At 66.8% G+C, this 55,099-nt stretch carries 55 protein-coding genes and 1 pseudogene (1 of these 56 cut by a window edge); 25 read left to right on the top strand and 31 right to left on the bottom strand.

The annotated features are described in order from the left end of the window. The 3 genes from AC5P65_RS18765 to AC5P65_RS18755 form a co-directional block, all read left to right on the top strand. Window positions 1-75 carry the 3' end of a LacI family DNA-binding transcriptional regulator gene (locus AC5P65_RS18765; protein WP_058980811.1) on the top strand. 933 nt of this gene lie to the left of the window's left edge, so only the last 75 of its 1,008 coding nucleotides appear in the window; its start codon lies off the left edge, out of view; the stop codon is at window positions 73-75. A gap of 114 nt (window positions 76-189) precedes the next feature. Continuing rightward, window positions 190-1,242, top strand: coding sequence for a sensor domain-containing diguanylate cyclase (locus tag AC5P65_RS18760; RefSeq protein ID WP_021203070.1), 1,053 nt, complete (start codon window positions 190-192; stop codon window positions 1,240-1,242). A 116-nt stretch (window positions 1,243-1,358) separates the two neighbouring features. Further along, a complete protein-coding gene (locus AC5P65_RS18755; protein ID WP_111098245.1) occupies window positions 1,359-2,384 on the top strand; it encodes an AI-2E family transporter in 1,026 nt (341 codons plus the stop codon). Window positions 2,385-2,458: 74 nt separating this feature from the next. On the opposite strand, the gene AC5P65_RS18750 is transcribed toward AC5P65_RS18755, so the two are convergent. Next, window positions 2,459-2,638 (bottom strand): hypothetical protein, encoded by a 180-nt coding sequence (locus AC5P65_RS18750; RefSeq protein ID WP_227844117.1) that lies wholly within the window; start codon window positions 2,636-2,638, stop codon window positions 2,459-2,461. Here AC5P65_RS18750 and AC5P65_RS18745 point away from each other — a divergent pair. The 7 genes from AC5P65_RS18745 to AC5P65_RS18715 all read left to right on the top strand — a co-directional run bounded on the left by AC5P65_RS18745 (window position 2,631) and on the right by AC5P65_RS18715 (window position 9,345). Beyond that, on the top strand, window positions 2,631-4,289 hold the full coding sequence (locus AC5P65_RS18745) for a GGDEF domain-containing protein (RefSeq protein ID WP_239502413.1): 1,659 nt from the start codon (window positions 2,631-2,633) through the stop codon (window positions 4,287-4,289). The genes AC5P65_RS18750 and AC5P65_RS18745 overlap by 8 nt on opposite strands. A gap of 225 nt (window positions 4,290-4,514) precedes the next feature. Then, complete coding sequence (locus AC5P65_RS18740) at window positions 4,515-4,946, top strand: pyridoxamine 5'-phosphate oxidase family protein (protein ID WP_031270016.1); 432 nt, start codon at window positions 4,515-4,517, stop codon at window positions 4,944-4,946. Window positions 4,947-5,040: 94 nt separating this feature from the next. Continuing rightward, window positions 5,041-5,625: an NMCC_0638 family (lipo)protein gene (locus tag AC5P65_RS18735; protein WP_021203074.1), complete on the top strand. Its 585-nt coding sequence runs from the start codon at window positions 5,041-5,043 to the stop codon at window positions 5,623-5,625. 184 nt (window positions 5,626-5,809) lie between these two features. Beyond that, on the top strand, window positions 5,810-6,277 hold the full coding sequence (locus AC5P65_RS18730) for a DUF2975 domain-containing protein (protein WP_111098272.1): 468 nt from the start codon (window positions 5,810-5,812) through the stop codon (window positions 6,275-6,277). Further along, window positions 6,277-6,501, top strand: a complete 225-nt coding sequence (locus tag AC5P65_RS18725) for a helix-turn-helix domain-containing protein (protein WP_005408494.1) — start codon at window positions 6,277-6,279, stop codon at window positions 6,499-6,501. Before AC5P65_RS18730 ends, AC5P65_RS18725 begins: the two co-directional genes overlap by 1 nt. Before the next feature lie 43 nt (window positions 6,502-6,544). Beyond that, complete coding sequence (locus tag AC5P65_RS18720; protein WP_111098247.1) at window positions 6,545-8,086, top strand: TerC family protein; 1,542 nt, start codon at window positions 6,545-6,547, stop codon at window positions 8,084-8,086. Window positions 8,087-8,208: 122 nt separating this feature from the next. Beyond that, window positions 8,209-9,345, top strand: coding sequence for a metallophosphoesterase (locus AC5P65_RS18715; protein ID WP_111101837.1), 1,137 nt, complete (start codon window positions 8,209-8,211; stop codon window positions 9,343-9,345). A gap of 135 nt (window positions 9,346-9,480) precedes the next feature. On the opposite strand, the gene AC5P65_RS18710 is transcribed toward AC5P65_RS18715, so the two are convergent. From AC5P65_RS18710 to AC5P65_RS18690, 5 genes are all read right to left on the bottom strand, one after another. Next, window positions 9,481-10,119, bottom strand: coding sequence for a ferric reductase-like transmembrane domain-containing protein (locus AC5P65_RS18710; protein WP_111098249.1), 639 nt, complete (start codon window positions 10,117-10,119; stop codon window positions 9,481-9,483). A gap of 14 nt (window positions 10,120-10,133) precedes the next feature. Beyond that, window positions 10,134-10,904 (bottom strand): HvfC family RiPP maturation protein, encoded by a 771-nt coding sequence (locus AC5P65_RS18705; RefSeq protein ID WP_111098250.1) that lies wholly within the window; start codon window positions 10,902-10,904, stop codon window positions 10,134-10,136. Continuing rightward, window positions 10,897-11,742 (bottom strand): HvfB family MNIO-type RiPP peptide maturase, encoded by an 846-nt coding sequence (locus tag AC5P65_RS18700; protein WP_019659350.1) that lies wholly within the window; start codon window positions 11,740-11,742, stop codon window positions 10,897-10,899. The genes AC5P65_RS18705 and AC5P65_RS18700 overlap by 8 nt, the downstream gene beginning before the upstream one ends. A 54-nt stretch (window positions 11,743-11,796) precedes the next feature. Then, a complete protein-coding gene (locus AC5P65_RS18695; RefSeq protein WP_058980829.1) occupies window positions 11,797-12,273 on the bottom strand; it encodes an HvfA family oxazolone/thioamide-modified RiPP metallophore in 477 nt (158 codons plus the stop codon). Between the two features lie 95 nt (window positions 12,274-12,368). Beyond that, on the bottom strand, window positions 12,369-13,013 hold the full coding sequence (locus AC5P65_RS18690) for an HvfX family Cu-binding RiPP maturation protein (RefSeq protein WP_019659348.1): 645 nt from the start codon (window positions 13,011-13,013) through the stop codon (window positions 12,369-12,371). Window positions 13,014-13,355: 342 nt separating this feature from the next. Between AC5P65_RS18690 and AC5P65_RS18685 the strand changes: the two genes are divergently transcribed. The 5 genes from AC5P65_RS18685 to AC5P65_RS18665 all read left to right on the top strand — a co-directional run bounded on the left by AC5P65_RS18685 (window position 13,356) and on the right by AC5P65_RS18665 (window position 18,245). Continuing rightward, window positions 13,356-14,144 carry an alpha/beta fold hydrolase gene (locus AC5P65_RS18685; protein ID WP_019659347.1) on the top strand — a complete coding sequence of 263 codons (789 nt, stop codon included), beginning with the start codon at window positions 13,356-13,358 and terminating at the stop codon, window positions 14,142-14,144. A gap of 3 nt (window positions 14,145-14,147) precedes the next feature. Then, on the top strand, window positions 14,148-14,693 hold the full coding sequence (locus AC5P65_RS18680; protein ID WP_111098251.1) for a redoxin family protein: 546 nt from the start codon (window positions 14,148-14,150) through the stop codon (window positions 14,691-14,693). 57 nt (window positions 14,694-14,750) lie between these two features. Then, complete coding sequence (locus tag AC5P65_RS18675) at window positions 14,751-15,491, top strand: response regulator (RefSeq protein WP_019659345.1); 741 nt, start codon at window positions 14,751-14,753, stop codon at window positions 15,489-15,491. Continuing rightward, window positions 15,488-16,801, top strand: coding sequence for a sensor histidine kinase (locus AC5P65_RS18670; RefSeq protein ID WP_111098252.1), 1,314 nt, complete (start codon window positions 15,488-15,490; stop codon window positions 16,799-16,801). Before AC5P65_RS18675 ends, AC5P65_RS18670 begins: the two co-directional genes overlap by 4 nt. A 184-nt stretch (window positions 16,802-16,985) precedes the next feature. Next, window positions 16,986-18,245 carry an MFS transporter gene (locus AC5P65_RS18665; RefSeq protein WP_111098253.1) on the top strand — a complete coding sequence of 420 codons (1,260 nt, stop codon included), beginning with the start codon at window positions 16,986-16,988 and terminating at the stop codon, window positions 18,243-18,245. A 4-nt stretch (window positions 18,246-18,249) separates the two neighbouring features. Here the strand turns inward: AC5P65_RS18665 and AC5P65_RS18660 are convergent, their stop codons facing one another. Continuing rightward, window positions 18,250-19,197, bottom strand: a complete 948-nt coding sequence (locus AC5P65_RS18660; protein ID WP_111098273.1) for a nucleoside hydrolase — start codon at window positions 19,195-19,197, stop codon at window positions 18,250-18,252. Window positions 19,198-19,348: 151 nt separating this feature from the next. On the opposite strand from AC5P65_RS18660, the gene AC5P65_RS18655 reads away from it, so the two are divergent. Beyond that, on the top strand, window positions 19,349-19,681 hold the full coding sequence (locus AC5P65_RS18655) for a hypothetical protein (RefSeq protein WP_111098254.1): 333 nt from the start codon (window positions 19,349-19,351) through the stop codon (window positions 19,679-19,681). A 70-nt stretch (window positions 19,682-19,751) separates the two neighbouring features. Here AC5P65_RS18655 and AC5P65_RS18650 read toward each other — a convergent pair whose 3' ends face one another. From AC5P65_RS18650 to AC5P65_RS18580, 15 genes are all read right to left on the bottom strand, one after another. Next, on the bottom strand, window positions 19,752-20,471 hold the full coding sequence (locus AC5P65_RS18650) for a GntR family transcriptional regulator (RefSeq protein ID WP_021203087.1): 720 nt from the start codon (window positions 20,469-20,471) through the stop codon (window positions 19,752-19,754). Between the two features lie 105 nt (window positions 20,472-20,576). Continuing rightward, on the bottom strand, window positions 20,577-21,944 hold the full coding sequence (locus AC5P65_RS18645) for an SLC13 family permease (RefSeq protein ID WP_111098256.1): 1,368 nt from the start codon (window positions 21,942-21,944) through the stop codon (window positions 20,577-20,579). A 104-nt stretch (window positions 21,945-22,048) separates the two neighbouring features. Further along, entirely contained in the window at window positions 22,049-22,969 is a 921-nt protein-coding gene (gene mdcH, locus AC5P65_RS18640) for a malonate decarboxylase subunit epsilon (protein WP_111098257.1), read from the bottom strand. Next, a complete protein-coding gene (mdcB, locus tag AC5P65_RS18635; protein ID WP_180832374.1) occupies window positions 22,966-23,823 on the bottom strand; it encodes a triphosphoribosyl-dephospho-CoA synthase MdcB in 858 nt (285 codons plus the stop codon). Before mdcB ends, mdcH begins: the two co-directional genes overlap by 4 nt. Beyond that, window positions 23,820-24,461 carry a malonate decarboxylase holo-[acyl-carrier-protein] synthase gene (gene mdcG, locus AC5P65_RS18630; protein WP_111098258.1) on the bottom strand — a complete coding sequence of 214 codons (642 nt, stop codon included), beginning with the start codon at window positions 24,459-24,461 and terminating at the stop codon, window positions 23,820-23,822. The genes mdcB and mdcG overlap by 4 nt, the downstream gene beginning before the upstream one ends. After that, complete coding sequence (gene mdcE, locus AC5P65_RS18625; protein WP_111098259.1) at window positions 24,454-25,164, bottom strand: biotin-independent malonate decarboxylase subunit gamma; 711 nt, start codon at window positions 25,162-25,164, stop codon at window positions 24,454-24,456. The genes mdcG and mdcE overlap by 8 nt, the downstream gene beginning before the upstream one ends. Beyond that, a complete protein-coding gene (locus AC5P65_RS18620) occupies window positions 25,161-26,069 on the bottom strand; it encodes a biotin-independent malonate decarboxylase subunit beta (RefSeq protein ID WP_019659334.1) in 909 nt (302 codons plus the stop codon). The genes mdcE and AC5P65_RS18620 overlap by 4 nt, the downstream gene beginning before the upstream one ends. Then, complete coding sequence (gene mdcC, locus AC5P65_RS18615; RefSeq protein ID WP_021203094.1) at window positions 26,066-26,386, bottom strand: malonate decarboxylase acyl carrier protein; 321 nt, start codon at window positions 26,384-26,386, stop codon at window positions 26,066-26,068. Before mdcC ends, AC5P65_RS18620 begins: the two co-directional genes overlap by 4 nt. 9 nt (window positions 26,387-26,395) lie before the next feature. Beyond that, entirely contained in the window at window positions 26,396-28,039 is a 1,644-nt protein-coding gene (gene mdcA, locus AC5P65_RS18610) for a malonate decarboxylase subunit alpha (protein WP_021203095.1), read from the bottom strand. A 189-nt stretch (window positions 28,040-28,228) separates the two neighbouring features. Beyond that, window positions 28,229-30,421 carry a TonB-dependent siderophore receptor gene (locus tag AC5P65_RS18605; RefSeq protein WP_111098260.1) on the bottom strand — a complete coding sequence of 731 codons (2,193 nt, stop codon included), beginning with the start codon at window positions 30,419-30,421 and terminating at the stop codon, window positions 28,229-28,231. A gap of 322 nt (window positions 30,422-30,743) precedes the next feature. Next, window positions 30,744-32,432 carry a malate dehydrogenase (quinone) gene (gene mqo, locus AC5P65_RS18600; RefSeq protein ID WP_111098261.1) on the bottom strand — a complete coding sequence of 563 codons (1,689 nt, stop codon included), beginning with the start codon at window positions 32,430-32,432 and terminating at the stop codon, window positions 30,744-30,746. 191 nt (window positions 32,433-32,623) lie between these two features. Beyond that, complete coding sequence (locus AC5P65_RS18595) at window positions 32,624-33,070, bottom strand: GNAT family N-acetyltransferase (RefSeq protein WP_021203098.1); 447 nt, start codon at window positions 33,068-33,070, stop codon at window positions 32,624-32,626. Between the two features lie 184 nt (window positions 33,071-33,254). Beyond that, window positions 33,255-33,839 (bottom strand): hypothetical protein, encoded by a 585-nt coding sequence (locus AC5P65_RS18590; RefSeq protein WP_111098262.1) that lies wholly within the window; start codon window positions 33,837-33,839, stop codon window positions 33,255-33,257. Window positions 33,840-34,037: 198 nt separating this feature from the next. After that, a complete protein-coding gene (locus AC5P65_RS18585; protein ID WP_111098263.1) occupies window positions 34,038-34,472 on the bottom strand; it encodes a tetratricopeptide repeat protein in 435 nt (144 codons plus the stop codon). Window positions 34,473-34,630: 158 nt separating this feature from the next. Then, entirely contained in the window at window positions 34,631-35,536 is a 906-nt protein-coding gene (locus tag AC5P65_RS18580; RefSeq protein ID WP_019659327.1) for a LysR family transcriptional regulator ArgP, read from the bottom strand. A gap of 138 nt (window positions 35,537-35,674) precedes the next feature. On the opposite strand from AC5P65_RS18580, the gene AC5P65_RS18575 reads away from it, so the two are divergent. Continuing rightward, the gene (locus AC5P65_RS18575; protein ID WP_019659326.1) at window positions 35,675-36,310 is read left to right on the top strand and encodes a LysE/ArgO family amino acid transporter; all 636 of its coding nucleotides are present in this window, start codon (window positions 35,675-35,677) and stop codon (window positions 36,308-36,310) included. Window positions 36,311-36,477: 167 nt separating this feature from the next. Further along, entirely contained in the window at window positions 36,478-38,460 is a 1,983-nt protein-coding gene (locus AC5P65_RS18570; protein WP_021203101.1) for an alpha/beta hydrolase family protein, read from the top strand. A gap of 57 nt (window positions 38,461-38,517) precedes the next feature. Here the strand turns inward: AC5P65_RS18570 and AC5P65_RS18565 are convergent, their stop codons facing one another. The 3 genes from AC5P65_RS18565 to AC5P65_RS18555 form a co-directional block, all read right to left on the bottom strand. Then, window positions 38,518-40,272 (bottom strand): peptide MFS transporter, encoded by a 1,755-nt coding sequence (locus AC5P65_RS18565; protein ID WP_111098264.1) that lies wholly within the window; start codon window positions 40,270-40,272, stop codon window positions 38,518-38,520. 79 nt (window positions 40,273-40,351) lie between these two features. Then, on the bottom strand, window positions 40,352-41,500 hold the full coding sequence (locus AC5P65_RS18560) for an acetyltransferase domain-containing protein (RefSeq protein WP_021203103.1): 1,149 nt from the start codon (window positions 41,498-41,500) through the stop codon (window positions 40,352-40,354). 56 nt (window positions 41,501-41,556) lie between these two features. Next, the gene (locus AC5P65_RS18555) at window positions 41,557-42,072 is read right to left on the bottom strand and encodes a hypothetical protein (protein ID WP_021203104.1); all 516 of its coding nucleotides are present in this window, start codon (window positions 42,070-42,072) and stop codon (window positions 41,557-41,559) included. A 327-nt stretch (window positions 42,073-42,399) separates the two neighbouring features. Here AC5P65_RS18555 and AC5P65_RS18550 point away from each other — a divergent pair, with 327 nt between their 5' ends. The 3 genes from AC5P65_RS18550 (at window position 42,400) to AC5P65_RS18540 (ending at window position 48,031) form a co-directional block, all read left to right on the top strand. Then, entirely contained in the window at window positions 42,400-44,364 is a 1,965-nt protein-coding gene (locus tag AC5P65_RS18550; protein WP_021203105.1) for an OPT family oligopeptide transporter, read from the top strand. Between the two features lie 207 nt (window positions 44,365-44,571). Continuing rightward, a complete protein-coding gene (locus AC5P65_RS18545) occupies window positions 44,572-46,650 on the top strand; it encodes an alpha/beta hydrolase family protein (RefSeq protein WP_111098265.1) in 2,079 nt (692 codons plus the stop codon). A 136-nt stretch (window positions 46,651-46,786) separates the two neighbouring features. Continuing rightward, complete coding sequence (locus AC5P65_RS18540; protein ID WP_021203107.1) at window positions 46,787-48,031, top strand: DUF819 family protein; 1,245 nt, start codon at window positions 46,787-46,789, stop codon at window positions 48,029-48,031. A gap of 86 nt (window positions 48,032-48,117) precedes the next feature. Here the strand turns inward: AC5P65_RS18540 and AC5P65_RS18535 are convergent, their stop codons facing one another. From AC5P65_RS18535 to AC5P65_RS18515, 5 genes are read right to left on the bottom strand one after another with little or no spacing between them, the layout of a single operon-like run. After that, complete coding sequence (locus tag AC5P65_RS18535; protein ID WP_019659319.1) at window positions 48,118-48,597, bottom strand: hypothetical protein; 480 nt, start codon at window positions 48,595-48,597, stop codon at window positions 48,118-48,120. Between the two features lie 46 nt (window positions 48,598-48,643). Next, window positions 48,644-48,904: a cell division topological specificity factor MinE gene (gene minE, locus AC5P65_RS18530; RefSeq protein ID WP_005408532.1), complete on the bottom strand. Its 261-nt coding sequence runs from the start codon at window positions 48,902-48,904 to the stop codon at window positions 48,644-48,646. Between the two features lie 2 nt (window positions 48,905-48,906). Continuing rightward, window positions 48,907-49,716 (bottom strand): septum site-determining protein MinD, encoded by an 810-nt coding sequence (minD, locus tag AC5P65_RS18525; protein WP_019659318.1) that lies wholly within the window; start codon window positions 49,714-49,716, stop codon window positions 48,907-48,909. A 37-nt stretch (window positions 49,717-49,753) separates the two neighbouring features. Beyond that, window positions 49,754-50,593 (bottom strand): septum site-determining protein MinC, encoded by an 840-nt coding sequence (gene minC / locus AC5P65_RS18520; RefSeq protein ID WP_111098266.1) that lies wholly within the window; start codon window positions 50,591-50,593, stop codon window positions 49,754-49,756. After that, complete coding sequence (locus AC5P65_RS18515; RefSeq protein WP_019659316.1) at window positions 50,539-51,135, bottom strand: GNAT family N-acetyltransferase; 597 nt, start codon at window positions 51,133-51,135, stop codon at window positions 50,539-50,541. Before AC5P65_RS18515 ends, minC begins: the two co-directional genes overlap by 55 nt. A 151-nt stretch (window positions 51,136-51,286) precedes the next feature. On the opposite strand from AC5P65_RS18515, the gene AC5P65_RS18510 reads away from it, so the two are divergent. The 4 genes from AC5P65_RS18510 (at window position 51,287) to AC5P65_RS18495 (ending at window position 54,914) form a co-directional block, all read left to right on the top strand. Continuing rightward, window positions 51,287-52,489, top strand: coding sequence for a sensor histidine kinase (locus AC5P65_RS18510; protein WP_019659315.1), 1,203 nt, complete (start codon window positions 51,287-51,289; stop codon window positions 52,487-52,489). Beyond that, window positions 52,489-53,130 carry a response regulator gene (locus AC5P65_RS18505; RefSeq protein ID WP_021203109.1) on the top strand — a complete coding sequence of 214 codons (642 nt, stop codon included), beginning with the start codon at window positions 52,489-52,491 and terminating at the stop codon, window positions 53,128-53,130. Before AC5P65_RS18510 ends, AC5P65_RS18505 begins: the two co-directional genes overlap by 1 nt. A gap of 234 nt (window positions 53,131-53,364) precedes the next feature. Then, window positions 53,365-54,438, top strand: coding sequence for a polyketide cyclase (locus tag AC5P65_RS18500; RefSeq protein WP_021203110.1), 1,074 nt, complete (start codon window positions 53,365-53,367; stop codon window positions 54,436-54,438). A gap of 104 nt (window positions 54,439-54,542) precedes the next feature. Then, window positions 54,543-54,914, top strand: coding sequence for a DUF423 domain-containing protein (locus AC5P65_RS18495; protein ID WP_019659313.1), 372 nt, complete (start codon window positions 54,543-54,545; stop codon window positions 54,912-54,914). Window positions 54,915-54,988: 74 nt separating this feature from the next. Here the strand turns inward: AC5P65_RS18495 and AC5P65_RS18490 are convergent. After that, a pseudogene (locus tag AC5P65_RS18490) lies at window positions 54,989-55,099 on the bottom strand (IS110 family transposase); the annotation flags it as partial.

The following is a 55,099-nucleotide window of genomic DNA, read 5'->3' as shown; positions in this document are numbered from 1 at the left end:
GATGTGCCGCTGCAGCAGACGCTGGAGTTCAGCTTCATGCTGCGCGGTTCCACGGCGGCCCCCAGGGGCGGGTGAACACCGCGCCACGGGGCGCCGCCTTGATCCCGAATTGACGCGAACCTGTCAGGCTCACCGGCAGCCAGCCCGGCAAGGGCCGTAGCAGCAGGTGCGATCGCGCAGGAGGGGGCAATGCCATTCTTCACCGATTCGGCGGAAGGCGCGGTCGAAGGCATTGGCGCGGCACGTCGCATCGGCTGGATGCGTTTTGTCGGCAATGGACTGGGGGCGATCCCCATCGCGTCGATCATCCTCGAACGGCAGAATGGCGGATGGGCGTGGGTCGTGCTGCTGCTCAACGCGCTGGCGTGGCCCGCGCTGGCGCTGCTGCTGACCCGGCGCTCCCGCCAGCCGGCGCGCGTCCAGTTCCGCTGCATGGTGGCCGATTCCCTGTTCGGCGGCGGCTGGATCGCATTCATGGCGCTCAGTGCCGTGCCCAGCGCGCTGTTTGCCGCGCTGCTGGTGGCCGACAAGATCGCAGCCGGTGGCGTGCGCCTGGCGACGCGCGCCACGTTGGCGCTGCTGCTGGGCTTCGCACTCACCTGGTGGGCGCTCGGCTTCCCATTCCAGCCGGTGACCTCGCAACGCACGATCATGCTGAGCATCCCGTTCCTGTTCGTGTATGGCATCGGGCTGAGCATTCTCAGCTGGCAGCTGGCCCGTCGGGTGAAATCGCAGAACCGCCAGTTGAAGCGGCTGAGCCGGATGGACCCGCTGGTGGAGCTGGCCAACCGCGGCTTCCTGATCGTCCGCGCGCAGCAGGCACTGGACAAGGCGCAGGGTCAGGGTGGTTTCGCCTGCCTGCTGATGCTTGATGTGGATGACTTCAAGCGCATCAATGACTCGCATGGTCATCGTGCCGGGGATGAAGTGCTGCGCCATATCGCGTCCACCTTGCGCGCCTTCGCCCGGCCCGGTGATACCCCTGCGCGGCTGGGAGGCGACGAGTTCGTGGTGCTGCTGCACGACTGTGCGCCCATCGATGCGATGCAGGTGGCCGAGCGGGTCCGCCTGCACCTGCTGGAAGCAGCACGGCAGGCAACACCGGGCATCGAGTTCAGCGTCAGCATCGGCATCGCGGCAACGCCGCGCGGTGGCAGCGTCGAGGACTGGCTGGCACTGGCCGACCGTGCGCTCTACCACGCCAAGCGCCAGGGCAAGAACAACGCCAGCTATGGCGAATGAGCGGGCCGGGGCGGTGGGCATACCGCAGAACGAGGGCATAGCGCTCGTTCATGCTGTACCCGGAATCGTCGCCACCAATCCTCTACCATGGGCCACCCCGCCCGGACGCACCGCCCATGCAAGACGCCCTCGTTGCACCGCCCAAGCCCCCCGTTGCGCGGATCGCGGCGTGGTTGATGATGCTGCTGGGCATGTGGCTGGCGTTGAAGCTGGGCCTGGTGGTGACCCTGCTGTCGGGGTTGCTGGTGTTCCAGCTGACCCACGTGCTGGCCTCCACCGTGGAAGGCAAGCTGCCGCCGGGACGAGCGCGGGCGATCGCGGTGATCGTATTGTCGGCCATCATCATCAGCGCGCTGGTATTGGCCGGCATCGGCGTGGCCTCGTTCTTCCGCAATGAGACCGGCGGCCCGGACGCGCTGCTGGCGCGCCTGATGGAGATCCTCAATACCTCGCGGCACCAGGTGCCGGCGCTGCTGCAACCCTACATTCCCGAAGACATGCCGGCGCTGCGCGCGGCGCTGAACGACTGGGCCGCCGAGCACCAGCGCCAGCTGGGCGTGGCCGGTACCTCGGTGGTGCAGGTGGGCGTGCGCGTGCTGATCGGCATGGTGCTGGGGGCGATGATCGCGCTGTACGACGAACTTCCCGTGCCCAAGATGGGGCCGTTGGCGCAGGAGCTGATCGGGCGCACCAGCCGCCTGGCCACCGCATTCCGCCAGGTGGTGTTCGCACAGGTGAAGATCTCGCTGCTCAACACCGTGTTCACCGCGATCTTCCTGCTGGGCGTGCTGCCGCTGTTCGGTGTGCACCTGCCGCTGTCCAAGACCCTGGTGTTGATCACCTTCGTCGCCGGCCTGCTGCCGGTGGTGGGCAACATCATTTCCAATACGGTCATCACCATCGTTGCGCTGTCTGTCTCGTTCTACGTGGCAGTGGCGGCGCTGCTGTACCTGATCGTGATCCACAAGCTGGAGTACTTCCTCAATGCGCGCATCGTCGGCGGTGAAATCCAGGCCCGCGCCTGGGAGCTGCTGCTGGCCATGCTGGTGATGGAGGCGGCGTTCGGCCTGCCCGGCCTGGTGGCGGCGCCGGTGTTCTATGCCTACGTGAAGCGCGAACTGGTCGACCAGCGCTGGATCTGACCCGGCGAAACCTGTCGCATCTGATCGGCTGGCGTCGGGGCGCCGGCATTGTCGGCGCGTTCGCGCGCGCTGCGCTATATCGCCCCTCGCGGATCGGGCGGCACTGGCTTGGCGCCGCCGGAGCCGGTCGCTACAGTGAGCCGCACTTCAGGGGAATTCTGCATGGCCGGCAAGGTATCGCCCATCAGGTTGCGGACCTGGGTCTGGATCCTGGCTGGGCTGTTTGTCGTGTGCACGTTGCCGTTGATGGCCATCGCCTTGGTCCAGGGAACACTGCGCTACACCGACGCCGAAGGCAACCTGGCCAGCCTGCGGCAGCTGCGGCAGACCTTCGATCTTGCCAACCTGGCTTCGGCCGAGCGAGGCCCGGCCAACAGCCTGCTGGGGGCTGACCCGGCCGATGCCGCCGAACAGGCACGGCTGGCTGCGCAGCTGGCGGCCGCACGCCAGCGGGTCGACACTGCCCTGCTGCAGCTGGAGACCGTGTTCAAGGATGACCCGGGCGTGTACGACGAGCATCGCCTGCTGGCCAGCGCGCAGCGTCGCCTGAAGTCGGCGCGGGCTGCGGTCGATCATGTCGCGGCGCAACCGCATGACGCACGCCGTGTGGAGGAGGTGGAGCGTGCGATCAGCGGCATGTTCGCGGTGGTTGATCGCCTGCATCTGCTGACCTCGGCGCAGATCAACGCGCTGGTCAGTGCCGACCGTGAGGCGGCGATTCCGGCAATGCAGGGCCAGCTGTTGTTCGATCTTCGCGAGCATGGTGGTCGCCTGGCCTCGAACGTGATGGCGCCGGTGGCGGTACCGGGGGCGTGGCGCGAGGAACAGGTGCGCGCTGCGCTGCAGACCGAGGGCCGCTTGCTGGAGCTATGGCGGTTGGCGAGCAGCCACGAGTCGGTGTTCCGCAGCGACCCGGAATTGTCCTGGCACTGGGACATGGCGCGGCGGCAGCTCTTCGGTGAGTCACTGCCGATGATCGAGCAGCTGATCGAGGATGGCCGCCGTGGCGTGCCGCCGTCGTGGACCGCCGCCGCGTTCACCAATCGCTACGTGCCGACCCTGCAGTCGCTGGAGGCGCTGCGCGATGGCTACCTGAGCGTGTCCATCGCCCGCTTCGAACGCAGTCGCAACCGTGAGGCCATGCGTCTGGCCGTGCTGGTGGCGACCGCGCTGGGCACGCTGGTGGTGCTGGGCATGGCCCTGCGCATTGCCCACCTGCAGATCCTGCAGCCACTGCTGCAGGCGCAGCAGCAGGTGATCCAGCTTGCCTCGGATACGCCCGGTCCGGAGGAGAATGTCACCCACCCGCTGGCCGAGATGCAGCGCCTGTTCGATGCCATCGAAGTGCTGCGCGAGAAATCGCGCGAGCGTTCGGCGTTGACCAGCGAGCTGCGCCAGCTGGCCGGTACCGACCAACTGACCGGGCTGTTGAATCGGCGCGCGCTGGATGAGGTGGTGCAGCGGAGACATGCGGGGGGCGAGGCAAGCGCCGTGGTGATCCTGCTGGACGTGGATCGCTTCAAGGCCATCAACGATGGCCATGGCCATGAAGCCGGCGACGAAGTGCTGGTGCAGGTGGCGCAGTTGCTGCGGCACCACCTGCGGCGCAGCGACAACATCGCCCGCTATGGTGGCGAGGAGTTCCTGGTGCTGCTGGCCGACGGTGATCTGGCCGGCGGGCGCCAGCTGGCTGAATCATTGCGGTTGGCGCTTCAGCAGATGGACATCGCGCTGGCCGGGGGCATCGTGCTGCGCGTGACCGCCAGTTTCGGGGTGGCCAAGGGCGGCACCGATGCGCTGGGCTGGCGCAGCCTGCTGCGTGCCGCCGATGCGGCCATGTACCAGGCCAAGGCACAGGGGCGTGACCGGGTACGGGTGGCGGGGGACGGTCGCATCACGCGCTGATGGCACGCGTCAGCCAATGCGTGCATGCACCCGTCGCAGCGTCTGCAGGATCGCCCGACGCGCGGGCGTGCAGCTGCTGCAAACGCAGGTGGTGTGGTGAGCAGCGCGTCACGCACGCGCCACGCGCCCTATCTCGTTTTCTGTGAAGAAGTCGCCATGGACCTTCCACGCTTCGGTCACCGCTCTGGGCAGACGCTGGGATTCCACTTGATGAAGGACGACACCATGACCCAGCTCACCCTGCCCGAACTGGCCAGGAAGATGGCCGACATCGATTTCACCATGCTGCAGACCCGCGCCGGCGGAGAAATTGCCGGTCGTCCGATGAGCAACAACGGTGACGTGGACTACGACGGTGACAGCTGGTTCTTCACCACGGAAGACACCGACATGGTGCACGAGATTGAGGCTGACCCCGCCGTTGCGCTGGGTTTTTCCGGCAGCAAGTCGCTGCTGGGCAAGCCGCCGTTGTTCGTGCACGTGCAGGGAAGGGCGGCGGTGGTGCGCGATCGCGCTGTGATGCGCGAGCACTGGGTGAAGGATCTTGAGCGCTGGTTCGAGCAGGGCGTGGATACACCGGGGCTGGTGCTGATTCACGTGCGCGCCAGCCGCATCCACTATTGGGATGGCGAGGACCAGGGCGAAATGGCCGTCTGACCCGGCAGCGGGAGGCTGGCGGCCATCGCGGCCATTGCGCGGCGCGCCAGGCCTTTGCCATCCTCCCCGCTGTTTTCCGTAGCGTGGAATCCCGATGCGTCCTGCGTTCTTCTGGCTGGCTTTGGCCCTGCTGCCCACACTGGTGGTGGCGCAACCCGCGCGTGCGCCCAAGGCCAAGGCCCCGGCGCAGGATCCCTTCAGCGAGCTGTTCGATACCGCCTGCATGCAGCACATCGGGGCCCCGGCGCGGTTGCAGTCGCTGATGGAATCCAATGGGCTGTCGCCGCTGCAGCCGGCCGAAGCCGCCACGCTGTTGCAGGGGCAATCAGGCGTGGCGTGGATGGTGCCGCTGGCCAGTGGCCGCTATGCGGTGAGCTGGGCTGACGATGGAACGTGTACGGTCTACGCCGAGAAGGCCGACGCGGCGGTGGTGCAGAAGGGGTTTGCCCGGTTGGTGCAGGCCGCACCGAAGCCGTTGCAGGTACGGTCGCTGCCAGGGCGTGGGCCACTGTCGGCCGATCAGGTGGCCATCCAGTACGGCTGGGCTGCGCCGGGGCAGGGCAAACTGCAGGTGCGCTTCCGCCTGGTCACGCGGCAGGCGGCCGAAGCCGGGGTCCAGGCCATGGCCTCGGCCGCCCCTGGCGAAGCGATGCAGGCACAGGGCGCACCTGGGCCCTGACAGGGGCGACGCTCGCGATTCAGCCTTTCACGCGGCATGTGATATATCGTTTATCGATAAATCCACCCCGGGGCGGCGAGGCCACCCCAATGCCGGAGGCCGCTTGACCGCTCGTCCCGCCCGCGCCAGACCCGCGCGAGGCTTGTTCACCCTGGCCCTGGCGGCCGTACAGGCCGTCAGGGCGATGTGCTGGCTGGGCATCCTGGCCGCGCTGCTGGCCGTGCCGCTGGTCGCCCACGACCGCCGTTGGCTGCTCGACAGCGTGCATGACGCTGCGGCTGTCGCCGCGCATGGCAATGACCTGTTCCTGCATTTCTGCCTGGGCCTGGGCGCGATCATCGCGCTGCTGGTGCTGTGCCTGATGTTCCTGCGCCACCTGCTGCGGCTGCTGAAGTCGGCGGCGCGCGAGCGGCCGTTCACCCACGCCAACGCACAGCGCCTGCAGCGCATGGCCTGGCTGATGCTGGCGATGGAGCTGCTGTCGATCCTGATCGGCGCCTACGCGGCCTGGATGGGCCCGGATTTCGCCTGGATGGAGGTCGGCGGTGGCATGTCGATCACTGGCTTGGTGGCCGTGCTGATGCTGTTCGTGCTGGCGCGCGTCTTCGCCGTGGGCGCAGCGATGCGCGATGACCTCGACGGTGTCATCTGATGGCAATCGTCATCACCCTGGACCGCATGCTGCAGGAAAGGGGCATGACCCTGTCCGAGCTGGCCGGGCGCATCGACATCACCCTGGCCAACCTGTCGATCCTGAAGACCGGCAAGGCGCGCGCCATCCGCTTTTCCACCCTTGATGCGATCTGCCGCGAGCTGCAGTGCACGCCCGGTGACCTGCTCGGGCACGACCCGGCGCAGGCACAGGACGCTGACTGAGCGGTCGCTCTTTTCCCTTGCCTACTGACGAAACGGACCTGAAATGGAATGGTTGGCTGACCCCTCGATCTGGATGGGCCTTGCAACCCTGGTCGTGCTGGAGATCGTTCTCGGCATCGACAACCTGGTGTTCATCGCGATCCTTGCCGACAAGCTACCGCCGCACCAGCGTGACCGCGCGCGGGTGATCGGCCTGGCGCTGGCCTTGCTGATGCGGCTGGTGCTGTTGGCCGCACTGGCCTGGATCATGAAACTGACCGCGCCGCTGCTGACGCTGTTCGACCACAGCTTTTCCGGGCGTGACCTGATCCTGCTTGGCGGTGGCCTGTTCCTGCTGTTCAAGGGCACCATGGAACTGCACGAACGGCTGGAAGGCCGCGAACACCACGAGGATGGCAAGAAGGTCTACGCCAGCTTCGCAATGGTGGTGGCGCAGATCGTGGTGCTCGACGCGGTGTTCTCGCTGGACTCGGTGATCACCGCGGTCGGCATGGTCGACAACCTCGGCGTGATGTATGCGGCCGTGACGATCGCCATGGCGCTGATGCTGCTGGCCAGCAAGCCGCTGACCCGCTTCGTCAACAAGCATCCTACCGTGGTGGTGCTGTGCCTGGGCTTCCTGCTGATGATCGGCTTCAGCCTGGTGGCCGAAGGACTGGGCTACAAGATCCCCAAGGGCTACCTGTACGCGGCGATCGCCTTCTCGATCCTGGTCGAGGCGTTCAACCAGTGGGTGCGTTTCAACCGCGAGCGCAACGAGCGCCGCCTGCCGTTCCGCCAGCGCACCGCCGATGCCGTGCTGCGCATGCTGGGCGCGCGCCCGGCCAATGGTCACGACGATGAAGGGGGGGACGGGCAGGTGGACACTGCAGAGCGCTTGCAGCCGGCCGAACACGAGATGATCCGCAGCGTGCTGGGCCTGGCCGATCGCCCGGTGTCGAGCGTGATGACGGTGCGTGCCGACGTGCAGTGGATCGACCTGGCGCGTGGGCAGGAGGATGTGGTGGCACGCCTGGTGGCGTCGCCGCACACCCGCCTGCTGGTGGGTGAGGGTGACCTGGACAGCCTGCGTGGCGTGGTGCAGAGCCGCGACCTGCTGGCCGACCTGCTGCAGGGCAGGCCGCTGCAGTTGGAGGGCAACCTGCGCGAGCCGCAGTACGTGCTGTCCAGTGCCAGCGCGCTGCAGGCGCTGGAACTGATCCGCCAGCACCCGGTGCCGTTGGCGGTGGCGGTGGACGAGTACGGCAGCGTGGAAGGCCTGGTGACCGCCAACGACCTGCTGGCGGCCATTGCCGGTGACCTGGTCGATACCCAGGACGAGCGCTATGGCGTGGTCGCGCAGGGCGAGGACCAATGGGAGGCCGACGGTGCGCTGACTCTGGACGACCTGCAGCGGCTGGCCGGCGTATCGCTGCCGCGCAGTGCCGACTACATGACCATCTCCGGGCTGGTGCTGGAGCAGTTGGGTCGGCTGCCGGACATCGGCGATGTGGTGGAGGTGGCGGGTGTGCGCATCACCGTGCTGGCGATGGAGAAGCGCCGCATCGCCCGCCTGCGGTTGGAGCGCCTCGACGGAATGGCCTGACCCACCTGTTGATGTAGAGCCGAGCCCATGCTCGGCTGCATGTTGAGCAGCCGAGCATGGGCTCGGCGCTACACAACGCCGCCCGCAGCCGTCACCATGGCGGCCCCCACTTTCCCTCCCGGATGGTTGCAGTGCTGAGTACGATCGGTTTGTTGATGGGCCTGTATGTGGCCTGGCGCCTGTTCTGGCCACTGCGCATGCCCCCCTGGCAGAAGGTCGTGCTGTCGCTGCTGCTGGTGGGCGTAGCCGTGCAGCTGCGTATCGTCGCCACGTTCTGGGGCACGATGGCCTCGCCCGAGATTCCGAAACTGGCCATTGCCACGCTGGCTACCGGCTCCACGGCGGTGTTGCTGTTGGCGTTGCTGATGCTGGCGATGGATGCGGGCCTGCTCGCGTCCCGCCTGCTGCGCTGGCCACGTGCGGTAGCCGCATTGCGCACGCGGCGCTTGCGGCCGGCAGCCGGCGTGCTGGCGCTGCTGGTCAGTGGTTATGGTGTCAGCCAGGGCATGGCGGTGCCTCATGCCCGGCAGATCGAGGTGAGCATTGCCGGGCTGCCAGCGGCGTTCGACGGCTATCGCGTGCTGCAGCTGACCGACATCCATGCCAGCCGTCTGCTGACCGGCGACTGGGTGCGTAGAGTGGTGGCCGAGAGCAACGCGCTGAAGCCGGACCTGATCGTGATCACCGGCGATCTGATCGATGGCAGCGTCGAGGCCCGTCGCGACGACGCGCGTCCGTTGGCCGATCTGCAGGCGCCGGACGGTGTCATCGCCATCACCGGCAACCACGAGTACTACGCGCAGTACCAGGCATGGATGCAGGCGTTCCGCGCGCTGCACATGCAGGTGCTGGAGAACAGCCACCTGCAGGTGCGACGCGGTGATGCGGCGCTGACCATCGCTGGTGTCACCGACCCGGTGGCGGCGCGTTATGGCCTGCCGCTGCCGGATCTCCAGGCTGCACTTGAGGGTGCCAATCCGTCCGCACCGGTGATCCTGCTCGATCACCGCCCGCGTAATGCACGCTCGGCAGCAGCGCGCGGCGTCAAACTGCAGCTGTCCGGGCATACCCACGGCGGGCAGATCATCGGCATGGACCAATTGGTGAAGCGGGCCAATGGTGGCTTCGTCTCCGGCCGCTACGACGTGGATGGGATGACCCTGTACGTGAGCAATGGCGCTGGCCTGTGGGCCGGATTCCCCGCGCGCATCGGGGTGTCCTCGGAAATCACCCTGATCACGCTGCGCCGCGCCCCGTGACCTGAAGTGGGGCATATCCCTTTCCGCAGGGAATTCGCTGCCTATCGTGCTGGGATCCCTCTGTAGAGCCGAGTCCATGCTCGGCTGAGCCAGGGGCAGCCGAGCATGGGCTCGGCTCTACAGGTAACCGCCTCCTCAAGAACTCCGCAGCGGTGGCCGCGCATGCGCATTGCGCCGCAGCGACTGCGCCCGCTTGGCGATCGCACGCACCACGACAGCGGTGAAGAGCAACGCGGAGGGTACCGCGTACCAGAAGTTGCCGGGCACGCGCTTGAAGTACGAATAGGTGAACACTGCGGCGATGATCCACATGCCGGTCACGTGCAGGCGACGCCACACGGTGGGGCCCATGCGGCGGGCGATGCCACGATGCGAGGTGATGGCCAGGGCGAGGATGGCTACATAGCCGATCGTGCCCGGCAGGTTGGCCAGGGCCGAGCGTGCCGGCCAGAACGCGGGGTTGAGGATGCCGAAGGCGGTGATCGCCACCGCATGCAGCAGGTGCGAGAACGCGAATGACAGGCCGATGATGCGCCGCTCGCGCAACATGTGCTGGGTGAACGGGCCGGGCAGCAGGCTGGCGAACGACGATGCGGTGAACGCGGCCAGGAACAGCAGGAACGATGTGCGTGCAGTGACCCGGATCGCCGCGCGGCTGCCCTCGACCACGTCGGGCTGCAGGGTGAACGCCGCCAGTGCGACGGCGATCAGGACCACAGCCATGGTCACGAAAAGGCGCCAGCCGTGCAGGAAGGAAGTGTTGGAAGCAGCCATGATCAAACCTCGAATCAGACAGGGGTAGTGCCGGCCGCTGGCCGGCAGTCGCAGAACCCGGCCAGCGTGACCAGCACGCCGGCCGCGCATAGTTCGCCCAGCAAGGGCATGGCCACCACGCGCAGTTCGTCGGCGGCCACGCCATGCGCATCGGCCAGTGCGTTCAGCGCGTCATCCACGTGGGTACCGTCATCAGCGAAGGCCGACAGCAGCGCATACGCCAGTGGTGCCAGTTCCTCGACCTGCAGCTGGTAGTCCGCCAGGCGGCGCAGCAGCAGAAGCGTCGGCTCGCTGGCGGCGGCATCGTCCAGCGCGGCGTCCTCATGCACCGGCCACCGGTAGCCCAATACCCGCACCAGCGGCGACAGCGCCAGCACATCGCTGCCCGCCGGCATGGACTGCAATGAATGCCCGGCATCACGTGCCTCGATGTGCAGCGTCTGCTGCATGCTTTCGTAGTGCGCCAGTTCCGCCGCCCAGCCGGGCAGCGCGAACGCATACTGCACAGCCAGCCACGCAGCGAACTCGCTGGCGATCTGCGGGAACAACGGGGTATGGCAGACGTGATGTGCGTAGTAGTGCTCGACCAGACCGCGCCAGCGCGCTTCGCCCAGCTGTTCCAGCAGTTGCGGCAGGCTGCCTGCCAAAAGGGTGTCCAGGCCGTCGATGCACAGGCGGCGGTAGACCGCCATCCGCCGTGCCTCGACGCCATCGGGCGCAGGCATCGACGGGTCCCGTACATGATCGGCCCAGCGCCGTTGCACGATGGCCAGCGACTCAGCCATGGGCCACCTCCTGCCAACGTGCCTCAACCTGCGCCTGGCGGATGTGCGCAACCTCGGCCAGCAACTCCGCCAGCGGCGGAAAGTTGAAGTCGCGTTCGAGCAGCGTGGGGCGCACGCCCAACCGCGCATAGGCCTCGCGCAGGAGCGCCCAGACCACGCCTTTCACCGGCGCCCCATGGGTATCGATCTTGAAGCCGTCGTCTTCATCGAAGTGGCCCGCTACGTGCAGCGAGGCGACACGGTGGGACGGCACGCGGGCCAGGAACTCGAAGGCGTCGTAACCGTTGTTGCAGGCATTGACGAAGACGTTGTTGACGTCCAGCAGGAGGTCGCAGTCGGCTTCGGCGAGCACGGCGTTGATGAAGTCGATCTCGCTCATGTCCGCGCCGGCAACGGCGTAGTAGGAAATGTTCTCCACGGCGATGCGTCGGCCCAGCATGTCCTGCACCTGGGCGATACGGCCGGCGACATGGTGAACGGCCTCGGCGGTGAACGGCAGTGGCAGCAGGTCGTAGACATGGCCACCGGCGGCGCAGTAGCTCAGGTGTTCGCTGTACAGCTGCACCTGGTGCAGGTCGAGGAAGGCACGGGTCTGTGCCAGCAGGGTGCGGTCCAGCGGATCAGGACCGCCCAGCGACAGCGACAGGCCGTGGCAGGTCAAGGGGTGGCGCTCGCTGAGTTGGCGCAGCGCGTCGCCGTGTGCACCGCCGACGCCGATCCAGTTGTCGGGGGAGACTTCGAGAAAGTCGATGGCACCGGCCGGCATGGCCAGCAGTTCGTCGATCAGGCCACGGCGCAGGCCAAGACCGGCGGCATGGGTGGGCAGGGGCAGGGACATGGCGGATGCTCCACAGAGAGCGCCGCCTTGAAGGCGGCGCCGGGTGAACGTCGATCAATCGGCAACGCGGGAGAACAGGCCCTTCGGCATCGGCTTGCCGTTGGCGGTGTAGACGCTGCGCAGGTAGTCGTGCGCTTCCTGCTCGCTGATGTAACCGTCGTGGTCGGTGTCGATGCGGTCGAACTCGGCGGCACGCTTGGCGGCCACAGCGTTGAATTCGGCACGCGAGACCTTGCCGTCGTGGTCGCGATCAGTGCGGGCAAACGAGGCGTCGCCGCACTTGCCTTCGCCACACTGGCCCTCGGCCACCTTGGCCTTGCCGGCGGGCTTGCTGGAGGCGGTCTTGTTGGCCCCGCACTTGCCTTCACCGCACTTGCCTTCGGCGGCGGCGCTCATGGCCACCGCGCTGATCGCCAGCGGCTGGATCGCCGCGGCCTGGCCGGCCAGCAGCAGGCCACCGGCCAGGGCGATGCCGATGGCACCGATGCGCGGCAGGCGGGAGGAAGAGGTGTTCTTGGTCGAGATGGACATGGTGGTGACTCCTTGGGAAAGCACGCGGGGCGTGCGGGATGGACGCCGCCGAAGAGGCGACGGAAAGCGAAACGCGCGGGAACAGGGGAGTCGGCTCAGGCGGCGCGGCGACAGCGCAGCAGATGGCCCAGCAGCAGCACACCGCCGAGCAGGGCACCGCCGAAGCCGATGCCGGGCAACAGCGCGGCAACCGGCAGCAGCAGGGCGATCAGGCTGACGCCCCAACCCAGGCCGTCATTGCCTGCCGTGGCACGGCCGGGGCCGGCCAGCAGCCGGTCCACGCTGAGTGCGCCACCGCCGTTGAGGATCAGTGGCAGCAGCATGGCCAGGAACAGCAACGGCAGCTTGAAGTTGCCGTAGCCCTGGTCGGTGATCGCATAGCCCTGCCAGAGTTCACCCAGGCCGTTCCATTGGTCGGGCCAGTGCACGGCGGCGATGGCAACGATGGTGAGTACCCAGAACACGTAGGCCACCGAGCGCGTGGCCAGGCCGAGCAGCAGCATCACTGCACCCACCAGTTCCAGCCACGTGGCCAGCTGCCAGTTCAGCGACGCGGGCAGTGTGGAGAACGGGAACGGGAAGCGGCCTTCCAAGTCGGCGAACCAGTTCTGGCCGCCCAGCTTCTCGCGGCCGGATTCAAAGAACTCCCAGGCCAGCAGGGTGCGCAGCGCCAACGGCGAGAGCCAGCGGCCGACGGCGTCCAGGCGGGGCGTATACACGGAAGAAGCGGTGCTGATCATGGTGGTGTCCTGCGGGCCAGTGGTCGATGGAAGCCATTCCAGGCGGCGCAGGTATCGGCAACGTGTGCCGTTGCCCGGGGTTTTGTCAGCGACTGTGGCCGCGGCCGGGGTTTCGTACAGTCAGATACAAAGACGATGCGCTGATGCGCATCGGGGCGTTGCGCGCCCGCGTGCGGGCAGCGATATCTACCCGAAAGCGCCCGGCCAGGACCGGCGCGCGAATGTATCCCACTGTAGAAACCCGCCTGCGCCCTACAGTCCGGTACAACTCCGCGCTGCGGAGAAACAGCGCCGACACACCGGCAGGCGGAAATGGCCACTCCCAACTCCGGAGTGCCCCCCATGATCCGTACCTGCTTGCTGGCCGCCGCTCTCGCCCTCGCCGCCGCCCCTGCCTTCGCTGCCCAGGCCGATACCGTTGCACCGCCCACCGTCATCCTGGTGCACGGCGCGTTCGCTGATGGCTCCAGCTGGAGCAAGGTCATCAGCACCCTGCATGACTGGAAGCTGCCGGCGGTGGCCGTGCAGAATCCGCTCACCTCGTTGGCCGACGACGTCGCCGCCACCCGTCGTGCGATTGCCGCTGCGCCTGGCAAGGTGGTGCTGGTCGGCCACAGCTGGGGTGGCACGGTCATCACCGAAGCGGGCAATGACCCGAAGGTGCAGGCGCTGGTGTACGTGGCCGCGTTCGCACCGGATGCAGGACAGTCTTCGGCGCAACAGGGCGAGGGTTTCCCGGTTGGCCCGGGCCTGGCCCGACTGCAGGAAAGGGATGGCTACCTGACGTTGCCGGCTGATGCCGTCGCCCAGGACTTCGCGCCGGACGTGATGAAGAAGTCGGCCGCACTGCTGTACAGCACGCAGGTCCCGTTGAAGGCCAGCGCGCTGGGCGAAGTAGTGAACGTTGCGGCGTGGCGCAGCAAGCCGAGCTGGTACGTGCTCAGCCGCGATGACCGCATGCTGTCGCCGCAGCTGCAGGCCGCCACCGCCAAGCGCATCGGTGCACAGCTGCAATCGATCGGCAGCAGCCATGTGTCGCTGCTTTCGCATCCGGCGCAGGTGGCCGACAGCATCCTGGAAGCGGCGGGAGTGAAGCCGGCCGAATTGCCGCTGGCCGAGCAGGGGGGCTGAACGATGGCCGCCCTGCGTGTGTGTGCGCTGCCGTTGCTGCTGAGCCTGCTGGGTGGGGCTGCGCTACTGATGGCCTGGCGCAGCCCGGAGGCCGACGCGCAGCCGGCACAGGCCGTTCCCGCCGCCGGGTTCGACGGTGGCGGGCCCTGGCACAACAGCCCACCGCTCGCACTGAAGCAGTTGCGGGGACAGGTGGTGCTGGTCGAGTTCTGGACCTACACCTGCAGCAACTGCCTCAACGTGGCGCCGTATGTTCACCGGTGGCATGCACGCTACGCGCCGCAGGGTCTGAGGGTGGTCGGCGTGCATACGCCGGAGTTTGCCCATGAAGGGCTGCCCGGCAACGTGCGCAAGGCCATCGCACGGTTGGACATCACCTGGCCGGTGGTGCAGGACAACCAATACCGGATCTGGAACGCCTGGCGCAACCGCTTCTGGCCCGCACTGTACCTGCTCGACCGGCAGGGGCGGGTGGTCTACCGCCATTACGGCGAGGGCGACTACGCACGTACCGAAAGCGAGATCCAGCGCCTGCTGGCCAGCCCCTGAGCCGCGCTACCATGGCCGCGCAGCGCGGCCCTGACCTCCGTCTTCATCGAGAACGCAATGAACCATGTACCGCACATCCTGGTCGTCGACGATGACAGCGAGATCCGCCAGATGCTGGCCGACTACCTCCAGCGCAACGGCCTGCGCGTGAGCCAGGCCGACGGTGGCCGGGCCATGCGGGCGCTGATGGATACCCATGCCGTGGATCTGGTGGTGCTGGACGTGATGATGCCGGGCGAGGACGGACTGAGCCTGTGCCGCAACCTGCGCGCCGGCAAGCATCGGGCGGTACCGGTGGTACTGCTGACCGCGCGCGACGACGAGACCGACCGCATCATCGGCCTTGAAATGGGCGCCGACGACTACGTGACCAAGCCCTTTTCTTCGCGCGAGCTACTGGCACGCATCAATGCGGTGATCCGTCGCACGCAGATGCTGCCGCCGAACCTGCAGGTAAGCGAAGCCGGCCGCCAGTTGGCCTTCGGCGAGTGGCGCCTGGATACCACCGCCCGCCACCTGCTGGATGCACAGGGCACCGCGTATCCGCTCAGCGGCGCCGAGTTCCGCCTGTTGCGCGTGTTCCTCGATCACGCCAATCGGGTGCTCAGCCGCGACCAGCTGCTCAGCCTCACCCAGGGCCGTGATGCCGAACTGTTTGATCGCTCGATCGACCTGCTGGTCAGCCGCGTGCGCCAGCGCCTGGGTGATGACGCGCGCGAGCCGACCTACATCAAGACCGTGCGCAGCGAAGGGTATGTGTTCAGCCTGCCGGTGCAATTGCTGGGGCCGGACGAATGAACACCGCCGCACGTCGTCCACGCTGGCCGCGCACGCTGTCGGCGCGTCTGCTGCTGGTGCTGCTGGGCGGACTGTCCCTGGCCCACGCACTGTCCTTCGGCTTGCTGTTCTTCGAACGCTACCAGTCCACCCGCAGCATGATGCTGCGCAACCTCGACGAGGATGTGGCAGTGAGCGTCGCGCTGCTGGAACATTTGCCTGCGGAGCAGCGTGAGGCCTGGGTGCCCCGGCTGGAGCGGCGCACCTACCGCTATCTGCTGCGCCCGGCCGCGGCCGGACCAGGGCTGCAGACCGATCGTGCACGCCAGGTCACGGCGATCATCGACGACAGCCTGCAGCACCGCTATCCGTTGCAGGCGCGCCAGGTGGCTCGCCTGCCGGAGCGGTTCGAGGTGGAACTGCGCCTGCACGACGGCACGCCCTTGACCATTGAAGTCACCCCGTCGGGCCTGCCGCTGGCACGTTGGCTGCCCGCCGTGCTGCTGCTGCAGCTGGCGCTGCTGCTGGTGTGCGCGTGGCTGGCGGTGCGTCTGGCCATGCGCCCGCTGCAGCAGTTGTCGCATGCGGTGGAGCATCTGCAGCCGGGCAAGGACGGGCCTGCACTGCCTGAAGATGGCCCTGCGGAAGTAGGCGGCGCAGCAGCCGCACTCAATGCCCTGCAGGCACGCATTCGTGGCCATGTCAGTGAACGCCTGCAGATCCTGGCCGCGATCTCGCATGACCTGCAGACCCCCATCACGCGCATGAAGCTTCGGGTGGAGACCCTGCCTGAAGACAGCACCCAGCAGCGCCTGCTGGCCGACCTCGATCACCTTGGGCAGCTGGTGCGTGAGGGCGTGGCCTATGCGCGCAGCAGCCACGTTGCCGCTGGCGCGCCGGTGTCGATGGACCTGGGCGCGTTCCTCGCCAGTGTGGTCGGCGACTACGAGGACATGGGCAAGCCGGTCACTGGCGGTGCGCCCGCTGGACTGGTCGTGCAGACCTGGCCGCAGCCGCTGCGCCGCGTGGTCGGCAATCTGGTCGACAACGCATTGCGCTACGCCGGCGCCGCCGAGATCGAGGCGGGCCGCGATACGGCCGGAAGGGTGTGGATCAGCATTTCCGACCGTGGCCCCGGCATTCCCGAGGACCAGCTGCAGGCAGTGCTGGCACCGTTCCACCGGCTGGAGAGCTCGCGCAACCGCGATACCGGAGGGACCGGTCTGGGACTGGCCATCGCGGTGCAGCTGGCGCAGTCGCTGGGTGGTTCGCTGAGGTTGCGCAACCGCGAGGGTGGCGGGCTGCGGGCGGAACTGCAGCTGCCGGGCTGAGTTGCCCGGCCTTGTGTTCCAGCAAGGATGCTTCTGCTTCGGCCTTGGCGGTGAGCGCTTCACCGGTCATCAAACCCAGTGCATGCACGCAGTCGACAGCCGATGACCGGCATTTCACCCCGTCCATGCCACGCTGCGCGGAACCTGCCCAACCGGGACCGAGGCTGTTGAAGGCGAACACGCAATGACTGCGGCGCGGCAGCGCTCGATGTGGGTGGCGGGCCTGTCCACGGTGGTGGAGTGGTACGACTTCACCCTGTACCTGTACTTCGCCACGGTGCTGTCGCGGGTGTTCTTCGGCGGTGGCGAGCAGGCGTTGCTGGTGACCTTGGCTGGCTTCGCGGTGTCCTACCTGATGCGTCCGCTGGGCGCGCTGTGCTTCGGCCACCTGGGCGACCGCCTGGGCCGGCGCTGGATGCTGCTGGCTTCGATGGCGTTGATGGCAGCGGCGATGCTGGCCACTGCACTGCTGCCGACAGCGGCCACGGCCGGTACGACGGCCGGCGTGCTGCTGCTGATCCTGCGCTGCGTGATGGCGTTTTCGGTGGGCGGTGAGTACACCGGGGTGGTGGCGTACCTGCTGGAAAGCGCACCGGCGCGACGACGTGGCCTGGTGACCTCGCTGGCCTCGGCCGCCAGCGAAGTGGGCGCCCTGCTGGCGGTAGCGATCTCTGCACTTACCGTCGCGCTGCTGCCCACACCGCAGCTGGACAGCTGGGGCTGGCGGATTCCGTTCTTCGTTGGGGCTGCGCTCGCGCTGGTGATCCTGGTTGCGCGTTCGGGCATGCACGAGTCGCCGGAGTTCGAGCGCCAGCGGCGCGAGGGCAGCATCCCGGCCACGCCACTTCGGCACGTGCTGCGCCACCACCCGCTGGCGGTGGCGCGCACCTTTGCGATCTCCGCCTTGGGCTCGATCACCTACTACGTGGGCATCACCTATGTACCGGCGTTCCTGCACGCACGGGGGCATGATGAAGGCGATGCGCTGTGGTTGTCGACGATCGCGGCGGTGGCGGTCATTGCGATCACGCCGCTGTGCGGCGCGTTGTCCGACCGCTTCGGACGACGGCCGATGCTGTTGGGTTTGACCGTGCTGGCAGCGCTGCTGCCGCTGTCCCTGTTCGCGTGGATGGCGCAGGCGACCGCACTGGGCATCGCGCTGGCGGCGGTAGTGCTGGCCTGCGTGGCCGGTGGCATCAGCGCGGTGGCGGCGCCGGCCACGGCCGAGCAGTTCCCCGGCGAAGGCAGGGTCAGCGGGCTGGCACTGGGGGTAACCATGGCCACTGCATTCTTCGGTGGCGCAACGCCGTGGCTGGCGCAATGGTGGGTGGAGCGCAGCGGCTGGGCAGCGGCGCCGGGCGCGATGATCGCGCTGGTGGCGGTGCTGGTGCTGCCGGTGCTGTGGACCCTGCCCGAGACGGTCCCGGGCAGGGCCAGGCGCTAGCCGGTCAGACCTTCAGGGTCTGCTCGATGTCGGCCAGTACCGCAGCCGCATCCACGCCGATGGCAATCGACTGCACCACGTGGCCGTCCCACACGCTCGGGCCGAAGGCCAGGCCTTCCGGCTTGGGAATGGTCATGCCGCGGGCAACGCCGTCGGTGGCCACGCGCACGCTGGCGCGCTCGAACTGGAACAGCTCAGGGCGGGTCAGCGCGATGCACGCGCAGCAGTCGTGCACGACCATGCCCTTGTGGCCGGCCTGCAGGTAGAAGTCCACGTAATCCTGCGACAGCGCACGGACCAGCTCGGCGTCGGCGCCGCCGATGGCGGCCAGCTTATCCAGGCCGTCACGGTCCATTTCCACGCGGGTGGTCACGTCCAGGCCGATCGCGGTGACCGGCCAGCTGGCGGTGAACACCACGTCGGCCGCTTCGGCATCGCCCCAGATATTGGCCTCGGCGGCCGGGGTGATGTTGCCGTTGACGTGGAAGGCGCCGCCCATGATCACCACGCCGCGCACCAGGCCGGCGATGTCCGGGGCCTGCTGCAGGGCAAGGGCCAGGTTGGTCATGCGGCCGACCGCGACCAGGGTCACTTCGCCCGGATGGGCGCGGACCAGGTCGATGATCAGCTGGTGGGCGGGGCGCGTGTCGGCGGCCACGTCCAGTTCGGCCGGCACCGGGTGGTTGCCCAGGCCGTTGTGGCCATGGATGTGGACCGGCCAGGCTTCGGGGGAGGCTTCCGGCTGCAGCGGGCCACCGGCGCCGCGCGCGACCGGGGCGGCAAAGCCCCAGGCCTGCTTCAGGTACAGCGCATTGTGCGTGGTCGACGCCACCGAGGCATTGCCGAAGGTGGTGGTGACACCGATCAGGTCGATCTGGGCGTGCTTGTGCAGGTACAGCAGGGCCAGGGCGTCGTCGACGCCCGGGTCGGTATCGAAAATGACTTTCAGCATGTTGTTGTTCTTCTTCTTCCGTGTGGTGCGAGGGGCGCCGGCGGCCTGGAAGCAGGCCGGCGCGCCCCACATTGTCCCATCTTCATGACAGGCAGGGCCATTGCCGGGGCAGCAGGCCATAATGCCCCCAATCCGAGCACGGAGTCGCCGAATGCTGATCGCCGCCCTTCTGCTGGTCCTGCTGGTGCTGGGCCTGAACGCCGTGGCTACCGTGGTGATCGCCAAGCGTGATGGCCTGTCGGCGGGCGGCAGGACGGTGCAGCTGCTGATGGTCTGGCTGCTTCCCCTGGTCGGGGCCATCGTGTGCCTGGCGGTGGCCACGGCCGACGGCTCCGGGATCCGGGGCGACAACAGTCCCGGCAGTGGCTACGATCATCCGGGCGGCCATTCCGGCGACAGCTACAGCCATCACAGCCACAGCAGCTCCGACTGCGGAAGCGACGGTGGCAGCGGTGACGGCGGCAGCTGCGGTGGTGGCGATTGACGAGATGTTCCGGGACGCCGGCCAAGGTCACGTCCTGGTAGTGCCGGCCGCTGGCCGGCAACTCATCCGCTCAACCGCCGCCTTCGGTCGGCAAGGGCGCCGGCACGTTCAACAGCCCGCCCGCTGCCACATAGGCGGCCAATGCCTGGCCCTGGCTGAGCAGATGGCGCTCCATGGTGCGTTCGGCAGCCTGCGCATCCCGGCGGCGGAAGCACTCCATCAGCTCGCGGTGTTCGGCCAGCGATTGCGCGGTGCGCCCCGGGGTCAGCAGCTGGCGGCCGCGATGCATCTTCAGGATGCGGTGCAGGTCGTGGGTGATGCGGATCAGCCACGGGTTGCCGGCGTAATGCTGCACGGTTTCGTGGATCAGGTAGTTGTTGCGGTAGTACTCGGCGATGTTGCCCTCGGCCGCCGCCGCTTCCATCGCTGCATGCAGGGCCTCCAGTTGTTGCACGCCGGCATCATCGATGTGCCTGACCGCCTCGTGTGCGCAACGGCCTTCCAGCATGGCCATTACCGGGAACAGCTGGTTGAGGTCTTCCAGCGTCAGCCGGGTGACCCGGCTGCCACGACCGGCATCGATCTGCACCAGGCCTTCGGCGGCCAGCAGCTTCAGCGCCTCGCGCAGGGGCGTACGGCTGATGCCCAGTTCTTCGCACAGCGCGGGCTCGTCGATCCACCCGCCCGGCGGCAACCGGTAGTCATAGATGCGCTCGCGCACGTGTTCGGCCACCTCTTCGTACAGAGGCGCGCGCTTCTTCGGGGACCGTGGAGCAGGGGCGATGGCCATGGAGGAAGTGTACCGCCAGGTAGTGCCGGCCGCTGGCCGGCAACCCGTGATCGCTGGATGGCTTCATGAGATTGCCGGCCAGCGGCCGGCGCTACCGCTGGGTGGTTACATCCAGCCGGGCACCACGAATACCAGCCAGGCCAGCAGCGGTCCAAGCGCCACCACCAGACCGCTGTAGACCAGGAAGCGGCGGAACAGGGTCTCCCGTTCTTCCTTGGCGGCCGAGGCGACGACCAGCGCGCCATTGGTCGAGAACGGGCTGACATCGACGATGGTGGACGACACCGCCAGCGCGCAGATCACGCCGGCCGCGCCGAGATGGCCCTGCATCAGGAACGGCACCGCCAGCGGAATGGTCGCGCCCAGCACTGCGGCCGACGAGGCGAACGCGGAGACGATGCCACCCACGTAGCAGACCAGCAGCGCACCGAGCAGCGGGATGCCGATGTTGGACACGCCGTTGCCGATGAAATCCACCGCGCCGGCATGTTCCAGCACGCCGATGTAGGTCACCACGCCACAGATCAGCAGCACGGTGGACCAGCTGATGCCATCGACCGCGCCCTTCTGGCTCTGCGGCGACAGCAGCGCCAGCGCCACCGCCACGGTGATCGAGACCAGGCCGACGTTGAGGTTGTAGATCAGCGCAGCAACACCCAGGCCCAGCAGGCCGATCAGAGTGAACAGCCGCTCGCGGGTCAGGTTCACCGCATCCAGAGCGGCGGGATCATTGGACAGGGTGCCCCCGCCAGCGGCTACCAGCGCGCCGTGGCCTTCGATGGCGAACTGGCGCGACGACGCCTGCGGGCCACCGGCCATCGCCGGTTCGGCATTGCCGATCGTTCCTGCCACGGTGATCGAGCCGCGACGCAGCAGGGCGATGCCCCCGAAGGCGAAGAAGCAGATCGTCGCCATCATGAAGTTGAAGCCCAGGCTGGTCAGGAACACCGCCATCTCGGTCACTTCCAGCCCGGCCTTCTGCACTACGCCATTGGTGATGCTGCCGTACACGCTGATCGGCGAGAAGCCGCCCGCCTGCGCGCCATGGATGACCAGCAGGCCCATCATCAGCGGGTTGATGTTGTACTGCTTGGCAAAGCGCAGCGCGACCGGGCCGATGATCGCGACCGCTGCCGGGCCCAGCGCGCCGAAGGCGGTCAGCACCGCGGTGATCACGAACATCACCCACGGGATGGCCACGATATGGCCGCGCACGGCTTTTACAGCCCAGTGCACCAGCAGGTCGATGGTGCCGTTCTTCTGCGCGATGGCGAACAGGTAGGTGATGCCGACCAGGGTCAGGAACAGATCGCCGGGAAAGCCTGCCAGGACCTCCTTGCCGCCCATGTCGACCCACAGCCCACCGATGATGAAGGCCAACGCGAAGGCGACCGCGCCCATGTTGATCGGCATCGCCGTGGCGACGATGAACATGATCACCAGGCCGATGATCGTTGCGATTTGTGGACTCATGCGCCCTCCCAGACACGTGGCTCACGTACAGCGCGGATGGAGACCCGCCATCCCGGGGTAAGGCGACGTACGGCGTATTGCGTGATACGTACTGCTCGAACCCGTTACTGAAGCCGTTCCAGCGCGCTGCGGACCCATGCCGCGGCGCCGGCCAGGCTCTGGAACTCTTCCACCGCGCGCACCTCGCAGCACGGATAATCGGACGCGACCATGCGGGCCAAGGCACTGCCCGGGCCCAGCTGCAGGAACACCCGCGCACCGCGCTCGTAGGCCTGGCGCATCACCTGCGCCCACTCGATGGTCTGCGCCAGTTGCAACGACAGCGTGTGGACCGCCGTTGCGCGATCCCGCACCGGACGCGCATCGATGCCGGCCAGCAGCGGCAGGCGTGGGCCCTGCAGCGCCGAGGCATCGAGTGCGGCGGCGAACGGTGCGACAGCAGAGCGGAGCAGCGGCGTATGCGCGGGCACATGCACCGGCAGCGGGCGGATCTCCGCACCCTGCGCGCGAGCGTCATCGGCCAGCGCCTGCAGAGCGGTCTGCGTGCCGCCGACGATGAAGTGATCGCGGCCGTTGGCGATGGCCACATGTGCGCCGTGTGCATCACACAGCGGCTGCAGGGTATGGCGCTCCAGCCCCAGCACGGCCTGCATGCCTGCATCGGCAGGGCTGGCGGCATCCATCAGCCGCGCGCGCTGCGCGGCCAGGCTCAGGCAGGTGCTCGCATCAACGCTGCCGGCAACCACATGCGCCGCCAGTTCACCGATGCTGTAGCCGGCCACCAGCACCGGTGCTGGCACTGCTTCGCGAAGTCCCTGCCAGTGCGCGAGGCTGGCTGCACACAGCAGGGGCTGCGCGAGTGCATTGCCGAAGCGCGATTCGTCAGCGGCCGCCGCGAACACATCGCGTCCAAGCACTGCGCTGGCGGTCTCCAGTACGTCGCGCGCGGCCTGCAGATCGCGCACGCGGTCGAACATCGCCGCATGCTGCGCACCTTGCCCGGGGCAGAGCAGGGCCAGGCTCATGCGCCCTCCTGCAGCAGCAGGAACCAGCTGCAGGCCAGCAGGTCGGCGCTGCCACCCGGGCTCAGGCGGCGCGCGACGAAGCCCTCGCCGATGTCGTGCAGGTGTGCCTGCCAGCCAGGCGCGAAGGCACCGCCCGCCTCGATGAAGCGGCGCGCCTGCTGCTGCGCCCAGGCCAGGCCCTCTGCGCCGCCGCGGTGCAGCAGGTTGAGATCGTCCACCTGCGCGACCAGCTGCATCAGGGTCTGGCACATCGCTGCATCACGCGGCAATCCACTGTGCAGGGCATGACGCAGGGTCGGTATGGCCAGCTCGCGCAGCATGGGGTAACCGGCGGCGGCCTGTTCGCGCACGCCCGGCACGCCATGCCGCAGGCGCGCGCGCTGGCCGGGGCTGGAGGCATCCAGCGGCGCCACGGCGAACGCATCCGCCCAGTGCTGTACGGCCAGGCACACCTGCTCAGCGGGCGCGGCGTGGCCCTGCTGGCGACGGCAGCGTGCGGCAGCGGCCACCAGCAGGCCCAGGCTGAAGATGGCACCGCGATGGGTATTGATGCCGGCAGTGGCACGCAGCATCGCGTGCTCGGCAGCAATGCCTTGCGCGCGCAGGATGGCGAACGGCGCGTCAGCGGCACCGGCGTCGGCAATCGCGGTGAAGAAGTGGCGCAGCGCGAACAGGCTGCGCAGGAACGTACCGGCGTCCATGTCGTCATGGCTGCCGGTATCGAAGGGGGTGACCAGCCCTGGCTTGGGCGCGCAGGCCAGTTCGGCATGCAGGCTGGTGATGGCCAAGCGGCCCAGACGCGCGCTGTCGATCGCGTTTGCATCCTGCAGCCGGGACTGGAAGACCGCGCTCACGCCGCCGCTCCGGCAGTCTCGAACAGGCGCTCGCGGACGTCCAGTGCAGCACCCTCCAGGCGCTTCACCAGCACCTGGCGGCTGTCACCGGCAAACTCGCGCCAGTTCACCGCGCCGCCATCAGGCAGGCACAGTTCACCATCGACCCGGCGGGCATGCGCGTGCTCCCAGGCGTTCAGGCGTGCGGCAAGCGCATCGGCCTGCGTACGGCTCTCAACCTGCCACAGCAGGTCGATGTCCGAGCATGCGTGCACATAGGGCAGGCCGCTGAGGTGCTGCCAGGCGAAGGCGCCGAACACGCGTGCCGGTGCAACGCTCGCCAGTGCGTGCAGGGCCCTCTGCCAGTCGGTTGGCACGCCCCGGGTGAGTACCGCGTCCAGTGCGGGCGGCAATTGCAGGCGCTGCACATCCTGCTGCGGCACGCGCAGCGCAAGGCGCAGCTTGCCTTCGCCCGGTGGCAGCGGCACGCCCAAGCGCAGGCGCGGGTCGGGGTCATCCGCGGCGCGGCGCGCCACCATGGCCGGCAGACCCTGCGCGAACCACGCTGCCAGGCGCGGTTCCTGCGCAGCCACGTCGGCCCGCCAGTCGGCGTGGGCCGACAGCCAGACCAGCATGTGGCGTGCGGGCTGATCAGGCATCGCTGCGGGCCACCGCATCTGCAACATCCGCCGCCAGTGCACGACCGCCGCGCTGTGCAGCCAGCGCCGCGCGTGCATCGCCGTCGCTGGGTGTGCGCAGGGCCCGCAGCAGGTGCTGGGCGAGATCGCCATCCCACAGCGATTCCACCGCACCCATCGCCACGTAGTTGGCCACGCCCGGCGCAAATACCGGCGAGCTCTGGCTGAGTGCCTGCAGCTTCTCCAGCGGTTGCTTGGTTACCCGGGCCATCGCGCGCAGGTCCATCACCCGTACCTGTGCATCGGGCAGGGCATGGATGTGGTCGGCCATCAGGCCGAAGGACAGGAATCCGCCGCTCACCGATTCGCCGTAGACCAGGGTGACCAGACGCGCGCCACGGCGGCGGGCCAGATCGAGAGCCTGCGCGAGATGCGCGAAGTAGCCGTTGATGCCCAGCAGCTCATCGCGGCGCGCCAGGCGCTGGCCGGCAGTGTCCGCCAGCATCACGATCGACCGCTGCGGGTGTGCGGCGGTGCTGGCAAGCACGGTCCCGGCCAGCGCCAATGCATGGTCGACGCCAACGTCGATGCGATCGGTGGTGCCGATCACGGTCACCTCGCCATCGTCGGTGGTGGCGGTACCGGTCAGCACCGAATCCTGGATGTCGATACGATGGCCACGCGGGAACAAGGCATCGAGCAGAGACTGCAGCGGTGCGCTCATGGCAGCCTCCGGGCGGCGGTGGCGGCAAGGAAGGCGTCGGTGTCCAGCAACGGCAGTCGTTCGGGTTCGGCGATGCCTTGGCGGGCCCAGATTTCCAGCCCATCGCGGCAGTCGCCCCAGGCCTGCATTCGGGCTTTCAACGCCGCATGGCGTTCCTGCAGCGCGGCCAGCGCAGCATCGGTATCCGTGCTGGTGGCATCGGGTTGCAGCGCATTGCTTGCGGCCTGCGCGAAGGCTTCGATGGCGTCGGGTACCAGCACCTGTGCCTGGTCGATCAGATAGCGGTGCTTGCCGCCGGTCACGCGCCAGACCAGTGCACGGTCGCGCGAGTCGAACTCTTCGACGCCGCGTACCGTCTCGATCACTTCCGGTCCGGACAACGACAGCCGGCCTTCCTCGGACATGATCACCGTGGTGCAGCAGCGGGCGACGATGCCCATGCCGCCGAACGCACCGTTGCCGCTGCCGATCAGCGCGATGACCGGCACGCCCGCTGCACGCGCGTCCAGGGTGGCGCGCATGATTTCGGAGATCGCAATCAGGCCCGCATTGGCTTCGTGAAGCCGCACGCCGCCGGTATCGAGCAGCAGCAGCACGCCGTCAGGGCGGGTGTGCGCCGCACGGCGCAGCAGTCCGGTCAGCTTGGCGCCATGCACTTCGCCCACGCCACCGCCCATGAACTGCCCCTGCTGCGCGGCCAGCAGTACGTGCTTGCCGCGCAGCGTGGCCTCGCCGACGACGATGCCATCGTCGAACGCGGCCGGCTGGTCCAGCTGGGCCAGGTGCGGGCTCATCATCCGCCGCGCCGGGCCAAGGAACTCGCGGAACGAGCCGGCGTCAACCAGCCCGGCGATGCGTTCGCGCGCATCGGCTTCGTAGTAGCTGTGGCGCTGTACGTGGCTCATGGCGTGCCTCCGGCCAGCAGGGTTTCGACGGCCTGGTCGAGGCGCAGGCTGACCACGGCCGGGGTCGCACCGGCGTCGTTGATCGAGACGCGCACATCGCGCAGCGGATGACGCTTTGCGAAGTCGTTGATCACCGCCTGCCAGATGCTGCCGAAGCCCTGCGCGGCGGTGATGACGCGCACCGTCATCGCGCCCTGCTGCGCCACCGGTTCCAGCAGGATTTCCAGGTTGCCCGACGCCAGCACGCCCACCAGCACCGCATCGCGCGGGAACTGCACGGCGGTGCGGCCGTCGAATCGATAGTCAAGGGTTTCCATGCTCTGTCCTTACCAGTTGCGGAAGCGCTTGGGCGGGTCGTAGAGGCCACCGGACCAGCGCACCAGGTCCTTCACCGAGCGTGCGGCCAGCAGATCGCGGCTGGCGTCGCGGGGCGAAATACCCAGGTCGTCCGGGCGACGGATCACGCCACGGTCGCGCAGGTTCTCCACCATCGCGCGGTCGCGGCCAAGACCGACGGCGGTGTAGCCGGATACGCCGCGGATCGCCTGTTCGCGTTCCTCCGGCGTGCGGCACAGCAGCAGGTTGGCGATGCCTTCCTCGGTCAGCACATGGCTGACGTCATCGCCGTAGATCATCACCGGCGGCAAAGGCATCTGTGCGCGCTCGGCCAGGTCCCAGGCATCGAGGCGCTCGACGAAGGCCGGGGCCATGTGCTCGCGGAAGGTTTCCACCATCTGCACCACCAGCTTGCGCCCGCGTGGCATCTCGCCCGGGCGTGCGGCCTGCTGGCCGGCCTTGATCCAGGCCTCGCTGGCGTGGCGGCGGCCACGTGCGTCCGAGCCCATGTTCGGTGCGCCACCGAAGCCGGCGATGCGGTCGCGGGTGGCAGTGGAACTGTTGCCCTGCAGGTCGATCTGCAGGGTGGAACCGATGAACATGTCGCAGGCATACAGGCCTGCGGTCTGCGAGAACGCGCGGTTGGAACGCATCGAGCCGTCGGCTCCGGTGAAAAACACATCGCCGCGCGCGGCAATGTATTTCTCCATGCCCAGTTCCGAACCGAACGAATGCACCGACTTTACGAAGCCCGATTCGATCGCCGGAATCAGTGCCGGGTGCGGGTTCAGTGCCCAGTGCTGGCAGATCTTTCCCTTCAGCCCGAGCGATTCGGCATAGGTGGGGAGCAGCAGTTCGATGGCGGCGGTATCGAAGCCGATGCCGTGATTCAAACGATTCACGCCGTACGCGGCGTAGATGCCCTTGATGGCCATCATTGCCATCAGCACCTGGATCTCGGAAATCTGCGCCGGGTCGCGGGTGAAGAGCGGCTCGATATGGTTCGGCTTCGGCGCCTGCACCACGAAGTTGACCCAGTCCGCAGGAATATCGACGCGGGGGAGGCTGTCGACGATCTCGTTGACCTGGGCGATGACGATCCCGCCCCGGAACGCAGTGGCTTCGACGATCACCGGCGTGTCTTCGGTGTTCGGGCCAGTGTAGAGGTTGCCGTGGCGGTCGGCGGCCTGCGCGGTGACCAGCGCCACCCGTGGGGTCAGGTCGATGAAGTAGCGGCCGAACAGTTCCAGGTAGGTGTGGATGGCACCGATCTGGATGCGGCCCTCGGCGACCAGGTTGGCCAGCCGCACCGACTGGGGGCCGGAGAAGGAGAAGTCGAGCCGGGAAGCGATGCCGCGCTCGAACACATCCAGATGCGAGGGCAGTGACAGCACCGATTGCACCATGTGCAGGTCGTGCACTCGTGCCGGATCGAGGCCGGCCAGCACCTGTGCCAGGAAGTCGGCCTGCTTCTGGTTGTTGCCTTCCAGGCAGACCTTGTCGCCGGGCTCCAGCAGCGCGTGCAGCAGTTCACCCACGTCCCCGGCGGCGACCTGGTGGCCGCGCGCCCACGGCGCGGCCCGCTCCAGGCGCGCCTGGCGGCTGCGCTCCAACGTATCCCAACTCGGGTTCATCGACGGGCTTCCGACTGGCGTTGAAATAATTACGACATAATTACGGAGCGGAGTGCAACCCGCAGTGCAGCAAAAAAGGCCCGCGCGGAGGCGGGCCCATTCAGGTAGGCCACGACGGTGGGTCGTGGCGGAGAGGGCGTGCCGACCAACGGTCGGCACCCACCAGGCACCCACCGGTTCGCGGGTTGCTCAGAACTTCCAGCGCAGGCTGGCCGACACGAAGCGCGGCTCGCCGTAGTTGTTGTAGTCCAGGTTCGCCCAGTAGCTCTTGTCCAGCGCGTTGCGCACGCTCAGCGTCGCCGTCCAGTTGTCGCTGATGCGGTAGTTGGCGTTGAACTGCACCAGCATGTAGGCCGGCTGGTTCACCGTGACCGTGCCGCCCAGCGGGTAGGCAATGTTGTAGCCCTGCACCTTGCTCTGCCACTGCAGGCCGCCGCCAACGCTCAGGCGTTCCAGCGCGCCGCGCAGCTGCAGTTGGGTGTTGAGCTGCAACAGATCCTTCGGCGGGTTGGCGTACAGCAGGTCAGTGGCCGCGCGGGTGACCTTGACGTGGGTGTAGCCGGCATTGACCGTCCAGCCCGGCAGGATCTCGCCGTTGACGTCCATCTCCCAGCCGCGCGCCTTGGTGCCGTTGACGCCGATGTAGGCCGAGGTGCCATCGCTGAGCGAACCCTCCGGCACGCCCATGTCGCGCACCGCATAGTTGTCCTGCTTGGCCTCGAACACCGCCGCATTGGCGGTCAGGCGGCCATCGAACCACTGCGTCTTGATGCCCGCTTCCAGGTTGGAGCCCTGTACCGGCGCCAGCAGGTTCTCGTTGCGGTCCTTGTAGTTCTGTGGATTGAAGATCTCGGTGTAGCTGGCATAGGCCGACACGTTCGGGGTGATCTCGTAGACCAGGCCCACGTACGGAGTGACTTCATCGCTCACCTTGTACGCACCGCTGGTGCCGGTATAGGCGCCGGCAGCGTTGTACGAGCGGCTGAGCGTTTCCCACCGGCTCAGGCGTGCACCGGCGATCAGCGACAGCGGATCGGCCAGGTGCACGCGGGTAGCCAGATAGACGCCGCTCTGCGTGGTCTTCGCTACACGGCGTGCGCCGGTGCGGGTGTAGGTCACCTCGGAAATGTCGCCGTTCCAGGAGTACACATTGGGGATGTAGTAGCAGCGCTCACGCCCGCAGGTGGCCCAGTCGCCCGGGAAGTTCAGCGCGACGGTGTTCGTGGTCCCTTCCAGATCCGACCACTGGGCGCCGACCGTGAGGTCGTGGTCGCGGCCGAACAGCGGGAAGCTGCCGGTCAGGTAAGCATCGACATTGCGTCGGGTGTCTTTCGAATCACCGGCGGCGGCACGCAGGTAGATGCCCGATCCGGTCACCGGGTCCGGGTTGCCGGTGCCGTACAGGCGCACGTTCTGCACGTTGCCGCGGGTGTAGGCCGTGTTGATCTTCAACAGCCAGTTGTCGCCGAAACGCTGTTCCAGGTTGGCGAAGGCGGTGTTGCTCTCGCGCTTCCAGTAGCTCCATTTCGGCGACAGGTTGGTCGAGCGCGGCAGGTGCGCGAAATTGCCCTGGCTGTCGAAGAACGGCACGGTGCCCCAGGTCGAACCGGTCGGGTTGTTGTCCTGGGTCTGGTAGCCGAGGGTGAGCGTGGTGCTGTCGCTGACATCGCCTTCAAGCACCGCCATGCCGGCCATCTTGTTCTCGTCGTAGCGGTCGTAGTACAGGCCACGATCGGTATAGGCGGCGACCACGCGGCTGCGGAAGCGGCCGTCATCGGTCAGCGGCGCGGTCACGTCGGCTTCCATGCGGCGGAAGTCCCAGCTGCCGGCGCTGACCGCGAATGACGCGTCGAATTCCTTGCCGGGGCGCTTGCGCAGCAGGTTGACCGTGGCCGACGGCACGCCAGCGCCACTGAGCAGGCCGTTGGCGCCGCGGATCACTTCGATGCGGTCGTAGAAGGCGGTGTCGTATTCCTGGTTGGTGGACCCGCTGTAGGTGGGGATGCCGTCGACCTGAAAGTCGGTGATGGCGAAGCCACGCGCGTAGTACAGCGGACGCTGCGTGTCATAGAAGGACACGCTGACGCCGGTCACGTTGCGCATCACATCGTTGATGCTGAACAGTGATTCGTCCTGCAGGCGCTGCAGGCTGATGGCGGTGGCGGACTGCGGGGTTTCCTGCAGGGTGATCGGCAGGCGCGTAGTGCTGGCCGGCGGAGCGGACTGCTCGGCACGCACGCTGACCCGATCAAGAGTCTTGGCGTCGGCGGCGCCTTCGGCGGCGGCGAACGCGCTGGGCGCGCCCAGCACGGTCAGCGACGAAAGCAGGGCAGCCGGCAGCAGCGCGCGGCGGGGCAGGCGGTTACGCAGGGTCAAGGACATGGTGGGCTCGAGGCTTGGAAGCGGGAAGGGTGGCGACAGTCGTCCAGTACCCGGGGCGGCGGCTTCGGGCACATCAGGTCCATCTGGGAGGGCGCGGTCACTGCGCAGGGCGCAAATGTAAATAATTCTTAACAACATTACAATTCGTGTCATCGTGCATCGGCTTTCCGGCACCAGGCATCGCCTTCTGTAGAGCCGAGCCCATGCTCGGCTGCTTTTTGCTGGAGCCGAGCTTGGGCTCGGCTCCACAGCAGGGAGCCGCCCAAAAGCGAACGGCCACCCGAAGGTGGCCGTCCGTCTGCATCGAAAGGAACGTGCGGGCTTACAGCGCCTGCAGTTCCTCATTGGCGTTGCGCTTTTCCTTGGCCTGCGCAGGCACCGTGGCCGCAGCGGGCGATGCCGCGTTCGCATTCACCGGCACCTCCAGATACGGCAGGTGCAGGGTCTGGCTGGTCAGCGTACGGATCTCGTTGACCAGCGCCGGGCTGTCGTTGAGCTTGCGCCCATACGACGGCACGATCTCGCGCAGGCGGGTTTCCCAGCCGGCCTTCATCTGCTCCGGGAAGGCCTTGGCCATCAGGTCCAGCATGATCGGCGGCGAGGTCGATGCACCCGGCGAGGCGCCGAGCAGGGCCGCAATGGTGTGGTCCTTGTCGGTCACGATCTCGGTACCGAACTGCAGCACCGCGCCCTTCAGCGGATCGCGCTTGATGATCTGCACGCGCTGGCCGGCGGTGATCAGCTTCCAGTCACCCGGCTTGGCACTGGGGAAGTACTTGACCAGCTCGGCCTGGCGGTCGGCATCGTTCAGGCGTGCCTGGCCCATCAGGTACTGCACCAGGTCCAGGTTGTCCTTGCCCACTTCCAGCATCGGGCCGACGTTGTTGTGGGTGACCGAGGAATACAGGTCCCACCACGAGCCGTGCTTGAGGAACTTGGTGCTGTACAGCGCGAACGGCCCGAACAGGACCACCGGCTTGCCGTCCAGCTTGCGTGCATCCAGGTGCGGCACCGACATCGGCGGCGAACCGGTCTCGGCCATGCCGTAGGCCTTCACCCCATGGCGCGAGGTCACGTCCTGGCCCTGGAAGGCGAGGAACTGGCCACCGACCGGGAAGCCGGCATAGTCCTTCGATTCCGGAATGCCGGACATCTGCAGCAGCTTGAGCGCGGCGCCACCGGCGCCGATGAACACGAACCGGGCGTGGGTGGTGGTCTCGGTGCCGGCCTTGAGATCCTTCACCGTCACGTTCCAGCTCTTGTCGGCGTTCTGCCGCAGCGCGGTCACTTCATGGTTCAGGTGCAGGCTGAAGTTCGGGCTGCGCTGCAGGCCGGCGGTCAGCTGGCGGGTGATCACGCCGAAATTGACGTCGGTGCCCAGCGGCATCCAGGTCGCGGCAACCTTCTGCTTCGGGTCACGGCCTTCCATCAGCAGCGGGGCCCACTGTTTGATCTGCGCCGGATCCTCGGAGTACTGCATGCCGTAGAACAGCGGATTCTTGACCAGGGCCTGCTGGCGCTTGTGCAGGTAGGCGATGTTGTCATCGCCCCAGACGAAGCTCATGTGCGGCGTCGGGTTGATGAAGTCGCTGGGCTGGTTCAGCCGGCCTTCCTTCACCTGGTGCGACCAGAACTGGCGCGAGACTTCGAACGACTCGGCGATGCCGACCGCGCGCTTGGTCTCGATGCTGCCATCGGGCAGCTCCGGGGTGTAGTTCAGTTCGGCGAAGGCCGAATGGCCGGTGCCGGCGTTGTTCCAGCCATCGGAGCTTTCACTGGCGACGCCATCGAGGCGTTCGTAGACCTGGATGTTCCAGTCCGGCTGCAGTTCCTGCAGGTAGGTGGCCAGGGTGATGCTCATGATGCCGGCGCCGACCAGCACAACATCGACGGGCTTGTCGTTGCTGGCGGCGGGCACCGAGCGCTGGGTCAGCGGCCAGTACAGGAACAGCGCGGCGGCCAGCAACAGCAGCACGAGCAGGGCGAGAAGAGCCTTGCCAAATTTCTTCATGGGGGCGGGATCGTTGGCGGAGGGGAAGGGGTCAGGATGCGCGTGGGGCAGGGAAAGGGCGTGAAGAAACAACGCCTTGCAGCATCCATCCGCGATTCTAACCGGATCCGGTCCTTTTTTGATGCAACGCAGCATCCGACGTTTCGCGGCGCTGTCACATGGACGGCAGGCGACGCCCGGCAACGGTGGGATCAGACCAGCTCAAGGATCTCGTCGCCGGCCTCATCGACCCCGCCGGTCGGGCGCCAGCCCAGGCGGCGGTAGAAGCCATGCGAGCGCGAACGCGGGTCGGCGGAGCAGGCCAGGAACAGCCGCTGGTGGCCGGCATCGCGGGTCAGGCTGACCACGTTCTGCAGCAGCTGGCGGCCAATGCCGCGGCCCTCGTAGTCCGGCAGCAGGGCCAGCACCAGCACCTCGCCGCTGTCACGGTCGGCGAAGCAGTAGCCGGCCATGCGCTCGCCGTCCCAGGCGATGCGGCCGATCGAATCGCCCTGGGCGATGCCGGCCGCCCAGCTGTCCACCGTGATGCCCCGTTCCGCAAGCTGGGCCGCGCTGAAGGCGTTCTCGCGGGTGCGCCCGCGCAGGTCGATGCAGGCGGCGGCATCTTCGGGGCGGGCGTCGCGGACGAATACAGGCATGCAGGGCATCCTTGCGGTGATCGGCCGCTCAGTATCTGCATGGCGCATGGAATCGATGTGTAGGGTTGATGGAGATTGGATGGAGGCCCCGCAGCAGCAGGGGATAGGGGGATCGGTGCCGCTGATGCAGATGTCGCCCGGCGGCGTGGCAGTGAAAGGCTTTCAGCAGGTGCTTGCACCCCGGTCAGTGACTGCCGACGGTGAAGTACTCCACGGCGAAGTAGCCGATCTGGTAAGCCAGCGTTGCCAGCACCAGGCGCAGCTGTGTGCGTTGGCTGCGCAGTCGCCAGCCGAGCACCGCCACCGCCAGCATCAACACGGCATGCAACGGGTACGCGGCTCCCAGCAGCTTCCAGCGGCTGCTGCCCTTGATGGCGGTATCGACCAGGTCGAGCAGGGTCAGTGCAGCCACCACGCTGAAGATCCAGCGCCGACGCTGCATGAGATAGTTCCCGTAGCTGCCGTATTCACGCAGGTCGTCGGGAAACAGCAGCGCGCACAGCAGGAACCAGGTCGCGCAGTACACAATCACGAACAGGTAGGTTTCAAACGTCCAGCGGTGCACCTCGATGAGGCGGAACTCCCACCACCAGAAGGTCACCAGCGATATCAGCGTCCACGCCACCCAGCCCAGGTGCAGGGCCGAGCAGCCGCGGCGCTGCGGATGCTCGATGATCTGCGCCAGGCCCTTGAGCACGGTGGTGATCGACAGGCCGAGGATGATGCCCATCACCACCCGGATGTGCAGGAACAGCGGATCGGTCTGCATCGCGGCGCTCCGTGTCGGGTGCTGCGATGCTGGCACAACCGGGCGCCCCTGAACGGACCCCGGTCACGCACAGAAGAGCGGAGAAAAAAGGGACGGAGGGGATTAAGTCGCTCTCGCCCTGATTCGTCCATGGCTGAGGACTGGCCGCGTCCTGGCGACCAGGCGCGGTATTCTCAGCGCTTGGCCGGCTTGGTGGTATCAGGGCGAAGTAAGGCCCTGCTGTCGCAGCAGGGCAATATACTTCCCGCCTTCATCGTCAGCGTCGAATATGTCCTCGCCGTCCAGTGCATACGCCCTGAGCAGGTATTCAAGGGCCCGATCCCGCTGCCCCAGAAGTTCGTTGCATTGGCCAGCGCGATACAGAATGAAGGGATTGGCACGCCCGTCCGGACCATTCAATGCATCCATGAAGTACTTCAGGGCGGCCACTACGTCACCGGAAAGAAAGCTCGCGTCTCCAAGTGAAGCACAGAGCCAAGTGTAGGCCTCCCAATCCTTGGCAGGAGCTGGCAACGCTTCTAAAGCCTGCAGCCAGCACCGAGTCGCACCAGCATGGTCATCGGCATCCATGAGGACGTTTCCCTGCTCTGAGAGGTCAGTGACCTGCTCATAGATTTCGTCAGGAAGTTCCATTCGGTTTGACTCACAGATGACAAGCCTTCCAGCCTACGTAAAAAAAGTGCACCTGTCGGCTGGCAAGTGCGCTATCTGGTGTCGCGATCGTCTCGCATTTTGACCCCGTGAGCCGAAAGCGCCTGTCAACCAAGATCTACACCCCCTGAGAAGCCAACTCAGCGCTTGCGCCGGATCAGCGCCGAGGAGGCATCCAGTACCGCGCGGGTGAGCAGGGCCATGGTCTGCACGTCGCCCTTCCAGTGCTGCCAGTACAGCGGCACGTCTTCCCACGCGCGCTGGCGCACGTAGACCAGGCGGCCGGCGTCCAGGTGCCGCTTGACCAGTGGCAGCGGGTTCATGGTCCAGCCCAGTCCGCCGAGGTTGGCCTGCACGAAGGCGCGCGTGGACGGAATCCACCAGGTCGGTGCAGTGCTGGGCAGGTCGTCGCCGGCCATGCGCCGGGCGAAGCGCGACTGCATGTCGTCCTTGCGGTTGAATACCAGCACCGGTGCCTGTGCCAGCGCCTGCGCGGTCACGCCCTTGGCGAAGTGGCGTTCGCGAAATTCGGGGGTGCACGTCGCTGCGTAGCGGATGCTGCCCAGCGCATGGATCTGGCAGCCCTGCACCGGCTCGTCCAGCGTGGTCACTGCGCCCAGCACCGTGCCCTGGCGCAGCAGCTCCACGGTGTGGTCCTGGTCTTCCACACGCAGGTCCAGGGTGGTGCCGGTGGTCTGCGCGAACTGGTAGGCGGCCTGCGGAAACCAGGTTTCCAGGCTGTCGTGGTTCACCGCCACCGGGATGCTGGCCTGGGGCAGATCCTCATCGGCCAGGCCCATCCGGTGCAGCGCATCGTGTTCGAGCAGGGCGGTCTGCTCGGCCAGCTGAACGAGCAGCTGCCCCTCGGCGGTGGCGGTGGCAGGCGTGCCGCGCTTGACCAGCAGGCGGCCGATCCGGTCCTCCAGTGCCTTGACCCGCTGCGAGATGGCCGAGGGCGTGACATTCAGCGACTGTGCGGCGCGGTCGAAGCTGCCTTCGCGGATCACCGCGGCCAAGGCGCGCAGCTGGGCATGATCGATACGCATCGAATTAAGCTCCGCTAATGTTGGTTTAGGAAGTTTAGCTCGTCTTTTTCATGTTGCGGCGCGACAATGGCGCCCGTTCCGGTGCTGTCCGCCTTCGCGAGGCACCGTCCCCCCAAGCAAGTTAAGGCAGTGAATCCCATGTTCTCGGTCATCTCCGCCAGCACCGGCCTCGGTGCCTGGTTCTCTGGTGCAGCTACCGGCATCGGCCTGTTCGCCGTGGTCGGCGCCCAGAGCGCCTTCATTCTGCGCCAAGGCATCCTGCGCAAGCACATCGTGCCGGTGGTTGCCACCTGTGCGGCCATCGATGCGATCTTCATTTTCGCCAGCGTTGCCGGCCTGCGCACGCTCACCTCGGCGCTGCCGTGGCTGACCAGCGCCGTGCTGTGGACCGGCGTGGCATTCCTGGCCTGGTACGCGATGAAGTCGGCACGCCGTGCGATCGCCGGTGGCGGCGGCATGGGTGAGGCTGACAGCGATGACGGCAGCCGCCGCGCGGTGCTGATGGCCGCAGTCGGCTTTTCGCTGATCAACCCGCACTTCTGGCTGGACATGATGGTGATCGGCTCGATCGCCGAGAACTTCGGCAACGCCCGCATGGCCTTCGCCGCCGGCGTGGTGACCGCCAGCTGCCTTTGGCTGACCGCGCAGGGACTGGGCGCACGCCTGCTGGCGCCGCTGTTCACCAAGCCCAGCACCTGGCGTGTGCTTGACGGCACCATCGCCGTGATCCTCAGCATCCTGGCCCTAACGTTGGCGGTGCGCGGGGTCCACTGACCCGGCGCATGCCCCCCGAACCCACGTCCTGACTCTCTCTCCAAGGTAGTGGTAACGACGGCACCGGCAACGGTGCCGTCGTTTTTTCTGCCGATGTGGCGCGGCAAACGGTCACGTGCCTAGAATCGTGCATCCGGACAGGGTGTCCGGTTTTCCATGGGGGAAGGATGCGCAGGATTGTGCTTGCTGTACTGCTGGGAGCGGTTGTGGGCGGAGCATCGGCGGCGACGCTGGACCTGGATCGCTATCTGCGGCAGGAGTCGTTTACCGACATCAAGATTTCACCGGGGGGCGAGTACATCGCCGCGACGGTTCCGCTGGAGGCCGGGACCGCATTGGCGATCTACCGCATTGCCGACATGAAGATGGTGGGCAGCTTCCGCCCGCCCCGCAACGATCACGCCCACACCTTCGACTGGGTCAGCAACGAGCGGCTTCTGGTCGGCATGGCACAGAAGTTCGGGGTGCTGGAGCGGCCGACGCCGACTGGCGAATTGTTCGGCATCAATGCCAATGGCAAGGGCGGCGAGCTGCTGGTGGGTTACCGGGTTGCCGACCAGAGCCTGGGTACCAACATCAAGGTCAAGCCGGCGGGCCTGGTGGCCGCGTACCTCAGTGATGAACTCAAGGACGACGACCGCAACGCACTGGTGACGGTAATCCCGCTGGTCGGCAGTTCGCATGCACAGGTCGAGCGCATGGACGTGATCACCGGTCGCCGCAATGCGGTGGCACGGGCTCCCATTCCCGATGCGGACTTCACGACCGATGAGCAGGGCGAAGTGCGGTTCGCGCGCGCTGTCGTTACCGACGGCACGCAGAAGCTCTATTACCGCACGGGCAGCAACAGCGACTGGCTCCTGCTCAACGATGAATCCCTGAGCAAGCGCATCGAGCTGCCGCTCGGCTTTTCGGCCGATGGTCGCCTGGCGTACCTGCAGGTCGAGCAGGCAGACGGGCCTGACGCCATTGTGAGCTGGGATCCGCACAGCAATGAGCGACGCACCGTGCTGCGCGATGGGACGGCCGACCCTGCGCGCATCATCCGGCGCCCCGGCAGCCGCGTACCGGTCGGGGCGCTGTTCCTTGGCAGTGCACCGCGAACGGCATTCTTCGATGATGCCTCGGACGAAGCCCGCCTTTACCGCAGCCTCGAAGCGGGCCTGGGCGGAGCGGTCTACATCACCTCCAGCACGCGCGATGGCAGGACGGTGCTGGTGGAAACCTGGTCAGGCAGCAACCCAGGCGATTTCTATCTCTATGACACGGTGGCCAAGAGTGCTCGGCACCTGATCAGCCGCAGCGACTGGATCGACCCTGCGCTGGCCGCGCAGGTGCGTCCGATCAGCCTGAAGGCGCGTGACGGGCGTCCGCTGCATGGTTTCCTTACCGTCCCGCATGGCCACGAGGCCGGTGCGCTGCCGATGGTAGTGGTGCCGCACGGGGGCCCGATCGGCGTTGCCGACGACGGCACCTACGACACCGAGGCACAGATGCTGGCGGCGGCAGGCTATGCGGTGTTGCAGGTGAATTTCCGCGGATCTTCCGGCTATGGCCGGGCCCACATGCAGGCTGCGCGCAAGCAATGGGGGCTGTCGATGCAGGATGACGTCACCGATGCCACGCGGTGGGCGATCGACCAGGGCGTGGCCGACAAGAACCGCATCTGCATCTACGGGGCCAGTTACGGTGCCTATGCGGCGATGATGGGGGCGGTGCGCGAACCAGGCCTCTACCAGTGCGCGGCCGGCTACGTCGGCATCTACGATCTGCCGTTGATGTACGCCCGCGGAGATATCCAGAGTGATGAGTCAGGCCTGGCCTACCTGCGCAACTGGCTGGGATCGCCCAAGGATCTGGCAGAGCGTTCCCCGGTGAATCTGGCTGCGCAGGTACGGGTACCGGTATTCCTGGCCGCAGGTGGCCAGGACCAGCGTGCGCCGATCGTGCACAGCGAACGCATGGAAGCGGCATTGAAGAAGGCGGGTTCGCCGGTGGAAACCCTGTACGTAAGGAACGAAGGGCATGGCTTCTATTCGCCTGCCAACCAACGCACGTACTACAGCAGGTTGCTGGCCTTCCTCTCGCGCAGCCTGGGGGGACAGGTGGCCGCGCAGGCCGCGCCTGCGGAAAAGAGCAGCGCGCCCTGAGCACGCCGGGAGCGGCGGATGATCGATCCGCCGCCCCGGATTTCGCCTGCACCGGGCTTACTTGACCCCGTGCATCATCTTCTTCAGCAGCGGCGCGGCAATGAAGGCGGCCAGCGCACAGCCCAAGCCGATCCACATCAGCAGCCAGAACAGGTGCGCATAGGCGCCGGCGGCGGCCACCATGTCCAGCGATTCGCCTTCCGGCACCTCGATCGCGGCCAGCTTGCCGAACAGCGCGGCCAGCGTCTCCGAGAAGGCGGTGGCGAGGAACCAGGTGCCCATCATCAGGCTCATCACCCGCGGCACGGCCAACTGGGTGACCGCCGACAGGCCGACCGGCGACAGGCACATCTCGCCACTGGCCAGCAGGAAGTAGGCCAGCACCAGCCACCACACACTGGCCATCTCGCCGGTAGCGCCGACCTGCTGTGCGGCCAGTGCCAGCGGCACGAACGACAGCGCGCCGATCACCAGACCCCAGGCCGATTTGACCGGCTTGCCCGGTTCCCAGCCGCGGCGGTCCATCCACGTCCACAGTGCGGCGAAGGCCGGTGCCAGCAGCACCAGGAACAGGCCACCCAGGTAGGTCAGCGAGCCTGCGGTCTGCGGGATCACCAGGCAGTCGCGCACCAGCAGCACCAGCATCAGCACGACGATGGCGGCGAAGAACGTGCGCGGCGCAGCCGAGCCCGGGCGCCGTTCCGACAGGCGCGCGCTGACCACGAAGCCGAGCGGTGCCAGCAGCAGCGAGAGAATCGACCACGGCAGCGGCGTGCCGCCGGTGATCACCAGCGAGGGCACGATGTCCTTGGTCAGCAGGCGGTCGGTGAAGGTCACCCACGAGCCGTAGGACTGCTCGTACATCGTGAAGAACACCAGCGCCATGAAGATCAGCACCATCAGCGCGATCATCTGCTGACGCTGCACCGGCGTGCATTTCGTGCCGGTGAACCAGGCGAACCAGACCAGCACGCCGCCCAGCACCACCAGCATCAGCATCAGCGCCAGGCTGATTTCACCGCCCAGCGCGAACGCGCCATTGCCGGCGGCCCACATCAGCCAGGCGACCGGCAGCACACCGAGCATCGCGCACAGGTAGATCAGCCATTCGCGCGGCAGGCCCAGCACCTTCTGTTTCAGCGCTGCCGGCTGCGGCGGTTCGGCGTGGCCCTGCAGGTATTTCTGGCCCCACAGGAACATTGCCAGGCCGGCCAGCATGCCGACGCCGGCCGCACCGAATCCATACTTCCAGCCGTAGGCCTCACCAAGGAAGCCGCACACCAGCGATGAGAACAGCGCACCGAGGTTGATGCCGGCGTAGAACAGCGAGAAGCCCGAATCGCGGCGCGGATCGTCCTTGGCGTACAGCTTGCCGACGATGGTGGAGATGTTCGGCTTGAGGAAGCCGACGCCCATGATGATCAGCGCCAGCGACAGGTAGGTCACCGCCAGTGCCGAGGTGTCGCGCACCACTTCGCCGTTCACCCGGTAGGCTGCATGGCCCTCGAAGGCCATGCCGAGGTGGCCGAGCACCAGCAGGATGCCGCCGAACAGCACCGCCCGGCGCATGCCCAGCCAGCGGTCGGCCAGCATGCCGCCGAACACCGGGATGCAGTACACCAGGCCGCCGTAGGCGCCGAGCAGGTCCAGGCCGGCCTTGTCGCCGAACAGGTGGTATTTGGTCAGGTACAGCAGCAGCAGCGCCTTCATGCCGTAGAAGGAGAAGCGCTCCCACATTTCAGTGAAGAAGCAGACGTAGACGCCCTTGGGGTGGCCCAGGAAATCGTCGGAAGCGATAGCGGTGGAATTCATCGCGGAATTATAGGCCTGTGGCCCGATCCGCTTTCAGTGGATCCACGCCATGCGTGGATTGCCGGACTGGTCTGGGCGATCACAGGTATCGCAACCACGGCAGATCGCGCCTTCGCGCTTTGAACCGCGCGAAGGCCCGCGTCGGCGGGTACAGCACCACCGCCAGCGCACAGGCCACCAGCAGCAGGCCGGTCACCGAATCCAGTGCGTACAGGTCACCGTGCGTCGGTCCCCAGATCGCCAGCGCGGCCAGGTACAGCCCCTTCAGCACATACAGGTGCAGCAGGTAGAAGAACATCGGCGCGGCGCCGATATCGGCCAGCGGGCGCAGCGCAAGCGCCAGGGGCGGCCATTCGTACAGGCGCAGCAACAGCAGGCCCACGCCCAGGGTCAGCAGCAGGAACTGCAATGACGGCGGGTACTTGGTGATGTTGAGGATGCTCAGCCAGGTGCGCAGCGTGGTGGTCTGGTACTGCCACGGTGCATCCCCGTACTGGTTGGCGAACCGCAGCAGTGCGAACAGGGCCAGCGCGCCGATGCCTGCCCACAGCAGCCAGCGCTGGCGCTGCTCTGGCGCGCGCTCGCGACCGAACCACGGCCCCATCAGGTAGCCCAGTGCGATCACCCCGATCCACGGCAGCAGCGGATAGGACGTGCGCAGGCGCAGCGCACCGGCCTCGATCCAGTCGCGCTGGTGCAGCACTTTCCACAGCACCGCCAGCAGGCCATTGCCTTGCACCCGTAAGCCGTCGAACAGGTTGTGCCCGGCCACCACCGCGATTGCCAGCACCAGCAGGGCCGGGCGTGGCAGCCAAAGCAGCCCGGCCAGCGCGATCATGCTCAGCCCGATGGCCCAGATCACCTGCAGGTACAGCGTGTCCGGCGGCAGCTGGAAGGTCCAGGCGAAGTTCACCAGGGTCAGTTCCAGCACGACCAGAAACAGCCCGCGCTTGAGCAGGAAGGCTGCGGTGGCCCGGCGCGGATCCGCCTGGCGCTGGCCGTACAGCCAGGCCGACAGGCCGGTCAACAGGACGAACACGGGCGCACACAGGTGCGCCAGCAGACGGCAGGTGAACAGCGCAGGGGAGACCGTCGCCGCGTCCATCGGGTCGCTTACCTGGTGCTGCAGGAAGAAGGTCTCGCGCACGTGGTCGAGCAACATCAACAGCATCACGGTGCCGCGCAGCTGGTCGATGGAGGCAAGGCGGAGGGAGGGGGAAGAGGCCACGTGGGATGTTCGACCGGCGTGACAGGATATAACATAACGTTCTGCTGCGTAGCCCGTCAGGGTTGGCAGACAGCTGCGCTCCAACCCGTCCGCTTGTCGTACCTGATGGGGATCACCCGAGTCGATCCGTCAGGCGCAGCTTTCAGGCAGAACTTCGCCGTGTAGCCCCTGATTGGGCCATTGGTGGGAGCGTTGAGGTAGACCTCGTACAAGGTTGCAGGAATCAATGGCTGTGGAGAAGTGCGCAGCGTGGCCGAGGCTGGCAGATCGCCGTAGACGATGCACTGGCCCGGTGCCAAAGGCTCTACGGGAGTCAGGTCGTACATGAACGACCATGCCTTCACCGTGTCGTGGTGATACACGATCACCGCTTGCAGGATACGGGGCGATCGGACCCATTCCAGTGCCCGCGGCGGCAGGCCGAAACAAGGTATTCCTTCCCGATCCTCGATCACCGCGGTGCCGAACCCGCTGTAGGCGTTGACGTTGCCTATACCCAGCAGCAGGCACAGCATCGCGCCCGCTGCAACGAGGAGGGCACGCATCATCGTGATCAATGGTGCGTCTGCCATGCGGTCTCCTTGCCGACGTTGTGTTGGTGGCAGTGCACGGTGTTGGATTCCGGGAATCGACTCAAGCAGGTGCTGAATCGCAAACCCCCTCGCCTGGCGCGCATCGCCCGATGGGCCGGGGGCGTCGGGGGATTGGGGTCAAGGGCCCCCCGCTCCGACGCACCGGTGCCCTGTGCACAACTTGGTCAAACACGACACATCTGAAGGGGCCAGGGGCCTGCTAGGGCGCAGCGCTGGGCGAGGGCTTGCCAGCCGGTACCAACCGCACTGGACTTGCCGCCCCCTGAACGCTAGCGTGGCAGGGATTTTTTGCCAGCAGGGGCTTCCATGAACCACGACGCTGCGCCCAAGCAGCTCACCTTCCGCGCAGTGGCCCTGGCCATCGTGCTGGCGGTGGTGCTGTCGGCCGCAAACGCCTACCTCGGCCTGTTCGCAGGCCTGACCATCGCCACCGCCATTCCCGCCGCGGTGATTTCCATGGGCGTGCTGCGCCTGCTGGGCGGTGGCTCCATCCTTGAAAACAACATCGTGCAGACCGGCGCGTCGGCCGGTTCGTCGATCGCCGCCGGCGTGATCTTCACCATCCCCGCGCTGGTGATCATGGGCTACTGGCCGGACTTCAAGTACTGGTGGGTGCTGGGCATCGCCGGCCTCGGCGGCCTGCTGGGCGTGCTGTTCTCGGTGCCGCTGCGCCGTTCGATGATCGTTGAAGACCCGCTGCCGTTCCCGGAAGGCAAGGCGGCGGCCGAAGTGCTCAAGGCCGGCGAGAACCCGGGCCCGGGCCTGAAGATCCTCGGCCTGTCGGCGGTGATCGGCGCCTTCGTCAAGCTGGCCGCGGAAAGCGGCATGCGCCTGATTCCAGATGCCTGGGCCACCTCGGCCTATGTCGGCAGCTCCAAGGTCACCGCCTTCATCGGTACCAACCTGTCACCGGCGTTGCTGGGCGTGGGCTACATCGTCGGCCTCAACGTCGGCATCGTGGTGGTGTCCGGTTCGATCCTGACCTGGCACATCGCCATCCCGATCTACCAGGCGTTCTTCATGAACACCGATCCGGCGCTGGCCGCGTCGGTTGCCGCGGCTTCGTCCACCGAGGCGGCGTTCGCCATCTGGGGCGCGAAGATGCGCTACCTGGGTGTCGGCGCGATGCTGATCGGTGGCATCTGGACCCTGATCTCGCTGCGCAAGTCGCTGCTCAACGGCGTCAAGAGCGGCTTTGCCGCCGCCCGCAAGAGCGGTGGCCCGGTGCTGGCGCATACCGAGCGCGACCTGCCGATGAAGTGGATGCTGGTTGCCCTGGTGGCGTTCGTGCTGCCGCTGCTGGCCCTGTACCAGGCCATCGTCGGCCAGTGGCACGTGTCGATCCCGATGACCCTCATCATGATCGTCGCCGGCTTCCTGTTCGTGTCGGTCTCGGCCTACCTGGCCGGCCTGATCGGTTCGTCCAACAACCCGGTCTCGGGCATCACCATCTCCACCATCCTGTTCGCCTCGGCCGTGCTGGTCGTGCTGCTGGGCGCTGACGGCCTCAAGCCGGTCGGTGCCGGCGGGGCGCCGCTGGGCGCGGTGGCCGCGATCATGATCGGTGCGGTGGTGTGCTGTGCCGCTGCGGTCGGTGGAGACAACCTGCAGGACCTCAAGGCCGGTTACATCGTCGGTGCCACCCCGTGGAAGCAGCAGCTGATGCTGGGCATCGGTGCGTTCTCGTGCGCGCTGATCATGGCCCCGGTACTGAACCTGCTGGCCACTGCCTACGGCATCGGCGTGAAGTCCGAGCTGCACCCGAACGCGCTGGCTGCGCCGCAGGCCAACCTGATGGCCTCGGTGGCCAAGGGCCTGTTCGGTGGTGAACTGCCGTGGACCTTCATCGGCATCGGTGCTGTGGTCGGCGCTGCCATCATCGCCTTCGACAGCTGGCTGAAGTCCCGCAACGCGCGCTTCCGCGTGCCGGTGCTGGCCGCCGCCATCGGCATCTACCTGCCGCTGGAACTGATGGTGCCGATCTTCCTCGGCGGCCTGATCGCCCATCTGGTCGAGCGCTTCCACAGGGTGCGCGCCGATGACGAAGAAGGCCGCGACCGCGTGCACAAGCCGGGCGTGCTGTTTGCCGCCGGCCTGATCACCGGTGAGGCACTGATGGGCATCGCCATCGCGATTCCGATCGTGGTCAGCAGCCGCGCCGATGTGCTGGCCGTGCCGTTCCACCTGCCGGGCGCACAGTGGATCGGCCTGGCCGTGCTGTTCCTGGTCGGCTGGCTGATCTACCGCACCGGCAAGTACGCCAAGGCGTAAGGGACGGCTAGTGCCGACCGCTGGCCGGCAATCCCGGAATCCCGTGATACCCCTGGTTGCCGGCCAGCGGCCGGCAGTACCGCAAACCCCGCTTCGGCGGGGTTTGCTGTTTATGGCGATTGCCCGCCTGCAGCCATGACCGATGGCCTTGGCAGCCCCGGCCATGCGGGCCTACCATCGGTTTTTTGCCGTCCTGCGGAGACCCCGATGAAACTGCGTCATGCCCTGCTGCCACTGAGCCTGCTGGCCGCCCTGCCCAGTGTTGCCGCTGCCCGTGGCCTGGAAGTCCGCGACATGGTGGCGATGGACCGCGTTTCCGCGCCGGTGCTGACCGCAGACGGTGGCACCGTGGTGTTCGCCAAGCGCAGCGTGGACGCCAACCTGAAGGCCTCCACCGCGCTGTTCGCGCGCAACCTGCGCACCCGCGACGCAGCGCCGCCGAAGCAGATCACCCCGGCCGGCTGGAACGTCAATTCCGCCTCGCTGTCGGCCGATGGCCAGACGGTGTATTTCCTGAGCGCCAAAAACGGCAGCCAGCAGCTGTACGCGCAGCCTATCAGCGGCGGTACTCCGCGCCAGCTGACCGACTTCCCGGTCGACGTGGACAGCTACCACGTGTCGCCGCAGGACGACCGCGTGTTGTTCAGCGCCGGCGTGTTCCAGGCCTGCGCCTCGGACCTGGCCTGCACCGAGAAGAAGCTGAAGGAAAAGAAGGACGCCAAGGCCAGCGGCCAGGTATGGGATTCGCTGTTCGTGCGCCACTGGGACACCTGGAACGACGGCCGCCGCAACACCCTGTTCGTCGCTCCGCTGCCTGCGGCCAAGGCCGGTGCAGTCAAGGGCGCCTCGGCACTGAGCGCGACCATCGATGGTGATGCGCCGTCCAAGCCGTTCGGCGGCAATGATGACTTCGCGTGGTCGCCGGATGGCGCCAGCGTAGTGGCCAGCATTCGTGTGGCCGGCAAGCAGGAACCGTGGTCGACCAACTTCGATCTGTACCGCTTCGACGCCGCGGGCAAGCAGGCGCCGGTCAACCTGACCGCCTCCAACCCAGCCTGGGATGCCGGCCCGGTGTTCAGCGCCGACGGCAAGACGCTGTTCTATCGTGCGATGAAGCGCCCGGGCTTCGAGGCCGACCGCTTCGGCCTGATGGCGATGGACCTGGCCAGCGGCAAGACCCGCGAGATCGCGCCGCAGTGGGACCGTTCGGCGGGCGGCATCACCCTGTCCGCCGACGGCGCCAGCATCTACACCACCGCCGACGACCTCGGCGAGCATCCGCTGTTCCAGATCGACGTGGCCAGCGGCAAGGCCACCAAGCTGGTTGGCGACGGCAGCGTGACCTCGGTCGATGTGGCCGGCAACAGCGTGGCGATCACCCGCAACAGCCTGAAGAGCAACGACCAGGTGCTGGTCGGACTGCTGCCGGCCGCAGGCCAGCCGATCGGCGAACTGCGCGCGCTGACCCCGGCTGCTGGCGACGTACTCAAGGACGTGTCCTTCGGCGACTACGAACAGTTCGAGTTCAAGGGCTGGAACAACGACACCGTGCATGGCTACGTGGTCAAGCCGCACAACTATCAGGAAGGCAAGTCCTACCCGGTGGCGTTCCTGATCCATGGCGGCCCGCAGGGCAGCTTCGGCAATGGCTGGAGCTACCGCTGGAATCCGCAGACCTATGCGGGCCAGGGCTACGCGGTGGTGATGATCGACTTCCACGGCTCCACCGGCTACGGCCAGGCGTTCACCGATGCGATCAGCCAGCACTGGGGCGACCGCCCGCTGGAAGACCTGCAGAAGGGCTGGGATGCGGCGCTGAAGAAGTATTCCTTCCTCAACGGTGACAAGGCCTGTGCGCTGGGCGCCAGCTACGGCGGCTTCATGGTCAACTGGATCGCCGGCAACTGGAACAGCCCGTTCAAGTGCCTGGTCAACCACGACGGCGTGTTCGACCAGCGCATGATGGGCTACGCCACCGAAGAACTGTGGTTCACCGAGTGGGAGCAGGGCGGCACGCCGTACCAGAAGGCCGCGAACTACGAGAAGTTCAACCCGGTCAACCACGTGGCGGACTGGAAGAAGCCGATCCTGGTCATCCACGGCCAGCAGGACTTCCGCATCCCGGTCGAGCAGGGCCTGGCCGCGTTCACCGCCGCCCAGCGCCAGGGCATCGAATCGAAGTTCCTGTACTTCCCGGATGAAAACCACTGGGTGCTCAAGCCGAACAACAGCATCCTGTGGCATGACACCGTCAATGCCTGGCTGAAGCAGCACATCGGCAACTGATGGTTGCGGAGCCGCCCTCCGGGGCGGCGCTTCTGTTTCACCATCTGCTTTACCGGTGGGTGCCGACCGTTGGTCGGCACACCTTATCTGCCGCCAACAGCAGCCGGCCAGCGGCCGGCTCTACCAGAGCGCCTGCATGCCTTCGACTGCCCTGATCCAGAACGACATCGTCGTCTTCGGTTTGATCGCCGCCACGCTCGGCGCCGTTTTCTGGACCGCCTCGCGCGAGCAGGGCCTGTGGAAACGCTTCTACACCTTCGTGCCGGCGCTGCTGCTGTGCTACCTGATTCCCGGCATCTACAACACCGTCGGCCTGATCGACGGGCAGAGCACCCGGCTCTACAACCCGATCGCACGCGACATCCTGCTGCCGGCGGCGCTGATCCTGCTGACCCTGGCGGTGGACATCAAGGGCATCCTGCGGCTGGGCCCGAAGCTGGTGCTGATGTACCTGGGGGCATCGGCCAGCATCATGCTCGGGGCGGTCGTGGCCTTCCTGCTGATGCGCGCCGTGCATCCGGAAACCGTGGCCGGTGACACCTGGGCCGGCATGGCTGCGTTGGCCGGCAGCTGGATCGGTGGTGGCGCCAACATGCTGGCGATGCGCGAAGTGTTCGACGTCAACGCGACCACCTTCGGCCAGTTCGCCGTGGTCGACGTGGGTGTCGGCTATGTGTGGATGGCGGCGCTGATCTTCCTCGCCGGTCGTGCGGCGAAGATCGATGCACGCAGTGGCGCCGATACCTCGGCCATCGATGAACTGAAGGAGCGCATCGCGCGCTTCCAGGCCGAGCATGAGCGCATTCCCAGCCTCACCGATCTGATGCTGATCGTGGCCGTGGCCTTCGGTGGCGTCGGACTGGCACACGCGATCGGTGCGCCCTTGGCGGCGTGGTTCAAGGCAAATGTCAGCTGGGCCGCGCAGTTCAGCCTGGACGCACCGTTCGTGTGGGTGGTGGTGCTGTCGACCACCCTGGGCCTGAGCCTGAGTTTCACCCGCGCACGCAACCTGGAAGGCGCGGGTGCCTCGCGTCTGGGTTCGTTGCTGCTGTACTTCCTGATCGCCTGCATCGGCATGCAGATGGATCTGCTGGCGTTGCTGGACCGCCCGTGGCTGTTCCTGCTCGGCCTGATCTGGATCGCCGTGCACATCGTGCTGCTGTGGTGCCTGGGCAAGCTGCTGAAGGTGCCGTTCTTCTATTTCGCCATCGGTTCGCAGTCGAACATCGGTGGCCCGGCCTCGGCGCCGGTGGTGGCCGCCGCGTTCCATCCGGCGCTGGCGCCGGTGGGCGTGCTGCTGGGCACGATGGGCTATGCCACCGGCACCTACCTGGCCTACATCGTCGGTATTACCCTGCGCGCGCTGGCCGGGCAGGGCTGATGGGGTGGTGCCGGCCGCTGGCCGGCAACCTCATGAACCCGTGAAGCATCACCTGGTTGCCGGCCAGCGCCCGGCACTACCGAGCGTTACGCCACCGGCAACCCGCGTTCGATCAACCACGCCTTCGCGTCTTCGGCGTCCTGTTCGAACCATGCCTGTGTAGACCCCAGCCGATACGTGTACCCCCAGGCGTCCATGTCGGCCATCAACCGCGCGCTGCCAACACCCGGCAGCTGCCCGGCCAGCACGATCTGCAGGTAGCAGGTGGCATCTTCCTCGGCCACCGAGTCGGTGGCGTCGGTATGCACCTGCGCACGCCGCTCCGGCGGCAGCACGATCAGGTGGCAGGCTTCGTGCAGCATCGAATGCACGGGCGTGTCGTCGCGCACGTACACGTTGCTGGCGATGATGCCGGCCTCTGGCTCGCCCCAGTAACTGCCGGGAATCGGTTCGCCGGGCGCCACGTGGTGCAGCCGCAGGCCATGCGCGGCGAGCAGGCGCTGCGCGTCGGCGAAGGCGATGTCGCCCACGCAGGTGATGCCCACGGTGGTTGTCGTATCGGTCATGCAGGTCACGCAGCCCCGCCCATGCAGGCACGGGCGGGGCGGGGGATCAGGGTTTGTCCGGGCCTTCAGGCAGCGCCACGGAGATGTCCAGCACGTCGTGCTGGCCATCCTTCACCAGGTCGACCTTCACCGCATCGACGTCGATGTTCACGTACTTCTTGATCACTTCCAGCAACTCGCGCTGCAGCAGGGGCAGGTAGTCCGGGCCACCGCGGTGGCTGCGTTCCTGCGCGATGATGATCTGCAGGCGGTTCTTTGCGGTTTCGGCGGTGGTCTTCTTCGCTTTGAGGAAATCGAACAGGCCCATGCTTACCCTCCGAACAGCTTGCTGAAGAAGCCCTTCTTCTCCACGGTGGTGAAGCGCATCGGCCGCTCCTCGCCAAGGATGCGCGCGACAGCGTCCTCATAGGCCTGGCCGGCTGCGGATTCGACATCCAGGATGACCGGCTCGCCCTTGTTGGAGGCATTGAGCACGTCACCCGACTCGGGGATCACGCCGATCGCCTTCAGCCCCAGCACTTCCTCGACGTCGGCAATGCTGAGCATCTCGCCGGTTTCCACGCGCAGCGGGGTATAGCGGGTCAGCAGCAGGAACGCGGGCACGTTCTGCCCGGATTCGGCCTTGTGGGTCTTCGAATCCAGCAGCCCGATGATGCGGTCGGAGTCGCGCACGGAGGACACTTCCGGGTTCACCACCACCACGGCGCGGTCGGCGAAGTACATCGCCAGGAAGGCACCCTTTTCGATACCCGCCGGCGAGTCGCAGATGATGTAGTCGAAGCCGTCGGCGGCCAGGTCCTTCAGAACCTTGCCCACGCCTTCCTGGGTCAGTGCGTCCTTGTCGCGGGTCTGCGAGGCGGCCAGCACGTACAGGTTGTCGAAGCGCTTGTCCTTGATCAGGGCCTGTTTGAGGGTGGCTTCGCCGTGCACGACGTTGACGAAGTCGTACACCACGCGGCGTTCGCAGCCCATGATCAGGTCGAGGTTGCGCAGGCCGACGTCGAAGTCGATCACCGCCACCTTCTTGCCGCGCCTCGCCAGGCCACAGGCCAGGCTCGCGCTGGAAGTGGTCTTGCCCACGCCGCCCTTGCCGGAGGTGACTACGATGATTTCAGCCAAAGGACTTCTCCTGGTTCTGCATTAGTTTGGAGCTGCGTCAGTCCAGCGCAGCGATCTTGACCTGGTCCTGTTCCAGCCATACCTGCACGGCCTTGCCGCGCAGGTTGTCCGGGACATCGTCCAGTACCTTGTAGTGGCCTGCAATGGCCACCAGTTCCGCATGGAAATCACGGCAGAAGATGCGTGCCGCGGTGTTGCCCTGCGCCCCTGCCAGCGCGCGGCCGCGCAGAGTGCCGTAGATATGGATGCTGCCGTCGGCGATGACTTCGGCGCCGGCGCCGACGGTAGCCATCACGGTGAGGTCGCAGTTTTCAGCGTACAGCTGCTGGCCCGAGCGTACGTTGCCCAGCTGCATGCGGCCCGGCTGCGGTGCCGCAGCGCCGGCAACCCTGGCTGTCGGCGCGGCCGGCGCCGGCTTCGGTTCGGCGCGCGCTGCGCGGCGCGGTTCCGGAGCGGGCGGGGGCGGCTCGGCCTCGGCTCGCTCGTACTGGGCGCGGAACTTGGCCAGCAGCGGCAGTCCGAGCTGCTGCGAGAGCAGGTCGACCGCGCTGGTGCCATAGGCCAGCGCCACCGGCAGCACGCCGGCGCTGCGCAGGCCATCGACCAGCGCTTGCGCCGTGGCCACGTCCGGTACCTGGCTCAGGCCGCCGAAGTCGAGGATCACCGCGGCGCGGCCGAACAGCTTCGGCGCCCGGGTAACGCGTTCGCGCATTTCCTGCACGAGGCGTTCGACGTCAAGCGTACGGATGCGCAGGTTGGCGATGCCCACCTGGCCGATCTTCAGTTCACCGGCCTGTTCGTAATCGAAATTCACCGCCACGCTCAGGTCCCCGTCGGCCGCTGTGCCTGCGCCGGCAGCTGCCGGGCACGTGTCCATGCAACATCCGGCAGCTTGCCGCCGTAGGTCTCCTTCACCCACGGGTAGCTGCACAGTTCCTTGGCCAGCATGCTGGCGCGCACATCGACCTGCGGCATGGTGTTCTGGCCCAGCTCGCGGAAGCCGAAGCTGCCGTGGAAGAGCAGGGCGGCATCGGCGCCATGGTCGAGGAAGACCTCGCAGGTCATCTGCGGGTAGCGCAGCTCGGCGAAGCTCTGCGCATCGGCATAGAACGCGCGACCGACGCCACCACCACGGCGGCGGCTGGCAACCACGATGCGGTCGATATAGAAGAACGGGGCGTCCAGCTGCTGCTTGAACCAGGCAAAGTTGCTGCTGTCGTGCTGGCTGTCGCTGCCGAAGCCGATCAGGAAGCCGGCAAGGTTGCCGTCGCGCTCGGCGACGCGGAAATACTCAGCGGTTTCATAGAACAGGCGCAGGCGGGCCGCATCCAGGGGAAGGATGGCCAAGCCAGCGTTGTTGTTCAAAGCCAGGACGGAATCGAGCTCGTGCTCGCGCACGTCGCGGATGACAATCGACATTGTGACTCCGTGGGGTAACGCGGTTGGTCCGTCAGGGGACCCTGCGCACGATTATTGCATGCCCGGGGTGGGCTGCGGCATGAACAGGGGGGCGCGGATGCATGACTTCCGTGGGAGTGCGCGACGCAGGCCGGGCCCGTAGAGTGCTGGCATGTTGGGAGTCCTCAGCCATACCCGCGTTCTCCGTCTGGCCGGCCTGTTCACCTGGGTCATGGTCGGCCTGCCATTGGCGTATTCGCAGTTCGAGAACCTGCACAGCCGCAGCGATATGGGCGGCTGGGCGATCCTGCTGTTTGTCGCCTACCTGTCCTTCGGCGCGGCGTACTATTGGCTGACCCGCCTGCTGCGCAGCGACAGCGGCAGCCACACCAGCTGGCTGGACCGCGGCCTGCTGCTGCTGCTGACGGTCTCGGCGCTGGGCGTCAGTTTCCTCAGCGGCTCGGGCCTTGGCAGCATCCTGATGATGGTGGCTGCCGGCGTCATTCCGTGGATGCTTTCGGTACGCCTGTGCGTGCTGTGGCTGCTGGTCAGCCAGCTGGCGGTGGCGCCGGTCTATTACCTGCTGCTGCGCTTCCCGCTGTTCGAAGCGGTGATGCAGTCGTTGCTGTATGGCGGCTTTTCCATGTTCATCTTCGTGACCAGCCTTGTTGCGAGACAGCAGACCGAGGCCCGCGACGAACAGCGCAGGCTCAATTCAGAGCTGCGCGCCACCCGTGCCCTCCTGGCCGAGAGCGCCCGCGTCAACGAGCGCACCCGTATTTCGCGGGAGCTGCATGACCTTCTGGGGCATCAGCTGACCGCGCTGACCCTGAACCTGGAAGTGGCAGGCCACCTGGCCGAAGGCCAGGCGCTGGACCACGTGAAGCGCTCGCATGCCCTGGCCAAGCTGCTGCTGGGCAACGTGCGCGAGGTGGTCAGCCAGCTGCGCGAGACCGGTGCCATCGATCTGGCCGCGGCGCTGCGCCCGCTGACCGAGAACGTGCCCTCGCTGGACATCCAGCTGGACATCGAGGATCCACTGAACGTGGAGGACCCGCAGCGGGCCCACGTGCTGCTGCGGTGTACCCAGGAGATCATCACCAACGCGGTGCGCCATGCCGGTGCCCGCCACCTGTGGATCAAGGTGTACCGTGAAGCCCCCGACCAGGTGGTGGTGGAGGCCCGCGACGACGGCGTCGGCGCGGATACGGTCAATGTGGGCAATGGCTTGCGCGGCATGCGCGAGCGACTGCAACAATGTGGTGGCCAGCTGCAGGTCGAGACCCGGCCCGGTGAAGGCTTCCGGCTGCGGGCGACGGTACCGGCAACGGTGCTGGTGGCCGCCCTTACCAAGGTTCCTGAAGGAGTGCGTTGATGATTCGCGTCTGCCTGGTCGACGACCAAACCCTGGTGCGGCAGGGAATCCGCTCCCTGCTGGCGCTCGACGACGGCATCGAGGTGGTGGCCGAGGCCGGCGACGGCCGCCAGGCGGTGGAGCTGATACCGCAGGTGCGACCGGACGTGGTGCTGATGGACATGCGCATGCCGGTGATGTCCGGGCTGGAGGCGCTGCAGGTCCTGTCGCGTCAGGACCTGCTGCCGCCGACCATCATCCTCACCACTTTCGACGATGACCAGCTGGTGCTGGCCGGGCTTAAGGCCGGCGCCAAGGGTTACCTGCTCAAGGACGTGACCCTGGCACAGCTGGTCGGTGCCATCCGCACCGTGGCCGACGGCGGTTCGCTGGTGCAGCCGGCCGTGACCCAGCGGCTGCTGTCCGGCCTGGAGCACATGCGCAACGAGTTTGTCAGCCTGGACCGTCCGGACCCGTTGACCGACCGCGAGACCGAGATCCTGCGCCTCATGGCCAGCGGCTTCTCCAACAAGGAAATTGCCAATTCGCTGGGGGTGGCCGAAGGCACCATCAAGAACCACGTGTCCAACATCCTTTCCAAGCTGGGCGTGCGCGACCGTACCCGCGCCGTATTGAAGGCGTTCGAGCTGCAGCTGGTGTGAGGAAATTCTTTTCAGGACAATGACTTGAGGTCCATTCATGGCCCTCCGGCGGGGTTGCCCCCTACTTCAGGGGCGTCGGTATGCGGTACCCTTCGATTTCTTTGTCCATACAAATACGCAGCCGGCACGGAAACCGGTGCGCCAATCCCGATAAACAATGCCCGCGAAGCCTGCTAGGATTGGCGCTTCGCTTCAATCAACCCGGCCGTGGGATCGGCCCCGGAGACTCTCTGAATGACCCGTATTATCGAGTTCCTGATCGCCTTGGGGATCGTGGCTGGCCTGTTCGTCATCATTGGCGTATGTCTGCCGGGCGAGCGTCACATCACCGAAAGCATCGAGACCAACCGCAAGATGACGATCGTGTACGACACGGTCAGCAGCCTGCGCCGCTTCAAGGACTGGAACCCGCTGGTACTGCGCGATCCCGCCGTTGAACTGAAGCTGTCCGGCCCGGCCTCCGGCGTCGGTGCCACCCTCGACTTCACCTCCAAGGACCTGGGCACCGGTTCCTGGAAGATCACCGAAGCCGAAGAGAACAAGCGTGTTGCGATCGCCATCGATGACGCCACCAAGGGTCACGACAAGATCACCACCTTCACCCTGGAGCCGACCGGCAAGGGTGGCCGTAACGTCAAGATCACCCAGGACTACTCGGTGAAGTACGGCTTCGACCTGTTCGGCCGTTATGCCGGCCTGTATGTCAGCCGCCAGATCGGCGACGACATCAAGATGGGCCTGTCGCGCATGGCCAACATGCTGGCCACCGTCCCGAACGTCGACTACCGCACGCCGGAAGCCCCGCTGACCGATCTGGGCATCGTCGATGTGCCGGCTGAGGACCTGCTGGTCGTCAACGCCGGTAACGTGGACCGCGGTCAGGACACGATCACCAAGTCCATCAAGGACAACCAGGAGTGGATCAAGCGCGTGATGGAGGCCAATGGCCTTGAAGCCGCCGGTCCGTTCCGCATCATCACCACCGACTTCGGCCAGGAGAAGTACGCCTTCGACATCGCCCAGCCGGTGAAGAAGAAGGGTGCTGAAGGTGCCACCGCTGAAGAGCTGACCGTCAAGATCGACGGCGGCGCGCCGGTCAAGTACGTGCATGTGGCTCCGCACCGTTCGGCGCATGCGGCCTACACCGGCCACATGGCGGGTCTTGACGTGGCCCGCAACGGCCTGCGTGCCTGGGCGGTGACCTCCGGCAACGAAGTGATCGACCGTCCGTACGAAACCTGGAAGGACGGCATCGACAAGTCGTTCACCCCGGAAGGTACCTACGACATCTACTGGGCCGTCAAGTAAGCTTCGGCTGACCCATGTAGTGCTGGACACGAAAACGCGCCGCTCATTGCGGCGCGTTTTTTTTTCATCTGGCGCCCGGCAAGGGCGCTGCGCAAGGAGCCCACATGTTCAATCTCGAACGTCGCGCACGTAAGCCTTCGCTGCTGGCCTGCCTGGGGGCACTGCTGGCCGCCGCCTCGATCGGCCTGTCCGCCTATGCATCGCATGGCGTGGCTGATCCGCTGGCGCAGCAGCATCTGAACATGGCGGCGCTGTATGCGTTCGCGCACGGTGCGGTGCTGGTGGCGCTGGGGCCGCGCGCGCAGGGAGCGATCGCGCACCTTGCGCTGTACGTGCTGCTGCTGGGTGTGCTGTTGTTTTCCGGCAGCCTGGTGGGTGGTGCGCTGTGGCAGTGGCCGACGCGGATGGCACCGATCGGTGGCACCAGCATGATGGCCGGATGGGTGTTGCTGGCGATCAATGCGTTGAGGCGGTGACGGCAGCGGAGATCGGCCAAGCACGACACCGCTGCGCCGTCAGCTTCTGTAGAGCCGAGATCCTATGTTCGTGGTCAAGCCTGCTGGAAGCAGGCTTGACCCACTTTCAGCATGGCCGGGTCAAAGTCCCGGCCGCTCTTGAAGACGCCCCAAGCGATCCTGGCCAGCTTTCTGGCCAGGATGTT

It is taken from the genome of Stenotrophomonas sp. YJH_SMC_48-3 (assembly GCF_059369375.1).
The sequence above is the reverse complement of the archived record's forward strand: the minus strand, read 5'-3'. Positions and strand labels throughout refer to the sequence as shown.

Excerpts from the sequence above, each read along its gene's own strand:
- AC5P65_RS18760 (WP_021203070.1), top strand. The coding sequence starts at position 190 with ATGCCATTCTTCACCGATTCGGCGGAAGGCGCGGTCGAAGGCATTGGC.
- AC5P65_RS18755 (WP_111098245.1), top strand. The coding sequence starts at position 1,359 with ATGCAAGACGCCCTCGTTGCACCGCCCAAGCCCCCCGTTGCGCGGATC.
- AC5P65_RS18745 (WP_239502413.1), top strand. The coding sequence starts at position 2,631 with ATGGCCATCGCCTTGGTCCAGGGAACACTGCGCTACACCGACGCCGAA.
- AC5P65_RS18750 (WP_227844117.1), bottom strand. The coding sequence starts at position 2,638 with ATGGCCATCAACGGCAACGTGCACACGACAAACAGCCCAGCCAGGATC.
- AC5P65_RS18740 (WP_031270016.1), top strand. The coding sequence starts at position 4,515 with ATGACCCAGCTCACCCTGCCCGAACTGGCCAGGAAGATGGCCGACATC.
- AC5P65_RS18735 (WP_021203074.1), top strand. The coding sequence starts at position 5,041 with ATGCGTCCTGCGTTCTTCTGGCTGGCTTTGGCCCTGCTGCCCACACTG.
- AC5P65_RS18730 (WP_111098272.1), top strand. The coding sequence starts at position 5,810 with ATGTGCTGGCTGGGCATCCTGGCCGCGCTGCTGGCCGTGCCGCTGGTC.
- AC5P65_RS18725 (WP_005408494.1), top strand. The coding sequence starts at position 6,277 with ATGGCAATCGTCATCACCCTGGACCGCATGCTGCAGGAAAGGGGCATG.
- AC5P65_RS18720 (WP_111098247.1), top strand. The coding sequence starts at position 6,545 with ATGGAATGGTTGGCTGACCCCTCGATCTGGATGGGCCTTGCAACCCTG.
- AC5P65_RS18715 (WP_111101837.1), top strand. The coding sequence starts at position 8,209 with ATGGTTGCAGTGCTGAGTACGATCGGTTTGTTGATGGGCCTGTATGTG.
- AC5P65_RS18710 (WP_111098249.1), bottom strand. The coding sequence starts at position 10,119 with ATGGCTGCTTCCAACACTTCCTTCCTGCACGGCTGGCGCCTTTTCGTG.
- AC5P65_RS18705 (WP_111098250.1), bottom strand. The coding sequence starts at position 10,904 with ATGGCTGAGTCGCTGGCCATCGTGCAACGGCGCTGGGCCGATCATGTA.
- AC5P65_RS18700 (WP_019659350.1), bottom strand. The coding sequence starts at position 11,742 with ATGTCCCTGCCCCTGCCCACCCATGCCGCCGGTCTTGGCCTGCGCCGT.
- AC5P65_RS18695 (WP_058980829.1), bottom strand. The coding sequence starts at position 12,273 with ATGTCCATCTCGACCAAGAACACCTCTTCCTCCCGCCTGCCGCGCATC.
- AC5P65_RS18690 (WP_019659348.1), bottom strand. The coding sequence starts at position 13,013 with ATGATCAGCACCGCTTCTTCCGTGTATACGCCCCGCCTGGACGCCGTC.
- AC5P65_RS18685 (WP_019659347.1), top strand. The coding sequence starts at position 13,356 with ATGATCCGTACCTGCTTGCTGGCCGCCGCTCTCGCCCTCGCCGCCGCC.
- AC5P65_RS18680 (WP_111098251.1), top strand. The coding sequence starts at position 14,148 with ATGGCCGCCCTGCGTGTGTGTGCGCTGCCGTTGCTGCTGAGCCTGCTG.
- AC5P65_RS18675 (WP_019659345.1), top strand. The coding sequence starts at position 14,751 with ATGAACCATGTACCGCACATCCTGGTCGTCGACGATGACAGCGAGATC.
- AC5P65_RS18670 (WP_111098252.1), top strand. The coding sequence starts at position 15,488 with ATGAACACCGCCGCACGTCGTCCACGCTGGCCGCGCACGCTGTCGGCG.
- AC5P65_RS18665 (WP_111098253.1), top strand. The coding sequence starts at position 16,986 with ATGACTGCGGCGCGGCAGCGCTCGATGTGGGTGGCGGGCCTGTCCACG.
- AC5P65_RS18660 (WP_111098273.1), bottom strand. The coding sequence starts at position 19,197 with ATGCTGAAAGTCATTTTCGATACCGACCCGGGCGTCGACGACGCCCTG.
- AC5P65_RS18655 (WP_111098254.1), top strand. The coding sequence starts at position 19,349 with ATGCTGATCGCCGCCCTTCTGCTGGTCCTGCTGGTGCTGGGCCTGAAC.
- AC5P65_RS18650 (WP_021203087.1), bottom strand. The coding sequence starts at position 20,471 with ATGGCCATCGCCCCTGCTCCACGGTCCCCGAAGAAGCGCGCGCCTCTG.
- AC5P65_RS18645 (WP_111098256.1), bottom strand. The coding sequence starts at position 21,944 with ATGAGTCCACAAATCGCAACGATCATCGGCCTGGTGATCATGTTCATC.
- mdcH (WP_111098257.1), bottom strand. The coding sequence starts at position 22,969 with ATGAGCCTGGCCCTGCTCTGCCCCGGGCAAGGTGCGCAGCATGCGGCG.
- mdcG (WP_111098258.1), bottom strand. The coding sequence starts at position 24,461 with ATGCCTGATCAGCCCGCACGCCACATGCTGGTCTGGCTGTCGGCCCAC.
- mdcE (WP_111098259.1), bottom strand. The coding sequence starts at position 25,164 with ATGAGCGCACCGCTGCAGTCTCTGCTCGATGCCTTGTTCCCGCGTGGC.
- AC5P65_RS18620 (WP_019659334.1), bottom strand. The coding sequence starts at position 26,069 with ATGAGCCACGTACAGCGCCACAGCTACTACGAAGCCGATGCGCGCGAA.
- mdcC (WP_021203094.1), bottom strand. The coding sequence starts at position 26,386 with ATGGAAACCCTTGACTATCGATTCGACGGCCGCACCGCCGTGCAGTTC.
- mdcA (WP_021203095.1), bottom strand. The coding sequence starts at position 28,039 with ATGAACCCGAGTTGGGATACGTTGGAGCGCAGCCGCCAGGCGCGCCTG.
- AC5P65_RS18605 (WP_111098260.1), bottom strand. The coding sequence starts at position 30,421 with ATGTCCTTGACCCTGCGTAACCGCCTGCCCCGCCGCGCGCTGCTGCCG.
- mqo (WP_111098261.1), bottom strand. The coding sequence starts at position 32,432 with ATGAAGAAATTTGGCAAGGCTCTTCTCGCCCTGCTCGTGCTGCTGTTG.
- AC5P65_RS18595 (WP_021203098.1), bottom strand. The coding sequence starts at position 33,070 with ATGCCTGTATTCGTCCGCGACGCCCGCCCCGAAGATGCCGCCGCCTGC.
- AC5P65_RS18590 (WP_111098262.1), bottom strand. The coding sequence starts at position 33,839 with ATGCAGACCGATCCGCTGTTCCTGCACATCCGGGTGGTGATGGGCATC.
- AC5P65_RS18585 (WP_111098263.1), bottom strand. The coding sequence starts at position 34,472 with ATGGAACTTCCTGACGAAATCTATGAGCAGGTCACTGACCTCTCAGAG.
- AC5P65_RS18580 (WP_019659327.1), bottom strand. The coding sequence starts at position 35,536 with ATGCGTATCGATCATGCCCAGCTGCGCGCCTTGGCCGCGGTGATCCGC.
- AC5P65_RS18575 (WP_019659326.1), top strand. The coding sequence starts at position 35,675 with ATGTTCTCGGTCATCTCCGCCAGCACCGGCCTCGGTGCCTGGTTCTCT.
- AC5P65_RS18570 (WP_021203101.1), top strand. The coding sequence starts at position 36,478 with ATGCGCAGGATTGTGCTTGCTGTACTGCTGGGAGCGGTTGTGGGCGGA.
- AC5P65_RS18565 (WP_111098264.1), bottom strand. The coding sequence starts at position 40,272 with ATGAATTCCACCGCTATCGCTTCCGACGATTTCCTGGGCCACCCCAAG.
- AC5P65_RS18555 (WP_021203104.1), bottom strand. The coding sequence starts at position 42,072 with ATGGCAGACGCACCATTGATCACGATGATGCGTGCCCTCCTCGTTGCA.
- AC5P65_RS18550 (WP_021203105.1), top strand. The coding sequence starts at position 42,400 with ATGAACCACGACGCTGCGCCCAAGCAGCTCACCTTCCGCGCAGTGGCC.
- AC5P65_RS18545 (WP_111098265.1), top strand. The coding sequence starts at position 44,572 with ATGAAACTGCGTCATGCCCTGCTGCCACTGAGCCTGCTGGCCGCCCTG.
- AC5P65_RS18540 (WP_021203107.1), top strand. The coding sequence starts at position 46,787 with ATGCCTTCGACTGCCCTGATCCAGAACGACATCGTCGTCTTCGGTTTG.
- AC5P65_RS18535 (WP_019659319.1), bottom strand. The coding sequence starts at position 48,597 with ATGACCGATACGACAACCACCGTGGGCATCACCTGCGTGGGCGACATC.
- minE (WP_005408532.1), bottom strand. The coding sequence starts at position 48,904 with ATGGGCCTGTTCGATTTCCTCAAAGCGAAGAAGACCACCGCCGAAACC.
- minC (WP_111098266.1), bottom strand. The coding sequence starts at position 50,593 with ATGGACACGTGCCCGGCAGCTGCCGGCGCAGGCACAGCGGCCGACGGG.
- AC5P65_RS18515 (WP_019659316.1), bottom strand. The coding sequence starts at position 51,135 with ATGTCGATTGTCATCCGCGACGTGCGCGAGCACGAGCTCGATTCCGTC.
- AC5P65_RS18510 (WP_019659315.1), top strand. The coding sequence starts at position 51,287 with ATGTTGGGAGTCCTCAGCCATACCCGCGTTCTCCGTCTGGCCGGCCTG.
- AC5P65_RS18505 (WP_021203109.1), top strand. The coding sequence starts at position 52,489 with ATGATTCGCGTCTGCCTGGTCGACGACCAAACCCTGGTGCGGCAGGGA.
- AC5P65_RS18500 (WP_021203110.1), top strand. The coding sequence starts at position 53,365 with ATGACCCGTATTATCGAGTTCCTGATCGCCTTGGGGATCGTGGCTGGC.
- AC5P65_RS18495 (WP_019659313.1), top strand. The coding sequence starts at position 54,543 with ATGTTCAATCTCGAACGTCGCGCACGTAAGCCTTCGCTGCTGGCCTGC.